The 48,223-nt window shown below is 71.0% G+C and carries 36 protein-coding genes and 2 riboswitches (1 of these 38 cut by a window edge); of the genes, 22 read left to right on the forward strand and 14 right to left on the reverse strand.

The features are described from left to right. The 5 genes from ACI2K4_RS24160 to ACI2K4_RS24180 form a co-directional block, all read right to left on the reverse strand. A protein-coding gene (locus tag ACI2K4_RS24160) for a C40 family peptidase (protein ID WP_404514344.1) crosses the window boundary here: on the reverse strand, positions 1-33 show its 5' portion. Its footprint begins 468 nt before the window's first position; the window shows 33 of its 501 coding nt (coding positions 1-33); it begins with the start codon at positions 31-33; its stop codon lies beyond the left edge, outside the window. Positions 34-638: 605 nt separating this feature from the next. Then, positions 639-2,729 (reverse strand): alpha-galactosidase, encoded by a 2,091-nt coding sequence (locus ACI2K4_RS24165; RefSeq protein ID WP_404514345.1) that lies wholly within the window; start codon positions 2,727-2,729, stop codon positions 639-641. Positions 2,730-2,828: 99 nt separating this feature from the next. Further along, positions 2,829-3,653, reverse strand: coding sequence for a carbohydrate ABC transporter permease (locus tag ACI2K4_RS24170; protein ID WP_404514346.1), 825 nt, complete (start codon positions 3,651-3,653; stop codon positions 2,829-2,831). Then, positions 3,650-4,585 (reverse strand): carbohydrate ABC transporter permease, encoded by a 936-nt coding sequence (locus tag ACI2K4_RS24175; protein ID WP_404514348.1) that lies wholly within the window; start codon positions 4,583-4,585, stop codon positions 3,650-3,652. The genes ACI2K4_RS24170 and ACI2K4_RS24175 overlap by 4 nt, the downstream gene beginning before the upstream one ends. Beyond that, positions 4,585-5,874, reverse strand: a complete 1,290-nt coding sequence (locus ACI2K4_RS24180) for an ABC transporter substrate-binding protein (protein ID WP_404514349.1) — start codon at positions 5,872-5,874, stop codon at positions 4,585-4,587. The genes ACI2K4_RS24175 and ACI2K4_RS24180 overlap by 1 nt, the downstream gene beginning before the upstream one ends. Before the next feature lie 163 nt (positions 5,875-6,037). Here ACI2K4_RS24180 and ACI2K4_RS24185 point away from each other — a divergent pair, with 163 nt between their 5' ends. From ACI2K4_RS24185 to ACI2K4_RS24215, 7 genes are all read left to right on the forward strand, one after another. Continuing rightward, complete coding sequence (locus ACI2K4_RS24185; protein ID WP_404514351.1) at positions 6,038-6,784, forward strand: SDR family NAD(P)-dependent oxidoreductase; 747 nt, start codon at positions 6,038-6,040, stop codon at positions 6,782-6,784. Positions 6,785-6,821: 37 nt separating this feature from the next. Further along, positions 6,822-7,532, forward strand: coding sequence for a FadR/GntR family transcriptional regulator (locus ACI2K4_RS24190; protein WP_404514352.1), 711 nt, complete (start codon positions 6,822-6,824; stop codon positions 7,530-7,532). Next, on the forward strand, positions 7,529-8,674 hold the full coding sequence (gene dgoD / locus ACI2K4_RS24195) for a galactonate dehydratase (RefSeq protein WP_404514353.1): 1,146 nt from the start codon (positions 7,529-7,531) through the stop codon (positions 8,672-8,674). Before ACI2K4_RS24190 ends, dgoD begins: the two co-directional genes overlap by 4 nt. Next, a complete protein-coding gene (locus tag ACI2K4_RS24200) occupies positions 8,668-9,651 on the forward strand; it encodes a hypothetical protein (RefSeq protein ID WP_404514354.1) in 984 nt (327 codons plus the stop codon). The genes dgoD and ACI2K4_RS24200 overlap by 7 nt, the downstream gene beginning before the upstream one ends. Then, entirely contained in the window at positions 9,648-10,286 is a 639-nt protein-coding gene (locus ACI2K4_RS24205) for a bifunctional 4-hydroxy-2-oxoglutarate aldolase/2-dehydro-3-deoxy-phosphogluconate aldolase (RefSeq protein ID WP_404514356.1), read from the forward strand. Before ACI2K4_RS24200 ends, ACI2K4_RS24205 begins: the two co-directional genes overlap by 4 nt. Continuing rightward, positions 10,283-11,266 carry a sugar kinase gene (locus ACI2K4_RS24210; RefSeq protein WP_404514358.1) on the forward strand — a complete coding sequence of 328 codons (984 nt, stop codon included), beginning with the start codon at positions 10,283-10,285 and terminating at the stop codon, positions 11,264-11,266. The genes ACI2K4_RS24205 and ACI2K4_RS24210 overlap by 4 nt, the downstream gene beginning before the upstream one ends. An 82-nt stretch (positions 11,267-11,348) precedes the next feature. Beyond that, a complete protein-coding gene (locus tag ACI2K4_RS24215; protein ID WP_404514359.1) occupies positions 11,349-12,245 on the forward strand; it encodes an SMP-30/gluconolactonase/LRE family protein in 897 nt (298 codons plus the stop codon). 570 nt (positions 12,246-12,815) lie between these two features. Here ACI2K4_RS24215 and ACI2K4_RS24220 read toward each other — a convergent pair. Then, positions 12,816-13,784: a DMT family transporter gene (locus tag ACI2K4_RS24220; RefSeq protein ID WP_404514360.1), complete on the reverse strand. Its 969-nt coding sequence runs from the start codon at positions 13,782-13,784 to the stop codon at positions 12,816-12,818. A gap of 190 nt (positions 13,785-13,974) precedes the next feature. Then, positions 13,975-14,099, forward strand: a riboswitch (cobalamin riboswitch). Positions 14,100-14,183: 84 nt separating this feature from the next. Between ACI2K4_RS24220 and ACI2K4_RS24225 the strand changes: the two genes are divergently transcribed. The 7 genes from ACI2K4_RS24225 to cobM are packed head-to-tail and all read left to right on the forward strand — an operon-like array spanning position 14,184 to position 21,262. Further along, positions 14,184-16,253: a VWA domain-containing protein gene (locus tag ACI2K4_RS24225; RefSeq protein WP_404514361.1), complete on the forward strand. Its 2,070-nt coding sequence runs from the start codon at positions 14,184-14,186 to the stop codon at positions 16,251-16,253. Between the two features lies 1 nt (position 16,254). Beyond that, positions 16,255-16,857 carry a cob(I)yrinic acid a,c-diamide adenosyltransferase gene (cobO, locus tag ACI2K4_RS24230; protein ID WP_404514362.1) on the forward strand — a complete coding sequence of 201 codons (603 nt, stop codon included), beginning with the start codon at positions 16,255-16,257 and terminating at the stop codon, positions 16,855-16,857. Beyond that, positions 16,851-18,317: a cobyrinate a,c-diamide synthase gene (locus tag ACI2K4_RS24235; RefSeq protein WP_404514363.1), complete on the forward strand. Its 1,467-nt coding sequence runs from the start codon at positions 16,851-16,853 to the stop codon at positions 18,315-18,317. Before cobO ends, ACI2K4_RS24235 begins: the two co-directional genes overlap by 7 nt. Further along, positions 18,308-18,724: a cobalamin biosynthesis protein gene (locus ACI2K4_RS24240; protein ID WP_404514364.1), complete on the forward strand. Its 417-nt coding sequence runs from the start codon at positions 18,308-18,310 to the stop codon at positions 18,722-18,724. The genes ACI2K4_RS24235 and ACI2K4_RS24240 overlap by 10 nt, the downstream gene beginning before the upstream one ends. 60 nt (positions 18,725-18,784) lie before the next feature. Then, positions 18,785-19,201 carry a PPOX class F420-dependent oxidoreductase gene (locus tag ACI2K4_RS24245; protein ID WP_404514366.1) on the forward strand — a complete coding sequence of 139 codons (417 nt, stop codon included), beginning with the start codon at positions 18,785-18,787 and terminating at the stop codon, positions 19,199-19,201. Continuing rightward, on the forward strand, positions 19,194-20,522 hold the full coding sequence (gene cbiE / locus ACI2K4_RS24250; RefSeq protein ID WP_404514367.1) for a precorrin-6y C5,15-methyltransferase (decarboxylating) subunit CbiE: 1,329 nt from the start codon (positions 19,194-19,196) through the stop codon (positions 20,520-20,522). The genes ACI2K4_RS24245 and cbiE overlap by 8 nt, the downstream gene beginning before the upstream one ends. After that, positions 20,519-21,262, forward strand: a complete 744-nt coding sequence (gene cobM / locus ACI2K4_RS24255) for a precorrin-4 C(11)-methyltransferase (RefSeq protein WP_404514369.1) — start codon at positions 20,519-20,521, stop codon at positions 21,260-21,262. The genes cbiE and cobM overlap by 4 nt, the downstream gene beginning before the upstream one ends. Before the next feature lie 46 nt (positions 21,263-21,308). Here the strand turns inward: cobM and ACI2K4_RS24260 are convergent, their stop codons facing one another. After that, positions 21,309-22,511, reverse strand: coding sequence for a cobalt-precorrin-5B (C(1))-methyltransferase (locus ACI2K4_RS24260; protein ID WP_404514370.1), 1,203 nt, complete (start codon positions 22,509-22,511; stop codon positions 21,309-21,311). Between the two features lie 23 nt (positions 22,512-22,534). On the opposite strand from ACI2K4_RS24260, the gene ACI2K4_RS24265 reads away from it, so the two are divergent. From ACI2K4_RS24265 to ACI2K4_RS24285, 5 genes are all read left to right on the forward strand, one after another. Continuing rightward, positions 22,535-23,290, forward strand: coding sequence for a cobalt-precorrin-6A reductase (locus tag ACI2K4_RS24265; RefSeq protein WP_404514371.1), 756 nt, complete (start codon positions 22,535-22,537; stop codon positions 23,288-23,290). A 135-nt stretch (positions 23,291-23,425) separates the two neighbouring features. After that, positions 23,426-24,298, forward strand: coding sequence for a YfbK domain-containing protein (locus tag ACI2K4_RS24270; RefSeq protein WP_404514372.1), 873 nt, complete (start codon positions 23,426-23,428; stop codon positions 24,296-24,298). Positions 24,299-24,912: 614 nt separating this feature from the next. After that, positions 24,913-28,437 carry a LamG-like jellyroll fold domain-containing protein gene (locus ACI2K4_RS24275; RefSeq protein ID WP_404514374.1) on the forward strand — a complete coding sequence of 1,175 codons (3,525 nt, stop codon included), beginning with the start codon at positions 24,913-24,915 and terminating at the stop codon, positions 28,435-28,437. A gap of 79 nt (positions 28,438-28,516) precedes the next feature. Next, positions 28,517-35,335, forward strand: coding sequence for a polymorphic toxin-type HINT domain-containing protein (locus ACI2K4_RS24280; protein WP_404514376.1), 6,819 nt, complete (start codon positions 28,517-28,519; stop codon positions 35,333-35,335). A gap of 445 nt (positions 35,336-35,780) precedes the next feature. Next, on the forward strand, positions 35,781-36,056 hold the full coding sequence (locus tag ACI2K4_RS24285) for a hypothetical protein (protein ID WP_404514377.1): 276 nt from the start codon (positions 35,781-35,783) through the stop codon (positions 36,054-36,056). 76 nt (positions 36,057-36,132) lie between these two features. Here ACI2K4_RS24285 and ACI2K4_RS24290 read toward each other — a convergent pair whose 3' ends face one another. Beyond that, positions 36,133-36,981 (reverse strand): NAD(P)H-binding protein, encoded by an 849-nt coding sequence (locus ACI2K4_RS24290; RefSeq protein ID WP_404514378.1) that lies wholly within the window; start codon positions 36,979-36,981, stop codon positions 36,133-36,135. 310 nt (positions 36,982-37,291) lie between these two features. Here ACI2K4_RS24290 and ACI2K4_RS24295 point away from each other — a divergent pair, with 310 nt between their 5' ends. Next, complete coding sequence (locus tag ACI2K4_RS24295; RefSeq protein WP_404514380.1) at positions 37,292-37,516, forward strand: hypothetical protein; 225 nt, start codon at positions 37,292-37,294, stop codon at positions 37,514-37,516. A 32-nt stretch (positions 37,517-37,548) separates the two neighbouring features. Here the strand turns inward: ACI2K4_RS24295 and ACI2K4_RS24300 are convergent, their stop codons facing one another. The 3 genes from ACI2K4_RS24300 to ACI2K4_RS24310 all read right to left on the reverse strand — a co-directional run bounded on the left by ACI2K4_RS24300 (position 37,549) and on the right by ACI2K4_RS24310 (position 40,081). Beyond that, on the reverse strand, positions 37,549-38,613 hold the full coding sequence (locus ACI2K4_RS24300; protein WP_404514381.1) for a hypothetical protein: 1,065 nt from the start codon (positions 38,611-38,613) through the stop codon (positions 37,549-37,551). Between the two features lie 4 nt (positions 38,614-38,617). After that, entirely contained in the window at positions 38,618-39,808 is a 1,191-nt protein-coding gene (locus ACI2K4_RS24305) for a geranylgeranyl reductase family protein (RefSeq protein ID WP_404514382.1), read from the reverse strand. 81 nt (positions 39,809-39,889) lie between these two features. After that, a complete protein-coding gene (locus tag ACI2K4_RS24310; RefSeq protein WP_404514384.1) occupies positions 39,890-40,081 on the reverse strand; it encodes a DUF397 domain-containing protein in 192 nt (63 codons plus the stop codon). A 147-nt stretch (positions 40,082-40,228) separates the two neighbouring features. Here ACI2K4_RS24310 and ACI2K4_RS24315 point away from each other — a divergent pair, with 147 nt between their 5' ends. After that, positions 40,229-40,609, forward strand: coding sequence for a hypothetical protein (locus ACI2K4_RS24315; protein WP_404514385.1), 381 nt, complete (start codon positions 40,229-40,231; stop codon positions 40,607-40,609). Between the two features lie 16 nt (positions 40,610-40,625). Here the strand turns inward: ACI2K4_RS24315 and ACI2K4_RS24320 are convergent, their stop codons facing one another. From ACI2K4_RS24320 to cobG, 3 genes are read right to left on the reverse strand one after another with little or no spacing between them, the layout of a single operon-like run. Beyond that, positions 40,626-42,197, reverse strand: a complete 1,572-nt coding sequence (locus ACI2K4_RS24320) for a precorrin-2 C(20)-methyltransferase (protein WP_404514419.1) — start codon at positions 42,195-42,197, stop codon at positions 40,626-40,628. Positions 42,198-42,220: 23 nt separating this feature from the next. Continuing rightward, entirely contained in the window at positions 42,221-42,847 is a 627-nt protein-coding gene (locus ACI2K4_RS24325; RefSeq protein ID WP_404514387.1) for a precorrin-8X methylmutase, read from the reverse strand. Beyond that, positions 42,844-44,112 (reverse strand): precorrin-3B synthase, encoded by a 1,269-nt coding sequence (cobG, locus tag ACI2K4_RS24330; protein WP_404514389.1) that lies wholly within the window; start codon positions 44,110-44,112, stop codon positions 42,844-42,846. Before cobG ends, ACI2K4_RS24325 begins: the two co-directional genes overlap by 4 nt. A 100-nt stretch (positions 44,113-44,212) precedes the next feature. Then, positions 44,213-44,335: riboswitch (cobalamin riboswitch) on the forward strand. Between the two features lie 123 nt (positions 44,336-44,458). Between cobG and cobN the strand changes: the two genes are divergently transcribed. Next, a complete protein-coding gene (gene cobN, locus ACI2K4_RS24335) occupies positions 44,459-48,094 on the forward strand; it encodes a cobaltochelatase subunit CobN (protein WP_404514390.1) in 3,636 nt (1,211 codons plus the stop codon). Positions 48,095-48,223: the final 129 nt, after the last annotated feature.

Genomic DNA, 48,223 nt, shown 5'->3' on the forward strand with positions numbered 1-48,223 from the left:
CGGCGGAGTGGCGGGAGGTGCCGGCGGGATCATCGATCGCCGGTGCGCCCGTTCGGCGCGTTCGGCGGCGAGCAGTCGAGCCTCTGTCGCGTTGTCGCCGGTGGTGCTGGCCGCGACTGCGGTGGGCTCCGGTTCGGGTTGGGCCCCGATGGCTGCCGGCGGGAGCCAGAGGGCGGTGACGGTCAGGACGGTGGTACCAGCCGCGAATCGGTGCAGCGGATGCCGTACGTTCAGGATCGCTCCAATGTCGGCCCGGTGCTCACATGCGTATCTCGGGCGGGGCAGCCTGAGGTGCCGGCCGCGGCCCGAAGTACCGGGCGTTACGGTATGGAAGTGCTCCGGCCGTGATGAGGGCCGTTCCGGACGCTAAGCGCTCACGCCGCTGATCGCCTCGTGGCGTGAGCCGATTCACCCAAACCAACGACCAGTTCGACGGAACGTCGCGGCTCGTGGACCGATTGGCGACTCAAACCACCCATATTGGCTCCTATTCGGGCAATCCTCAAGGGACGCGCCGACGGGTAAACCTGACCTTCCATGACTTTTCCGCAGCCGACACAAACGCGTCCCCGCCTCACGTTAAGGAAGGGCCCCTTGTTAACGCTATGCGTTAACAAGGGGCCCTTCCTTAACCAAGATCAGGCGCGGTGCAGGACGATCAGGTCGGCGTCGTGGGTCGGGGTCCACTGCACCGGTAGGCCGACCGCGCCGAGGTGGGCGCCGGAATAGTGCTGCTCGCCGTGGCGGTAACCGGCGGCCGGGTCCAGCCCGCGCAGCGGCAACCGGACCGGCCGGGACGGCAGCAGGCCGGTGCCGTCCAGCCGACCGGTGTGCCAGGCCAGTACGACCACGGTGGCCGCGTCGGGCGAGGTGTACTGCACGGCGCAACGCGGCTGGTCGGGGCCGCCGATCAGGTGCACGGTGCCGTGCATGACGATCTCGCGGATCTCCTTGTAGCGGGCGATCCAGGCCGCCGCCTCCGTACGCTGCTCCGCACTCCAGTGCCGGATGTCCGCGCCGATGCCGAGCACACCGGCCATCGCGAGCACGAACCGGAAGGCGAGTGAGCGGGGCCTCGGGTCGAACAGTCCGGGCGAGTCGGTCACCCAGGAGCTGAGCAGGTGCGGCGCGTTCGCGTGCAGGAAGCCGTACTGGATCGCCAACCGGTCCAGTGGCCCGGTGTTGTCGCTGGGCCAGAAGACGTCCGAACGTGCGGCCATCGCCAGGTCGGTACGGGCACCACCACCGGCACACGCCTCGATCACCACGTGCGGGTGGTCCCGCCGTAGCTCCTCGTAGATCCGGTGCAGATTGGCCACGTGGGCGCCGTCGAGATCCACCCGTCCGGTGCCGGCCATCCGACCGGGTTCCGTACGCGGCCGGTTGAAGTCCCACTTCAGGTAGCTGATGTCGTGCCGGCGCAGCAGACCGTCCACGGTGGAGTGGACGAACTCGGCCACCTCGGGTCGACCCAGGTCGAGCAGGTACTGGTTCCGGATCGGAGTGATCGGGCGGCCCTCGATCGCGTACACCCAGTCGGGGTGCTCAGCGTAGAGCCGCGAGCGCGGGCTGACACACTCCGGCTCCACCCAGAGCCCGAAGTTGAGGCCGAGCGCGCGTACGTCGGCGACGAAGGAGTCGAACCCGGCGGGGAACTTCGCCGGGTCCGGCGTCCAGTCGCCCAGCCCACCGTGGTCGTCGGGGCGACCGACGAACCAGCCGTCGTCGACCACGAAGGTCTCCACGCCGAGATCGGCCGCGATCCTGGCCAGCGCGAGCTGGTTCTCCGCGTCGACCGAGAAGTAGGTGGCCTCCCACGAGTTGTAGAGCACCGGCCGGGGGCCGAGCCGCTCGCCCGCGAGTTGGCGTTGGTAGTCGTGCCAGACCCGGGCCAGACCGCCGAGACCGTCCGGGCTGTAGGCGCCGGCCGCGACGGGCAGTTCGAGGCTCGCACCCGGGGGCAGGTCGAGCGGGCCGTCGGGCAGGTGCCGGCCGACCCGTACCCGGGTCAGCCCGCCGGTGTCCCGGTCGGCGGTGATCTCCCACGAGCCGGTCCAGGCCAGCGCCATGCCCCAGGTCGGTCCGTCCGGCTCGGCCTGGTCGCGGACGGCGAGCCAGGGTACGTAGAGGTGGCCCGGAACCCCCTGGGCGCTGCCGACGGTGAACCCGCCGTGGCCCAGGTCGACCTGGTCGAGTTGGAACTCCTGCGCCCACTGCCCCCACTGGTAGCTCAGCCGGGCGCCGTGCGGGGTCGGTACGCAGAACCCGGCCGAGCCGATCCGGACCAGTCGCAGCTCCGTCTCCCCGTCGTTGGTCAGCTCGACCCAGCGGCGTACCACGTCGGTGCCGGCCGGCATCTCGTAGCGGACCACCGCGCGCAGCCCGGTGACCGGATCGGCGAAGGTGACCGCGAGACTCCGCTCGTCACCGGTCGCCTCCCGGTAGCCCCAGGAGACCCGCCGGCCCCCGTTCGCCGTCTCGACCACCAGGTCGGGGCCGGCGAACGGGCGGGCGGCGTCGGTGCCGTACTCGATCGGCGCGGCGTCGCCGGAGGTGAGGAACGGGGTCGGCCCGTCGTAGCCGACGGGGGAGGGGCCGTCGCTGACCCCGTACGGTCCCCAGGCGACCAGCTCCAGCCAGCGCCCGTGCTCCGGCACCGCCACCGTGTACTCGGTGCTCGCCCCCCGCAACGTCCACGACCGCTGCCGCGCCCACTCATTCGGGTTCATCGGGCGCTCCCCGGGACCGCCCACGACCGCGCCCACTTATTCCGGTTCATCGGGCGCTCCCCGGGACCGCCCACGACCGCGCCCGCCTATTCCGGTTCATTACTTGACGGCTCCGATCGCGAGGCCGGACACGAAGTGGCGCTGGAAGCGCAGGAAGACCAGCAGGGTCGGCACCGCCGCGATCACCGTGCCGGCGGCGATCACGTTCCAGGACGAGACGAACTGTCCCTGGAGCGCGAGCAGGGCCGGGGTGACCGGCATGTTGTCGTCGGTACGCAGCACCGTGATCGCCCAGAGCAGGTCGTTGAAGATCCAGGTGAAGGAGAGCGCGCCGAGCGCGGCGAGCGCCGGGCGGGTGAGCGGCAGGATCACCCGGGCGAAGATCTGTCCCGGTCCGGCGCCGTCGATGGTGGCCGCCTCCTGGATCTCGTTCGGCAGGTCCCGCATGAACCCGTGCAGCACGAAGGTGTAGAAGCCGAGTCCGAAGCCGACCTGCACCGCGATCAGCGCGTACAGGGTGTCGAAGGTGCCGGTCAGCTCGCTGAACTTGCTCACCGGGATGAGCAGGATCTGCGGTGGCAACAGGTTTCCGGCCAGCATCAGCAGCAGGATGGTGCGGCGCCCGGGAATCCGGTACCGGCTCAGCGCGAACGCCGCCAGCGCCGCGAGCACCAGGCTGAGCGCGACCGAGGGCACGGTGACCAGCATGCTGTTGACCAGCGCGCGCAGCTCGCCGCCGTCGGTCCAGGCCTGACGGTACGTGTCCAGGGTGAACGAGTGCGGCAGGCTGCCCACCCCGTTCGCGGCGATGTCGTCGAACGTACGCGTCGACATGACCACGACCCAGAGGATCGGGGCGAGCCAGAGCAGGGACAGCAGGCCCATCCCGAGGTGGAACGTGCCGGTCCGTAGTGCGCGGATCATGCGTCCTCCCGGAACGCGCGTACCAGATAACCGAGGATCACCGCGAGGGCGAGCACGAAGATGACCACGGCGATGGCCGAGGCGTAGCCCAGGCGCAGGCTCTGGAACGCGGTCGAGTACATGTAGGTGCTCAGCAGTTCGGACGAGTGGTACGGCCCGCCCTTGGTCAGCGACCAGACGATGTCGAACGAGCGGAGCGAGTCGATCACGATGACCGAGAGCACCACCGCGTTGACCCCGCGAAGCTGGGGGATCGTCACGTGGCGCAGCCGCTGCCAGTTGTTCGCACCGTCCATCCGGGCCGCCTCGTGCAACGCGGGGTCGATCGCCTTCAGCCCGGCCAGGTAGAGCACCATGACGTAGCCGATCTGCCGCCACAGGGCGGGCAGGATCACCGCGTACAGGGCGGTCTCCGGGTCGGCCAGCCAGGGCCGGATCAGGTGTTCCAGCCCGATCGCGCGCAGCAGTTCGTCGGCGACCCCGTCCGGCTGGTAGAAGACCCGCCAGACCAGCGCGGTCACCACCAGGGAGAAGACCACCGGAGTGAAGAGCGCGGCCCGGTAGAGACCCACCCCACGCCGCTCCCGCTGGAGCAGCAGCGCCATGCCGAACCCGCCGAGCACCGACAGCCCGCCGAAGAGCACCAGCCAGAGTACGGTGTTGACCAGCGCTCCCCGGAAGGTCGCGTCGCCGGCCAGCTCGACGTAGTTGTCGAAGCCGATGTACGTCGGCGGTTCCAGCCCGTCCCAGCGGGTGAGCGAGAACCAGAAGCCCTGTAGGGCGGGCCAGAACACCCAGATGCTCTCGACCGCGAACGGTACGAGTACGAAGGCCACCAGCAGCGGCGACAGGGTCTTGCCCCGTCGCCGCCGCCGGGTGCCGGCCGGTGCCGGCGCCTGTGGCGCCAGCACCCGCTCGTCGACGGAAGTCATCAGCCCTTGAAGACCTTCTCGGCTCCGGCCTGCCACTCGCGCAGGATCGCGTCGATCTGGTCCGGCTTGTCGATGAACTTGGTCAGCGCCGTGTCCGCCGTGGGCTGGAGCGCGTCGCTGGAGTCACGGTTGAAGAACTGGGTCAGCTCCTGCGCGCTCTCCAGCATCGCCTTGCCCTTGGCCACCAGCGGCGAGTCGGACGCCTTCGCCTTCGGGTTGGCCGGCAGCACGATACCGGCGCTCGCGGCGACGTACGCCTCCTGCGCCTCGGTCGAGGCCAGGTAGGTGAGCAGTGACTTCGTACCGGCCGGGTTGGCCGACTTGGCGCTGGCGAAGAAGCCGTCGGTCGGCGCCTCCTCGGCCACCGGCACCGCCGGGTCGATGATCGGGAACCGGAAGAAGTCCAGGTCGCCGAGGGCGTCCTTCGGGGCGGCGTCGGCGAAGAAGGTGCCGATCAGGAACATGCCGGTCTTGCCCGCCAGCAGTGCGGTGGTCGCCTCCTGGAACGGGTACGCCTTGCCCTTCGGGTCGAAGTACGGCAGCACCTCGCGCCACTTGGTGAGCACCGCCTTGACCTTCGGGTCGTCGAAGCGCTGCTTGCCGGCGAGCAGTTCACGGTGGAACGGCGCGCCGTTGATCCGGATGTTGAGGTAGTCGAACCAGGCCGAGGCGACCCAGGGGGTGTCGCCGAGGCCGATGCCGATCGGCGGGATGCCCTTGCCCTGGAGGGTCTGGCAGAGCGCGACGAACTCGGTCCAGGTCTTCGGCTCCTGCACGCCCCACTTGGCGAAGTTCGACTTGCGGTAGAAGAAGCCCCACCAGTAGTTGTTCATCGGCACGAAGACCTTCTTGCCGCTGGCGTCGGTGGAGAGGGTACGCAGCGACTCGGGGTAGTCGGACATGCCCTGCCACACGTCGGAGACGTCCAGCAGCAGGTTCTTGCTGGCGTAGTCGTTGGCCACCGAGCCCGCGTACCAGGTGTAGAGGTCCGGCGGGTTGGCCGAGGTGAGGTAGGTCGGCAACTGGGTGCGGAAGGTCTCGGACGCGATCGTGTTCAGCGCCGCCGTGCCCTTGCCCTGCTTGTTGAAGTTCTCGATGATCTTCTCCATCGCGACCTTCGCCTGCGGGGAGGAGAGGTTCGACTGGAGGGTGATCGCGCCGTTACCGCTTCCGCTGGGGCTGCTGGCGGAGCTGGCGCAGCCGACCAGGCTGCCCGCTCCGAGCACGCCGAGGCCGGCGAGGCCGACGTGCCCAAGGAACCGGCGACGACTCGGGTCGAAGTCGCTCACGGGGGTGTGTCCCTTCCTCAACGACACGGTGCGTGACAGGTCGCGGTGTGTCGGTCCTGTAAACGGTGTGATCAGAAGGTTGCATCTGGGTCCTGTGACTGTCAAGATTTCTTCGTAATTAATGATTTGATCAGTTGAGGTTCGGCGGACGGTGGGTCAGCATATGCGACGGCTTGAGGGGAAAGTTGCCCTGGTCACAGGGGCAATTGGTGGCATCGGTGCGGCTACCGCGCGTCGCCTCGCCGCCGAGGGAGCGGCCGTTGGCCTCGCCGACATCCGTGACTCCGAGTCGCTCGCCGAGGAGATCAGGGCCGCCGGTGGCCGAGCACATTCGGTGATAACCGATGTCGCGGACGAGGCGAGCTGGACCGACACCGTCGCGGCCGTACGGGACCGGCTCGGCCCGGTGGAGATCCTGGTCAGCAACGCCCACTTCAACGAACTCGCACCCGCGCACGAGACCAGCCGCGAATCCTGGGACCGGCAGATCGCGGTCTGCCTGACCGGTGCCTTCCTCGGCGTCCGGGCCTGCCTGTCCGACCTGCGGACCAACCGGGGCGCGGTTGTCATCGTCTCCTCCGTGCACGCGGTGATCGGGTTGCCCGGCCACCCGGCGTACGCGGCGGCCAAGGGCGGCCTGGTCGCCCTCGGCCGACAGCTCGCCGTCGAGTACGGCCCCGAGGTACGGGTGAACAGCGTGCTGCCCGGCCCGATCTTCACCGCCGCCTGGGACCGGGTGTCCGAAGAGGACCGTGCGCGTAGCGTCGCCCAGACTGTCGCTGGCCGGTTCGGCACCCCGGACGAGGTGGCCGCCACCGTGGCCTTCCTCGCCTCACCCGACGCCGCCTACGTCACCGGCACCAGTCTGCTGGTGGACGGTGGTTGGACCGCGGTGAAAGCCTCGGCCTGAGAGATCGATCCTGACGAGCGAGAAGGCACCCAGAGCATTGGCACAGTACGCACGCCGCGGCATCCACGGCCAGACCGTCGAGGTCCTGGCCCGGCGCATCCTGGCCGGCGAGATCACCGAGGGCGCCACCCTCAACCTCGCCGCCCTCCAACAGGAGTTCGACGTCAGTCTCACCGTGCTGCGCGAGGCGCTCAAGGTGCTCACCGCCAAGGGCATGGTCGACGCCCGGCAGAAGCGGGGCACCTTCGTCCGGCCTCGCTCGGACTGGAACCTGCTCGACGGCGACGTGATCCGCTGGCAGTTCGCCGACGGCCCCGACCCGCGCCTGCTCGACGCGCTGCACGAGGTGCGAAGCATCATCGAACCCGCCGCCGCCCGGCTCGCCGCCAGCCGGGCCACCGAGGCCGATCTCTCCGGTCTGGACGGTGCGCTGGCCGAGATGTCCGCGGCCGAGGGCGACCCGGTCGCCGCGGTCGGCGCCGACCTGACCTTCCACCGCGCGCTGCTCGCCGCCACCCACAACGAGTTGCTGGAGCGGATGGAGGTGGTGATGGAGACCGGCCTCGCCGAACGTGACCGGCTCGTGCACGGGGTCGAACAGCACGACGATCCGGTGCCCAGCCACCGCGCGGTGGTGGACGCGATCCGGGCCGGCGACGCGGCCGGCGCGGAGCAGGCGATGCGGGGACTGCTGGACAAAGCCGTCCGGGATGTCGAAAAGGTACGTCAACAGAAAGGCACCCGGTGAAGATCAGCCGTATCGAGACCTTCCTCGTCCCACCCCGTTGGCTGTTCTGCCGGGTGGAGACGGACGAGGGTTTGATCGGGTGGGGCGAGCCCGTGGTGGAGGGGCGCGCCGAGGTTGTACGCAGCGCGGTCGAGGTGCTCTCCGAGTACCTGATCGGCGAGGACCCGCTCCGGATCGAGCAGCACTGGCAGGTGCTGACCAAGGGCGGTTTCTACCGGGGCGGGCCGGTGCTCTCCAGCGCCGTCGCCGGTCTCGACCAGGCCCTCTGGGACATCGCCGGCCAGGCGTACGGCGCCCCGGTGCACGCGTTGCTCGGCGGGCCCGTACGCGACCGGGTCCGGGTCTACTCCTGGGTCGGCGGCGACGACCCGGACGAGGTGGCCGACGCCATCGCCGCCCAGGTCGAGGCCGGCATGACCGCGGTGAAGATGAACGCCTCCGGCCAGCTCTCCGCCATCCCGACCGCCGCCGAGGTGGCCGGGGTGGTCCGCCGGGTCGCCGCCGCCCGCGAGGTGCTCGGCGACGGCCGCGACGTCGCGATCGACTTCCACGGCCGGGCCACCGCGGCCGGGGCCCGCCGGATCCTGCCGGAACTCGCCCCGTTCCACCCGCTCTTTGTCGAGGAACCGCTCCTGCCCGAGCAGGGGCACCTGCTGCACGACGTGGTCACCTCCTCACCGGTGCCGGTCGCCACCGGCGAGCGCCTCTTCGGCCGGGCCGAGTTCCTCACCCCGCTGGGGGCCGGCGTCGCGGTGCTGCAACCGGACCTCTCCCACGCCGGTGGCATCTCCGAGGTACGTCGGATCGGCGCGATGGCCGAGCCGTACGGCGCGGTGCTCGCCCCGCACTGCCCGCTCGGGCCGATCGCGCTCGCCGCCAGCCTCCAGATCGCCTTCTCCACGCCCAACTTCCTGATCCAGGAACAGAGCATCGGCATGCACTACAACGGCGCCGCCGAGCTGCTCGACTACGTGGTGGACCCGGAGCCGTTCCGCTTCGTCGACGGGCACATCCGCCGCCCCGAGGCACCCGGTCTCGGCATCACCGTCGACGAGGCGGCGGTCCGAGCGGCCGCCCGCGAGGGGCACGCCTGGCGCAACCCGGTCTGGCGGCACGACGACGGATCCTTCGCCGAATGGTGAGCGAGCTGGCTCCGCCCGGCATCCCAATCCCACTGCGGGTCGAGTACGACCACCGCCTCGGCGGGCGCTGGACCAGCCTCACCGGCGGTGGCCGACAGTGGCTCTGGACCGGTCCGCAGCCCGGTCGGGACCGGGTGCTTCCCGGCGATGCCTTCGTCGACGCGGGTGGGCTGGAGGAATGCCTGCCGACCGTACGCGGCACCCCCGACCACGGCGCCGCCTGGTCCCGCCCGTGGCGACAACTGGACCCGGCCACCGCCACCGTCGACTGCCCCGACTTCACCCTCACCCGCCGGCTGACCGAGCGGGACGGTGTGGTGCTGGCCGACTACCGGCTGCTGGCGGCCCCCGGCTACCGGTTCGTCTGGGCCGCGCACGCCCTGCTCGACCTCTCGCCACGGGCCCGGCTGCTGGCGCCCGCCGGGACCCCGACCCGGCTCTACCCGGAGGCGGCCGAACTGCTACCCGAGGGAACCTGGCCGGAGCGAACGATCGGAACCGGGCCGGAGCCGACGGGCGGGGCCGGGCCGGAGCCGACGGGCGGGGCCGGGCCGGATCAGAGCGTCGAGGCCGGGCCGAACCGGGAGGGCTCGCCGGCGCCGTGGTACGCGGCGCCGTGGCCCAGCCCGGCCGGGCTTCCGCTCGCGCGCTTCGGCCCGGACGACGGGACCGCCGTCGGCGCGGTGCTGGTCGACTGTGCCCGGGTCCAGGTGGTCGACGGCCCGGACACGCTCACCCTGGAACTCGACTGCGCCGACCAACCCCGAGCCACCGCGCTCTGGCGCAACCTGGGGGGCTGGCCGGCCGACCGGCCGTACCGCAGCATCGGCGTCGAACCGATGCTCGGCGGCGTCTTCGACCTGGCCGAGGCGGACCTCGGCGGCGGGGCGAACGCCGCGGTGGTGCCGGCCAGCGGCGAGGTCACCTGGCAGCTCACCATCTCCGCACACCGATCGCCCGGAGGCGACCACCGATGAACCTGCTCGACACCCTTCGCACCCACCGGCTGCTGGCGATCGTCCGTGGCGACGACCCCGACGCCGCCCTCGCCACCGTGCTCACCCTCGCCGAGAGCGGGGTCAACCTGGTCGAGGTGTCGCTGACCAGCACCGACGCGCTCGGCGTCCTGCGTCGGGCCCGCGCCGCGCTGGGGCCCGCGTACGCGCTCGGCGCCGGCACCGTGCTCACCGCTGAGCAGGCCGGTCAGGCGGCCGAGGCCGGGGCGACGTACCTGGTCACCCCGGCGCTGGCGCCGAGCCTCGCCGAGGCCGGTCGGCTCGGGCTGCCGGTGCTGGCGGGCGCGTTCACCCCGACCGAGGTGGTCCAGGCGACCACCGCCGGGGCGGCTGCGGTCAAGCTCTTCCCCGCCTCGCTCGGCGGCCCGGACTACCTGCGCGCACTGCGCGACCCGTTCCCGCAGGTCCCGTTCGTGCCGGTCGGCGGGGTCGACGCGGCCGGCGCCCGGGACTACCTCGACCGGGGCGCGATCGCGGTCGGCGTCGGATCGCCGCTGCTCGGTGACGCGGTACGCGGCGGCGACCTCGCCGCGCTGCGCGACCGGGTGGCCGACTTCCGCTCCTCGGTGGTGCCGTCCGCCGGTGCGGCGGCATGACCGGCAGCCCGAGCCCGGCGGCCGGCGCCGGGTCGACGTACGGCGTTGACGTGCTCACGCTCGGCGAGACGATGGCGGCGTTCCGCGCCCCGGCTCCGCTGCGGCTCGGTGGGACCCTGTCGCTCTCGGTCGCCGGTGCCGAGTCGAACGTGGCGATCGGCCTGTCCCGGCTCGGCCACCGGGTGCGCTGGATCGGGGTGACCGGTGCCGACGAGCCCGGCGAACTGATCCGCCGTACGCTGCGCGCCGAGGGCGTCGACCTGGACCTGGCCCGGGTCGACCCGGACGCGCCCACCGGCCTGATCCTGTTCGAGGCGCGGGTCGGCGACATCAGCCGGGTCACCTACTACCGGAGCGGATCGGCCGGCTCCCGGCTCGGTCCCGAGGACGTCTCCCCGGCCTTCACCGCTGCCCGGACACCCCAGATCCTGCACGTCACCGGGATCACCGCCGGGCTCGGCGAGCAGCCGTACGCGGCCGTGGTCACGGCGGTCGAGGCCGCCCGTACCGCCGGCGCCCTGGTCTGCCTCGACGTGAACCACCGGCAACGGGTCTGGTCGGTGGACCAAGCCGCCGCCGCGCTCCGCCCGCTGCTGCCCTCGGTCGACCTGGTGGTCGCCTCCGACGACGAACTGGCCGTGCTGACCGACGGTCCGGACCCGGTCGCCGCGCTGCTCGGAGCGGGCGTGCCGGAGGTGGTGGTGAAGCACGGTGGGCAGGGCGCGACCAGCCACAGCGAGCGGGGGAGCGTGCACGCCCCGGCCCGTACGGTCCCGGTGGTCGACACCGTCGGTGCCGGGGACGCCTTTGTCGCCGGTCTGCTCTCCGGTCTGCTCGACCGGCTCGACGTCGCCGGTCGGCTCGACCGTGCGGTCACCACCGGGGCGTTCGCGGTGGCCACCCGGGGCGACTGGGAAGGGCTGCCCACCCGTACCGAACTGTCGCTGCTCGACCACGCCCCCGGCAGCGCCGTACGCTGACCCACCCCGTCTTACCCCGTTACGCCGCCGGTCCGTGATCGGCGGACCCGTTACGACACCGTGCACCCCTCTGGAGGAGACGATGCGGCTCACCGAGCCGACCCCGTGGAGCGACGACCGGTTCGAGTTGGGCGAGGGTGCCCGCTGGGTGGACGGCCGACTGGTCCTGGTCGATCTGCTCGCCGGCCGGTTGTACGAGACCAGCGGCGACGCCCCGGCGCCGCTGCGCGAGTTGCGCCGGCTGGACGCCCCGATCGGGGCGGTGGCGGCGGTCGCCGGCCGGCCGGGTGACTGGGTGGCCGCCACCGGCACCGGACTGGCTCTGCTCAGCGGCGACGGCGGCTCCCGGCAGCTCGCCAACCTGGAGAGCGAGAATCCGGCACCGGCCCGGATGAACGACGCGGTCGCCGACCCGAACGGCCGGTTCTGGGCCGGCAGCATGGCCTACGACGCCACCCCGGGCGCCGGCACCCTCTACCGGTACGACGGCACGGGCGCACCGACCCCGGCGGTCACCGGGCTCACCATCACCAACGGCCCCGCGTTCGACGCCGCCGGCACCACCATGTACCTGGCCGACACCGCGCGGGGCGAGGTGGACCGCTTCACCGTCGACCCCCGCACGGGCGGCCTCTCCGGCCGTACGCCGTTCCTCCGGCTCGCCGGAGCCGAGGGGGCGCCCGACGGCATGACGGTCGACGCGGCGGGACACCTCTGGGTCGCCCTCTGGGGTGGTTACGCGGTCCGCCGCTACCGCCCCGACGGCACCCTGGAGCGCGAACTGCGCCTGCCGGTAGCCCAACCGACCAGCGTCTGCCTCGGCGGCCCAGACCTGCGTCGCCTCTTCATAACCAGCGCGCACCACGCCCTGCATCCCCGAGGCCCGCTGGACGGTGCCCTCCTGGCGGTGGACGTCGAGATCACCGGTATCCCGGCACAATCTGTTGCTCATGAAGTTGGCGCGAAAATCGAGCACTGATTCCGCGCCAACGTCCGTGAGCGGCATGCCAGCAGGTTTGTCGGGTTCAGGCCGGCAGGATTCGCGGGTTCAGATCAGTTCAAGGACGACAGGAGTGACTGCCGCGACGAAGGAGGCGACTGCCAAGAGAAGGCGTCCGACGGCCTCGATGTACGAGACGGCTCGTGGCGGATCGACTCCCCGCTGGTCCTGGCTAGCGGGAGCGCCGTTTGGTACGGTCATAGGAACTCCTTCAGTTGGGCTTCGTGAGGGCCGAATTGGAGTCAGTAGGACGGCATCCGTTGGCGCGGGTGCCGTCCGTTTCGTTAATTGCCCACTCGCTACGGTACGGATCGTGCGTCGGGGTTGGAAAGCATCTCCACGGAGTGAGTGTGGATGAATGCCGTATTCACCCCTGACCCGGTTTCCCGCATGGTGAAAACATGACCGGTTGCTGTTCCCTGGACCTTTCGGAGAGCGATCTGTCGAATACCGGCAATGCTGATTGGAACCTTTCTCTTGCCGGACAGGTCACGGCCCCTGGCCCCGAGATCCGATCCCAGGTGGGCTGCGAAAGCCCTGCCCGGAACGTCACTCCGGCAGGCCGCGGGGGTTCTCCCGAGGTGTGGCAAGCGGTGTCCTCGGCGGTGCGACGGCAGCGGGGGCCCGTCGTTGGGCGAGGGTGATCCCGGTCAGGACCAGGGCCATGCCGGCGAGCATCGGTAGGGTGACCGGCTCGGCCAGGACGAGCGCGCCGAGCACCACCGCGACCACCGGCAGGAGGTACGTGGTGGTGGAGGCGGCGGTCGACCCGAGATCGCCGATGAGTCGGTAGTTCAGCACGTACGCCAGTCCGGTGCCGACCGTGCCGAGGACGAGGAGACTGCCGACCGGCACCGCGCTCCAGTTCGGCGCGGTCAGCCCGCCGAAGGGCAGGGCGAGCGCGAGTACGGCGGCGCCGGCCGCCAGTTGGCAGGCGGACAGCATAATCGGCGGGATGTTCCGGCCGGTGAGGTAGCGACCCATGTAGACGTATCCGGCGCCGTAACTCGCGGAAGCGGCGAGGCAGGCGAGACCCGCCCAGCTCGCCACGTCGGTCGCCGACTCCCACGGTGTGAAGATCAGCACCGTCCCGGCGAAGCCGGCCGCGAGACCGCTCGCCCGTCCCAGGGTCACCCGCTGCTCGCCGCCGGCGAGCAGCGCGATCACCACCGTCCACAGTGGCGTGGTGGCGTTCAGTACGCCGGCGATGTTCGAGTCGATCGTCTGCTGCCCGATCCCGAACAGGGTGTACGGCACGACGTTGGCGAGCAGGGCCGCCACCACGAGGTGGAACCAGGTTCGGCTCCCGGACGGAACGGGCATTCTTCGCGCCAGTGCGATGGGTGCCAGCACCGCCGCTCCGAGCAGGAGCCGGACGATGGTGATCTGGACCGGGGTGAACCCCCGCAGCGCCAGCTTGATCCAGAGAAATCCGGAGCCCCAGATCAGTGCCAGCAGCAGCAACCGCCCCCAACTCCCGCGCCCCACCACGCACCCCCGCCCAAAATTGTTGACCATGAAGTTATCGCAGGGGTTCGTCCGCCATCCGTGCGACAACTTCATGATCGATCGGGTGAGGGGCGGGGCGCGGCGTGAGGGGCGGGGCGTGAGGGGCGGGGTGGGGGTGGCGTGAGGTGGTGCCGTCGTGGTGGTCACGTTGACGGGGGGCCGGTCGGTGGGACAGCATGGCCAGCACGAGCGGTGCGCGGAGGAACCCGGTGCGAGTCCGGGACGGTCCCGCCACTGTGACCGGGGAGTGACCTCTCACGTACGGGCCACGGCCGAACGGCCGGAAGGTCGGGGGGAAGCGTCGATCCGGGAGTCAGGAGACTCCGACCGCTCGCACCACCCAGCCAACGCGGGCGTGGACACCCGCGGAAGGGACATGAGCATGGCTTCTGCGCGCCTGAGTGGGCGATGACCCCGCCGTACCCGTTCTCCGCCGTTGTCGGCCTGCCCGACCTGCGACTGGCCCTGCTGCTCAACGCGGTCTCCCCGGCGATCGGCGGGGTGCTGGTACGCGGCGAGAAGGGCACCGCGAAGTCGACCATCGTACGGGCCCTCGCCGGGCTGCTTCCCGACGTCGACGTGGTACGTGGCTGCCGGTTCGCCTGCGACCCGGTCAATCCTGACGCGGCGTGCCCGGACGGCCCGCACGAGCCCGGCGCCGCCGCCGTACGCCGCCGCGCCACCCTGGTCGAGTTGCCGGTCGGCGCCACCGAGGACCGGGTGGTCGGCACCCTGGACCTGCAACGCGCGCTCGCCGACGGGGTGAAGGCGTTCGAGCCGGGCCTGCTCGCCGCCGCCCATCGCGGGGTGCTCTACGTCGACGAGGTCAACCTGCTCCCGGACCACCTGGTCGACCTGCTGCTCGACGCCGCCGCGATGGGACGCGCACACGTCGAGCGGGACGGGGTGTCGGTCAAGCACGCCGCCCGCTTCCTGCTGGTCGGCACGATGAACCCGGAGGAGGGGGAGCCCCGCCCGCAACTCGTGGACCGGTTCGGGCTGGTGGTGGCGGTGGCCGCCCCGCGCGACGCGGGCTCGCGGGCCGAGGTGGTACGCCGTCGGCTCGCGTACGAGACCGATCCGGTGGGGTTCGTGGCGCGCTGGGTGGAGGAGGACGCCGTACTCGCCGGGCGGATCGCCGTCGCCCGACTGCGGTTGCCCTCGGTCCGGCTGCCCGACGCCGAGTTGGACCGGATCGCCACGATCTGTCTCGCGTACGGGGTCGACGGGCTCCGCGCGGACATCGTGGTGGCCCGGACCGCCGTGGCACTCGCCGCCTGGCACGACCGGGACAGGGTCACCGCCGACGACGTGGCCGCCGCCGCGAGGCTGGCCCTGCCACACCGTCGGCGCCGGGACCCGCTGGACCCGCCCGGCACCGACCAGGAGAAGCTGGAGGAACTGCTCCGGCAGCACGGCGGCGACGCGGACCCGGAGCCCGAGCCGCCGGCCGGACCGGACGACGGCTCCGACGGCGGTCCCGGCGACAACCCACCCGGCGACAACCCGTCCGACCCGACGGACGGCCCTCCGGACGGCCCTCCGAACGGACCTCCGAACGGTCCCGGCGGCGGCCGTCCACCGGCCGGACCGGAGCAGGTCCCGGACCGCTCCGACACGCCGGACACCGCACCGCCACCCGGGTCCGGACCGAAGTCGACCGGCCCGGACCAGCAGGCATCGCCGGAGCAGCAACCCGAGCAGGCCGGCGCCGGCAACCAGCCGGCGGTCGCGGCGACCAGCCCGTACCGGACCAGGGCGCTGGCCGTACGCGGACGAGGCGCCGGGGCGCACGCCGGGCGCCGCTCCCCGGCGTACGCCCGGCGTGGCCGGGTGGTCGGCGCCCGGCTGCCGACCGGGCGGCTGACCAGCGTGCACCTGCCCGCCACCCTGCTCGCCGCGGCCCGTCGGGGTGCCCGCTCGGTCGCGGCCGGGGACCTGCGCGAGGCGGTGCACGTCGGCCGCGAGGCGAACCTGGTGCTGTTCGTGGTGGACGCCTCCGGCTCGATGGCGGCCCGCCGCCGGATGCGGGTGGTGAAGACCGCCGTCCTCTCCCTGCTCCGTGACGCCTACCAGCGGCGGGACAAGATCGGAATGATCACGTTCCGGGGCACCGGGGCGAGTACGGTGCTGGAGCCGACCGCCAGCCACGAGGTCGGCGTGCTCCGCCTCGCCGAGCTGCGCACCGGCGGCCGGACCCCGCTCGCCGCCGGGCTGCGCCAGGCCGCCCGGACCCTGGACAGCGAGCGTCGCCGCGACCCACGCCGCCGCCCGCTGCTGGTCGTGGTCACCGACGGGCGGGCGACCAGCGGCCCGGACCCGTTGACCGTGGTCCCGGCGCTGGCCGAGGTCGCCTCGGTGGTGGTCGACTGCGAGTCCGGGCCGATCCGGCTCGGCCTGGCCCGACGGCTGGCCACCGCGCTGGATGCCGACTGCGTCCCGCTGGACGCGCTGCACACTCTCCGAAAGGCGGCCTGACATGCCCCAGGGCAAGCCGGAACAGGTACCCGACGACGGTCTCACCACCCGCGAGCGGCGCCGGCAACCGGTCCTGGCCGTACACACCGGCCAGGGTAAGGGCAAGTCGACCGCCGCGTTCGGGATGGCGCTGCGCGCCTGGAGCGCCGGCTGGCCGATCGCGGTGTTCCAGTTCGTGAAGAGTCCGAAGTGGAAGGTCGGCGAGGAGACCGCGCTGCGCGCGCTCGGCGAGAGCGGCAAGGGCGGCAGCGTGGTCTGGCACAAGATGGGCGAGGGCTGGTCCTGGATCCAGCGTCCGGGCACCGAGCGCGACCACGCGGTCGAGGCCGCCGAGGGCTGGGCCCAGATCAAGCGGGACCTGGCCGCCGAGGCGTACCGGTTCTACGTGCTGGACGAGTTCACCTACCCGATCAAGTGGGGCTGGATCGACATCGCCGACGTGGTCGCCACGTTGCGTGATCGGCCCGGCAACCAGCACGTCGTGATCACCGGCCGGGACGCCCACCCCGACCTGGTCGACCTCGCCGACCTGGTCACCGAGATGACCAAGGTGAAGCACCCGATGGACGCCGGCCGCAAGGGCCAGCAGGGCATCGAGTGGTGAACGTACCCCGACTGGTCATCGCCGCACCCGCCTCCGGCCACGGCAAGACCACGGTCGCGACCGGCCTGCTCGCCGCGTTCGCCGACCGGGGCGTCCGGGTGGCCGGCTTCAAGGTCGGGCCGGACTACATCGACCCGGGTTACCACACGCTCGCCGCCGGCCGACCGGGACGCAACCTCGACCCGGTGATGGTCGGCGAGGAGCTGGTCGGGCCGCTCTTCGCGCACGGCGCGACCGGTGCCGACCTGGCCGTCGTCGAGGGCGTGATGGGCCTGTACGACGGGCGTGTCGGCGCCGGTGACTTCGGCTCCACCGCGCACGTGGCGGCGCTGCTCGACGCGCCGGTGCTGCTGGTGGTCGACGCCTCCGCGCAGGCCCGCTCGGTCGCCGCCCTGGTGCACGGCTTCCGCTCGTTCGGGTCGGCCGCCACCGGCGCGGTCCGGATCGCCGGGGTGCTGCTGAACCGGGTCGGCTCGGACCGGCACGAGCGGTTGCTCCGGGACGCCTGCGCCGAGGTCGGCACGCCGGTGCTCGGGGTGCTGCGCCGGCACGCGGTGATCGCCGCCCCCTCCCGCCACCTCGGCCTGGTGCCGGCGGTGGAGCGGCGCGCCGAGGCGATCGAGTCGGTCGCCGCGCTGGCCGCTCTGATCACGGAGAGCGTCGACCTGGACGACGTACTCGCGCTGGCCCGCAGCGCGCCGCCGCTGGCCGTGCGGCCGTGGGAGCCGCCGGCCGTAGAGGTGGCAGGGCCGCGTCCGGTGGTCGCGGTCGCCGGTGGCCCGGCGTTCAGCTTCGGGTACGCCGAGACCACCGAACTGCTCCGCGCGGCCGGAGCCGAGGTGGCCGTGGTCGACCCGCTGCACGACGAGAAGTTGCCGCCCGGCACGGCGGCGCTGGTGGTGGGCGGCGGATTCCCCGAGGTCTACGCCGAACAGCTCACCGCGAACGCGCCGCTGCGCGCCGAGGTGGCCCGGCTCGCCGCCGCCGGTGCCCCGATCGCCGCCGAGTGCGCCGGCCTGCTCTGGCTCTGCCACAGCCTGGACGGCGCACCGATGTGCGGAGTGCTCGACGCCGAGGCGGTGATGACCGAGCGACTCACCCTGGGTTACCGGGACGCGGTCGCGTTGACCGACAGCGTGCTCGCGCCAACCGGCACCCGGGTCACCGGTCACGAGTTCCACCGCACCGTCGTCACCCCCCGCGCCGGCGCCGCGCCTCCGGGCGCTGTGTCTCCAAGCGGTGCACGTCCAGGCGGTGCACGTCCAGGCGGTGCACGTCCAGGCGGTGCGCGTCCGGGCGCCCTGGCCGGGCCGGGTGGCGCGGGCTGGGCACCGGCGTGGGCCTGGCGGGACGCGGCGCCGGAAGGCTTTGTCTCGGGTTACGTGCACGCCTCGTACCTGCACCTGCACTGGGCCGGGGCACCGTCGCTGGCCCGGAACCTGGTGGCCGCGTGTCGCTGACCGTCGGCGTCGGGGCACGACCGGGGACATCCGCCGCCGCCGTCGACGCCGCGATCGGCGCCGCACTCGCCTCGGCCGGGCTGGAGCCGGCCCGGGTGACCGCCCTGGCCACGATCGACCGCCGCGCGTCGGAACCCGGGCTGGTCGAGGTCGCCGACCGGCGGGGCTGGCGGCTGGTCGGCTACCCGGCGCCGGAGCTGGCCGGCGAGCCGGTGCCGCACCCGGCCGAGCGGGTCCGGGCCGCCACCGGTACGCCGAGTGTGGCCGAGGCCGCCGCGCTGCGCGCCGTACGCGACGCCGGGGGCGAGCCGGTCCTGCTGCTCACCAAGCGGGTCGACGGCGACGTGACCGTGGCGGTGGCCGGACCGGCCGGCTACCCGGACGCGTACCGTCACCACGGCGGTTAACAACAGGGTCGCCACCTGCGAGAACGAGTACCACGGGGAACGGCACAGCGAGGAGGGACCATGACCGAGCGTAGTGGTGGAAGGGTGGACCACCGGATCGATCCGGGCGACGGCGAACTCGCGGCGTTCTGGCGTGAACGTCACCTCTGCACCCTCACCACGCTGCGCGCCGACGGTACGCCGCACGTGGTGCCGGTCGGCGCCACCTTCGACGCCGAGAACGGTCTGGCCCGGGTGATCTCGTCGCGTACCTCCCGCAAGGTGCTCAACCTCGGCGCCGACGGCGGGCCGGTGGCGGTGTGCCAGGTCGACGGCCGCCGCTGGTCGACCATCGAGGGGTACGCGGTCGTCCGCGACGACCCCGACACCGTGGCCGACGCCGAACGCCGCTACGCGCAGCGTTACCGCCAACCGCGTCCGAACCCGGAGCGGGTGGTGATCGAGATCCGGGTCACCCGCATCCTCGGCAATGTCTGACCGTTCGGACCCGGCCGTGCGCCCGACCTCGGACCCGGCCGTGCGCCCGACCTCGGACCCGGCCGTGCGCCCGACCTCGGACCCGGCCGTGCGCCCGACCTCGGCGGCGGTCGTCACCGTCGTCGGTATCGGCGCCGACGGCTGGCCCGGTCTCACCGACGCGGCCCGCGAGGCGTTGCGCCGCGCCGAGGTGCTGCTCGGCAGCGCCCGTCAGCTCGCCCTGCTGCCGGACGACCCGGCCGACGGCGTCGGCGCCGAGCGGATCGCCTGGCCGTCGCCGATGCTGCCGGCCCTGCCCGGCCTGCTCGACGCCCACACCGACCGGGTGGTCACCGTGCTGGCCAGCGGCGACCCGATGTTCTACGGCGTCGGGACCACGCTGACCCGGCTGCTCGGCCCCGAACGGGTACGGGTCCTGCCGCACCCGTCGTCGGTCTCGCTCGCCGCCGCCCGGCTCGGCTGGCCGCTCGACGAGGTGGAGGTGGTGACCCTGGTCGGGCGGTCGGTGGGCCGACTGCACCGCTCGGTGCACCCGGACCGTCGCCTGCTCGTGCTCAGCGCCGACGGGCGTACCCCGGCGGAGGTGGCCGCCCTGCTCACCGGCCGTGGTTACGGCGACAGCAGGCTCACCGTGCTGGAGTCGCTCGGCGGCCCCGGCGAGCGGATCCGCTCCGGCACCGCGGCCGGCTGGGACGAGCCGGTCGGCGGACTCAACGTGGTCGCGGTGCACTGCCACGCCGATCCCGCCGCCCCGCCGCGCCCGCTCGTCCCCGGCCTGCCCGACGACGCGTACGACCACGACGGGCAGTTGACCAAGCGGGAGATCCGAGCCGTCACGCTGGCCCGGCTGGCGCCGATCCCCGGGCAACTGCTCTGGGACGTGGGTGGGGGTGCCGGCAGCATCGCGATCGAATGGTTGCGTACGCACCCGTCGTGTCGGGCGGTGGCGATCGAACGTGACCCGGCGCGGGCCGACCGGATCGGCGCCAACGCCACCGCGCTCGGCGTGCCGGAGCTGCGCGTCGTACGCGGAGCCGCGCCGGAGGCCCTGGCCGGGCTGGAACCACCCGACGCGGTCTTCGTCGGCGGCGGCGTGACCGTGCCGGGCCTGCTCGACCGGTGCTGGCAGGCGTTGCGACCAGGCGGCCGGCTGGTGGCGAACGCGGTCACCCTGGAGTCCGAGCGGGTGGTCGCCGAGGCGTACGACCGGCTCGGCGGTGACCTGACCAGACTGGCGGTGCAACGGGCGGCGCCGGTCGGCAACTTCACCGGTTGGCGGCCGATGCTGCCGGTGACCCAGTGGACGGTGACAAGAACATGACGGTCTTCTTCATCGGCGCCGGTCCGGGCGCCGCCGATCTGATCACGGTCCGGGGCCGGGACCGGATCGCCGCCGCCCCGGTCTGCCTCTACGCCGGCAGCCTGGTCCCGCCGGAGCTGCTGGCGTACTGCCCGCCCGGTGCCCGACTGGTGGACACGGCAAAGCTCCACCTCGACGAGATCGTCGCCGAACTGCTCGCCGCGCACACCGCCGGGCTGGACGTGGCCCGGCTGCACTCCGGTGACCCGTCGGTGTTCAGCGCGATGGCGGAGCAGACGCGCCGGCTCGACGCGCTCGGCGTCCCGTACGAGGTGGTCCCCGGTGTTCCCGCGTTCGCCGCGGCGGCGGCGGCGCTCGGGCGGGAGCTGACCGTGCCCGGCGTCGGCCAGACGGTGATCCTGACCCGGACCTCGGCCCGCGCCACCCCGATGCCGGCCGGCGAGGACCTGGCCACGCTCGGCCGCAGCCGGGCCACCATCGTGCTCCACCTGGCCGTGCAGCGGATCGACGAGCTGGTCGAGGAGCTGGTCCCGAACTACGGCGCGGACTGCCCGGTGGCGGTGGTGGCGCGGGCCAGTCGGGCGGACGAACTGGTGTTGCGGGGCACCCTGGCCGACATCGCCGGGCAGGTACGTCAGGCCGGCATCGTCCGTACCGCGGTGGTGGTCGTCGGGGCGGTCCTCACCGCCGGCTCGTTCCCGGACAGCCACCTCTACTCGGCCGACCGCTGCCGTGCCTGAACCGACCGGCGGGTCGACCCGTGGCGACCGGACACCGGCCAGCGGGTCAGGTGGTCCGGCCGACGATGGTGCCGGCGCGGTCGATCACCACCACGTCGACGGTCACCTCGGATCCGCGCAACACCTCCAACGCGGTGTTCCGGGCGCCCGCCGCGACCAGGTCGCCGAGTGGCAGCCCGGCCGCCTGACACTGCCGCAGCGCGTCCAGCGCCGTGTTCGCCCCGCGCACGCCCGCCACCAGCGCCGCGTCACCGCCGGCCCCCGCGACCAACTCGCCGAGGGCCTGGAAGTCCACCTGCGAGCGGCCGGAGTGCAGGTCGAGGTGTCCGTTGGCGAGCTTGGCGAGCTTGCCGATCCCGCCCGCCACGGTGAGCCGGGGGACCGGGTGCCGACGCAGGTACTTCAGCACCGCCCCGGCGAAGTCGCCCATGTCCAGCAGCGCGTCGTCGGGCAGCCCGTACAGCTCGGTCGCGACCCGCTCGGAGGTGCTGCCGGTGCAGGCGGCGACGTGCCGGTGCCCGGCGGCCCGGGCCACGTCGATGCCGCGCCGGATGCTGTCGATCCAGGCCGAGCAGGAGTACGGCACCACGATCCCGGTGGTGCCGAGGATGGAGAGCCCACCGAGGATGCCCAGTCGTGGGTTCCAGGTGCGCCGGGCCAACTCCTCGCCCCGCTCCACCGAGATCTCCACGAACACGTCCCCGGTGCCGCCGTACCGGCCGGCGACCTCCGCCACCGCGCCGCGAATCATCTCGCGGGGCACCGGGTTGATCGCCGGCTCCCCGACCGGCAGCGGCAGACCCGGCTTGGTCACCGTGCCGACCCCGGGCCCGGCCCGGAACACCACGCCGGCGCCGGCCGGTGCCGGGCGTACGGTGGCGCCGACCAGCGCACCGTGCGTAACGTCCGGGTCGTCACCGGCGTCCTTGACCACCCCGGCGAACGCCACCCGGTCGTCCAGCCCCACCCGGTTGTCCAGCCCCACCCGGTTGTCCAGCCCCACCCGGTCGTCCAACGCCTCCCGGTCGTCCAGCCCCACCCGGTCCTTCAACGCCTCCCGGGCCAGCGCGAACGCCGGCCGCTGACCCTTCGGCAGCACGATCTCCACCGGGTCCGGGAAGGAGCCGGTGAGCAGCGCCGTGTACGCGGCGGTGGTCGCCGCGGTGGCACAGGCACCCGTGGTCCAGCCGTACCGCAGCGGGGTGGAGGTCCGGCTGCTCGTCACCGGCCCAGCATGCCTGCCCGACACGCATCGACGCGCCGGGGGGTCCGGTGACCCGGCCGACGGTCCTGCTGCTCGGGGGCACCGGCGAGGCCCGCCGGCTGGCCGCCCTGCTGGCCCGGGAGCGGCCCGACCTACGGGTGGTGACCTCGCTCGCCGGCCGGGTGGCCCGACCGGCGCTGCCCGAGGGCGAGGTCCGGATCGGCGGCTTCGGTGGTCCGGCGGGACTGGCCGACTGGGTGCGCCGGGAACGGGCCGGGGCGGTGCTGGACGTCACCCACCCGTTCGCCGCCCGGATGAGCACCTCGGCGGCCACCGCCTGCGCCGAGGTCGGAGTGCCGCTGCTGGCCGTACGTCGTCCGGGGTGGACCGCGCGGCCCGGTGACGACTGGCGGCGCGTCCCCTCGCTGGAGGCCGCCGCCGCGACCGTCGAGGGCCTGGGGGAACGGGTGTTCCTCAGCACCGGCCGGCAGAGCGTGGCCGCCTTCGCCGTGCTGGACCGGCACTGGTTCCTGGTCCGCTCGGTCGACCCGCCGCAGCCGCCACTGCCGCGCCGCCTGGTGGTGGTGCTCGACCGGGGTCCGTTCACCGTGGACGGTGAGCGGGACCTGCTGAGCCGGCACGACATCGAGGTGCTGGTGACCAAGGACAGCGGTGGCACGATGACGGCCGCGAAGCTCGACGCCGCGCGACAGCTCGGTCTTCCCGTGGTGGTGGTCGACCGTCCGTCCCTTCCGGCCACCGACACGGTGGAGCGGGTCGAGTTGGTGCTGCCCTGGCTCGCCGCCCGACTGGGCCACCGCTGACGGGCGCCGTCCGAGCGCCGAGGTCTTTTCGGCAACCACCGGCCGGTCACAGTCCGCCTACGAGCTGATCACGTGGTTCACGGTTGGGTGTCGGCTCGGTAACCGGTCGACCATCCACCCCCACGTTCTGTCGCAATGGTGAGGCGACGGTGGCACACCCTGTACGCCCGGCTCACCCCCGGCGACCGGTGGGTCCCACACCGGCGGGTGGTGCGGTCGCCGCGACCGGGGTCGCACCCGTCGGCCCGGACCGTGCACCACCGACTGAACCGGGTGATCGTCCTCTCCGACGGCCTGGCGAACACCGGGCAGACCGATGCCGATCAGATCCTGCGCCGGGTCCGGGACGAGGCGGACAAGCAGATCGCGTTGCTCGGCGTCGGTGTCGGCAGCGAGTACGGCGACGCCCTGATGGAACGGCTGGCCGACCGTGGCGACGGGTTCGTGGTGTACGTCAGCGACCGGGCGCAGGCGCGCGAGATCCTCCTCCGGCGGTTGCCGGCGACGCTGACCGTACGCGCGCTCGACGCCAAGGTGCAGGTGAGCTTCGATCCGGCGACGGTCCGGTCCTACCGGCTGGTCGGGTACGCGAACCGGGCCATCGCCGACGACGACTTCCGGGACGACCGGGTCGACGGCGGGGAGGTGGGGCCGGGGCACAGCGTCACCGCCCTCGACGAGGTCCGGCTCGTCGCCGGGCGCCCCGCACCGGCACGGGCCGCCCAGGTACGGGTCCGCTGGCTCGACCCGGCCGAGCGGGCGGCGGCCGAGGCGTACGAGTCGGTCACGGTCGCGGACCTCGACGGCCGGTTCGAGCAGGCGTCGCCCCGGCTCTGGGTCTGCTACGCGGCCGGCTACCTCGCCGAGGCGCTGCGGCGTTCACCCAGCGGCGAGCAGGTGCGGCTGGACGACCTGGGCCGGATCGCGAACCGGGCGGCCGAGTCGACCCGCGACCCGAAGGTACGCGAACTGGCCGTGCTGGTCGGCCGCGCGGACGAGCACGACTAGGACACCCGCACACCGGTGATGGATATCATCGCTGTCGATTTCGCAGCGTGATCCAAGGAACCCGATCTGTCCAGATCTGACAGTTGTGTCCTGACAACTTGTGATCACTCTTGTGCACTCGGTTGAACGATACCTAGAGTCACCGTCGACATCGAAACTGGTGATCACGGGGGAGGATTCGTGGCTCGTCGTATGACGGCCACTGTCCGTTCATGCCTTGCGGCCGGTGTGACGGGTGGGGTCGAGGACCCGGAGGCGACCGTGGCCGGGCTCGAACGGGCCGGTCAGATCCAGGTCGGGTACGGCGGCACCGGCTCGGTGCACAGCCTCGACGCCGGCCCCGCTCGACGTGCCCGGCGAGGATCTCGCCCTGGCCGACTGCACGGTGGCACCCGACGCCGGACTGATCCACCGGTTCCGCGTCACCGCCGCCGGTGCGCTGACCGAGCTGTCGACCGTCAGCTACGGCTCCGAGGACGGCGACTTCCGCGCCGACGCGGGACGGGTCCGGGTATTCCCGGCCGGGCTGCCCTCGGGTGGTCAAGGACGTTCGGTGGGGCGATCGGGTGACGACGCGAATGGATACGCACTACTCAACGGGGGAGGACCGCAAGATGAGAGGTCGTGTACGTACCCGTGCCTGGTGGCGCGCGGTGGGTCTGGCCGCCGGTCTGGTCGGCCTGCTGGCCACCTCGGCGTACGCCGAGGAGCAGCCGGCGCCGCTGACCACGTCGGCCGTGGCCGTGCAGGAGGAGAACCCGGTCCGGGACACCGAGGCGGAGGCGGCCGTCGCCGCGGTCGCGCTCAACCAGCCGGTGGAGGTGCTCGCCTACCGCAGCGAGTACCGGGACGTGTTCGCCCAGCCGGACGGGTCGCTGATCGCCAACGACCACACCCAGCCGGTCCGGGTGATCCAGAACGGCGAGTGGGTTCCGACCGACGCGACGCTGGTGCCGGGTCCGTCCGGCACCATCGTGCCCACCGCCGCCATGATCGACATGCGCTTCAGTGCCGGCGGTTCGACACCACTGGTGGTGGTCGACCGGGACGGCAAGACCCTCAGCCTGCAGTGGCCGTGGACCCTGCCGACGCCGGTCCTCAACGGTGACCAGGCGACGTACCCGAACGTCTTCCCGGACGTCGACCTGGTGCTCAACACGACGATCGAGGGTTTCTCCCACATCATCGTGATCAAGACACCGGAGGCGGGTGACATCCCGGAGTTGCAGAACCTCCAGCTCGGTGTCTCGGCCAGCGGGTTGACCGTCGAGGAGACCGAGGACGGCGGGGTCGTCGCCCTCGACCCGGCCACCGGCAACCCGGTGATCGAGACCGGCGCGCCGACGATGTGGGACGACGGCGACACCCCTGGGGAGGGCCAGCGGTCGGCCGACACGCAGGCGGACGGCGACGACCCCACCGTCGGCCCCTCGGAGAGCGCCAAGGTGGCACCGGTCGGCCTCGAACTGACCGGCGACACCCTCACCCTCACCCCCGACCGGGCGATGCTCGACGACCCCGGCACCAACTGGCCGGTCTACGTCGACCCGGTCTGGCAGGCGACCAGCAACAGCGCCTGGGCCATGGTGGACAGCGGTTACCCGAGCGAGGAGTACTGGAAGTTCGACGGCAAGCGGCACGAGCGGATCGGCCTCTGCCCGGAGTCCTGCAACAGCTCCAAGGTCAAGCGGCTGTTCTACACGCTGGCCACCCCGTACGCCGGCAAGACGATCATGTCGGCCGAGTTCCGGGTCACCATGCAGCACGCGTGGAACTCGACCCCACAGGCGGCGGCGCTCTACCTGATGCCGGCGGGGATCAAGTCCTCGACGAACTGGAGCAACCAGCCCGGTGGCAGCGGTTGGAGTGGTGCCAACCACCTGGAGTCCAAATCCCCGACCAGCACCCAGTCGTCGTGCACCTCCACCAACCAGAACGCGAGTTGGAACGCCAAGGAGGCGGTGCAACTCGCGGTGACCAACAAGTGGAGCAACATCACGCTCGGCATCAAGGCGGTCAACGAGGGCAACTCGCAGCACAGCAAGCGCTTCTGCGACAACGCCGTCCTGTCGGTCCGGTACAACCGGGCGCCGCAGATCGCCGCGGTGGCCGACCTGACCATGTCGCCCGGTGGGCAGTGTGTCTTCGGCGCCAGCCGCCCGTACACCGACGTTCCGCCGATGCTGAACGCGGTGCTGCGCGACCCGGACCACTCGTCCGCGCACGCCGAGCAGATCAAGGCCGAGTTCAAGGTCACCTGGACGCCGTCCGGCGGCACCCTGCAGACCCGCGGTTTCACCACGGCCCTGAAGTCCAGCGGCTCGGTGTTCCAGTACAAGGTGCCCGCCGAGATCCCGCAGAACGTGGTGATCTCGTGGGAGGTCCGGGCGAGCGACAACACGAGCTGGGGACCGTGGAGCTCCGACGGCACCCGTAACCCGTGCGAGTTCACGTACGACGCCAGCAGCCCGGCGCCACCGGACATCGACTCGGCCATCTACCTGCCGGAGGACGCCGCCGACAACGGCACGCCGGACGCGCCGAGCTGCAACAACAACTCGGACCTCTGGCAGGGCTCGATCGGGGTCTACGGCACCTTCACCTTCGACTCCGCCGCCACCGACGTGTACGCCTACCGGTTCGGCTTCAACACCAACCCCAACCCGGACCAGGCGACCTGGCTGCGCCCCACGACCGACGGCGGGCCGGTGTCGATGCAGTGGCTGCCGGACAAGGAAGGCCCGCGTACGGTCAACGTGCAGGCGGTCGACCGGGCCGGCCGGTCCAGCAGCATCGCCTCCTGCACCTTCCGGGTCGGCAAGACCCCGCCGATCTCGCAGTGGCCGCTCTTCGACGTCTCCGGCGACCCGAACGCCGATGACCAGTTCGGCGGCAACGCCGCCACGGCCGGCTCGGGGGCGACCTTCGGCGTGGCCGGTCCCGGCGGACCGTCGGACACCGCCGTCCGGCTCGACGGCACCCCGAACGGCTTCCTGGCCACCGACGCCAACGTGCTCCGCGACACCGGCAAGAGCTTCGTGGTGACCGCCTGGGTGAAGACGACCGACGTCAACCGGCGGCAGACCGCGATCAGCCAGGACGGTACGGGGGAGAGCGGCTTCAGCCTCGGTGTCGAGAACGGCTCCTGGGTGTTCCGGCTGCCCGTCTCCGACGTCAACTCCCTCGGCGAGTGGAAGGTCTCGGTGGCCGGTGCCACCACCGGGTGGACGTACCTGACCGCGCTCTACGACGCGGCGCAGCGGACCATCTCGTTGCAGGTCGGCGACGGCACGCCGGTCACCGCCGAGCGGCGGTCGGTGACCAAGTCCCGGGGCGGCATCCAGTTGGGCCGGCGGTTGACCAAGAGTGGTTACACCGACCACTGGCAGGGCGAGCTGGCCGATGTCTCGCTCTTCGACCGGCTGATCCAGGGCCAGGAGGTCACCGGCCTGAAGAAGACGGCGCCGACCCGGGCGGCGTACTGGCAGACGAACACCGCGACCGGCGTGACCAGTCCGGAGTACGGCGGCGGCGCGCAACTGACCCTCGGGGCGGAGGCATCCGTCTACCGGCACCCGGCGCTGGCCCTGCTCGGTGGCGGCCACCTTGCGCTCACCGGCAAGCCCGCCTCGTACGCCAGCACCACCGTCAACGCCGACACGGCCGGCAGCTTCACCGTCGCCGCACGGGTGAAGCTCAGCAGCGACTGCCAGGGCACCCCGATGACGGTCTTCTCGCAGAAGGGGGCGCACGACAGCGCCTTCGTGCTGCGCTGCAACACGCTCGGCAACTGGGAGTTGGCGGTGCCCGGCGCGGACGTGGTCGGCGGCGAGTCGACGGTGGTCGACACCGGCGAGCGGCCGAAGACCCTCGGCAAGGGTGACCACCTGGCGCTGGTCTACAACGGCTACACCCGGGAGATGCTGCTGTACGTCAACGGCGTGCCGACCGACGCGATCGAGCTGATCACGCCGTTCGTCGCGACCGGCGGTCTGCAGATCGGTCGGGCGTTCGTGGACGACAGCTTCCGCGAGGGGCTCTCCGGAGCCGTCGACGACGTACGGGTCTACAGCGGTGTCGCCGACTCCACCCTGGTCCAGCGCATCGGCTTCCCGACCAGGGAAACGCCGGCTCTCTGACCGTCCGAGGTCCGGGCCGCCCGTCCCGGGCGGCCCGGACCCCCCTGTCGTTCCCGCTCGTGCGAGCCCTGGAGGGGCGATGTTCTCCCGTTCGTTCATCTCGTCCGGCGTCTTTCGACGCCGGGTCGTCCGACCCGTGGCCTGGGCGATGGCCGGCGTCCTCGGCGCCAGCCTGATCCAGGTGGCGACGCCGCCGGCAGCCGCGGCCCCCAAGGACAGCAACCGGCCCACCGTCAACGACTCCGGCCGCATCCTGGGCGAGCGGGCACCGATTCCGGTGAAGCCCCGCAAGCCGGACGCCGCCGCCAAGGCAGCCGCGACCAAGCCGGCCGCACCGTCCTGGCCGGCGGCCGGCGCGACCGAGATCAGCCTCGGCGCGAACCGTTCCACCGGCGTCGCCGCGTCCGGTACCACCAAGGCGGGCGGGCTGGCGGTCTCGGTCGGTGCCGCCACCGCCCCGGCCGACGGCGCCCGCACCAGCAGCACAGCCGCGGTCTCGACCCCGGGCCGGGTCAAGGTCGAGGTGCTGGAGCGCAAGGTCTCGGAACGGGCGAAGGTCGACGGGCCGGTGCTGCGGCTCGGCCGCACCGACGGGCAACAGACACCCGGCACCGTCCAACTCGGCGTCGGGTACGACGGCCTCGCGAACCTCTTCGGCGGTGACTTCGGCACCCGGCTGCGGTTGGCCCGGTTGCCGGAGTGCGCGCTGAGCACACCGGAAAAGCCGGAGTGTGCCGCCGAGCCGGTGCCGACGCTGAACAACGGCGAGGACCACACGCTGTCGGCACAGGCGTCCACGCCGGCCGGTGCCGGTGCCCTCTACGCCATGATCGCCGCCGACTCGTCCTCCCAGGGCAACTACGGCGCCACCACGCTCGCCCCGTCGTCGAAGTGGTCGGTCGCCCCGTCCACCGGCGGATTCTCCTGGTCGTACCCGTTGCGTACGCCGCCGGTGCCCGGCGGTGGCGGTCCCGGCATCACCCTGGCCTACTCCTCGCAGTCGGTCGACGGTCGGACGGCGACGACGAACAACCAGGGCTCCTGGATCGGCGAGGGGTTCAGCTACGAGCCCGGCCACATCGAGCGCCGCTACAAGCCCTGCGCCGACGACGGCCACGATACCTCCGCCGACCAGTGCTGGGCGTACGACAACGCCACCATCCTGCTCAACGGCAAGTCGACCGAACTGGTCAAGAGCGGTAACACCTGGAAGTTCGCCACCGACGACGGTTCCAAGGTCGTACGAGAGACCGGGGCGGTCAACGGCGACGACGACGGTGAGCACTGGATCGTCTCCACCACCGACGGCACCAAGTACTACTTCGGGTTGAACCGCCTGCCGGGATGGTCGGCGAACAAGGAGGAGACGAACTCCACCTGGACCCTCCCGGTCTACGGCGACGACGCCAACGAGCCGTGCGAGAAGCCGGCGTTCGCGGACTCGTACTGCGACCAGGCGTGGCGGTGGAGCCTCGACTACGTCAAGGACCGGTACGGCAACGTCACCTCCTACTTCTACAACCGGGAGAGCAACTACTTCGCCCGTGGCCGGCGCACCGACGCCAACGGGGTGGAGTACCACCGGGGCGGCTGGCTCAAGCGCGTCGACTACGGTCAGCGCGACGGCCAGGTCTACAGCACCAACGCTCCGGCCCGGGTTCGCTTCGACACCCAGGAGCGGTGCCTCCCGACCACCGGGATCGACTGTGACCCGCAGGACCTGAACAGCACCACGGCGTCGCACTGGCCGGACGTACCGTTCGACCGCAACTGCGCCAAGGACACGAAGTGCAAGGCCGACCAGATCACCGCCACGTTCTGGACCCGGGCCCGGCTGACCGGCATCACCACGGAGATCCGTGGCGCCTCCGGCTGGACCCCGGTGGACGAGTGGAAGCTCGACCACCTGCTGACCGACAACGGCGACGGCAGCCGCACCCTGTGGCTGCACAAGATCACGCACACCGGCAAGGTCGGCGGCAGCGCGGCGATGCCGGCGATCGAGTTCGCCGGGTTGCAGAAGCCGAACCGGATCGACCGGACCGGTGACTTCATCGCCCCGCTGATCCGGTTCCGGATGGCGACGGTCTACACCGACACCGGTGCACAGATCGACGTGAACTACAAGGACCCCGACTGCGCCGAGGGGAACCTGCCCACCGAGGGCAGGAGCACGAGACGGTGTTACCCGGTCAAGTGGAACCCGCTCGGCAGCGGCGACCCGACCACCGACTGGTTCCACAAGTACGTGGTCGACGCGGTGATCGAGACCGACCGTACCGGTGGCTCCCCGGACATGGTCACCAGGTACGACTACCTCGACGGCGCCGCCTGGCGGCACGCCGAGCCGGACGGCATCACCGATCCGGAGGACCTGACCTGGAGCGAGTGGCGCGGTTACGGCAAGGTCGTGGTGACCGGTGGCAGCGGCCAGACGATGACCACCAAGACCGAGCACCGCTACCTGCGCGGCATGCACGGCGACAAGGACCCCGACGGCGGCACCCGGAGCGTGACGATCCGGGACTCGGCCGGCGTCGACCACGTCGACCACGACGAGTTCTCCGGCGTGGAGTTGGAGAGCAAGACCTTCGACGGCCCGACCGAGATCAGCAAGACGATCAAGACGCCGTGGCGGCACACCACCGCCACCGAGTCGCACTCCTGGGGCGCCAAGCGGGCGATCCTCACCAACACCTCGATCGCCCGGAACTTCACCGCGGTCGGTACCGGTTGGCGGGAGACCAAGACGACGTCGGAGTTCGAGACGACGTTCGGTCGTACCACCAGGACCGAGAACGAGGGCGACGTCAGCAAGACCGGTGACGAGGCGTGCACCCGCACCACGTACGCCGACAGCGAGGCGCTGCACCTCTACACCCTCACCGCCCAGGTCGAGTCGGTCGCGGTCAAGTGCTCGACCACCCCGGACCGGAAGACCCAGGTCCTGAGCGACAGCCGGACCCTGTACGACAACCTCGCGTTCGGTGCCGTGCCGACGCGCGGCAACCCGACTCGGGTCGAGCGCCTGGCCAGCCACAACGGCACCACCCCGACGTACGTCCGGGTGGCCGAGGGCACCTTCGACAGCTACGGTCGACCGCTCACCGCCACCGACTCGGTCGGTACGGTGACCAAGACCGCGTACACCGAGACCAACGGGCTGACCACGAAGGTGGTGGAGACCAGCCCGCTCGAACACGAGACGACCACCAACTACGCCCCGGCCTGGGGCAGCCCGGTCAGCCAGGTCGACCCGAACGACCTGACCAGCGAACTCGCGTACGACCCGCTGGGCCGGCTGGTGACCGTCTGGTTGCCGGACCGGGCGGGCGAGCCGGTACCGAGCATCAAGTACACGTACCTGGTCCGCACCGACAAGGCGGTGGCGGTCAAGACGGAGAAGCAGCAGGGTGGTCTGGACCGCCGGTTCAGCGTCGAGTACCAGCTCTACGACGGGCTGCTCCGTCCCCGTCAGGTGCAGACCGAGGGGCCGGACGGCACCCGCCTCATCGCCGACACCTTCTACACCGCCACCGGCAAGCTCGACCGGACGTACGCGACCTATCACGCGGCGGGGGCACCGAAGGACGAGATCTACCCGGCCGTCAATGGTGACGTGAACGGCCAGGCGCTCTACGTCTACGACGGTGCCGACCGGGTCAAGGCCGAAATCTTCCAGGTCGCCGGGGTGGAAAAGTGGCGCACCCTAACGACCTACGGCGGCGACCGGGTTTCCGTCGACCCGCCGCAGGGCGGCACGCCGACCACCACGGTCAGCAACGCCCTCGGCCAGACCACCGAACTGCTCCAGTACAAGGGCGCCGGACCCAGCGGCGACGCCGACAAGACCGAATACACGTACACGCAGTCCGGCCAGCTCGAGACGGTCAAGGACCCGGCCGGCAACGTCTGGCGGCACAAGTACGACCAGCGCGGTCGCAAGATCGAATCCGTCGACCCGGACGCCGGCACCTCGACATACCGGTACGACGACCTTGACCGCCTGACCGGCACCACCAATGGCGTGGGGGCGAAGCTGACCCACACCTACGACACCATCGGTCGCAAGACGGCGACCTGGAAGGGCGATGCCGACACCGGCATCCTGCTCAGCCAGTGGACCTACGACCAGGAGCTTCTCGGCACGCTCTCGTCCACCAGCCGGTTCGTGGACGGTGCCGCGTACACCACCTACTACGGCATCTACGACGAGTTCTACCGTCCCCAGGGCACCTACTACGAGGTGCCGGACCACGCGGGCGCCGAACTCGCCGGCATGTACACGTATGGCACCACCTACAACCCCGACGGCACGGTCCAGACCGTAGGAATGTCGGACGGTGGGGGCCTGCCGTACGAGGTGGTCGCGTACACCTACGACGACCTGGACCGGCTCACGGCCACCACGGGTGACAGCGCATACCTGACCGACGTGGACTACGCCGCCACCGGTGAAATTCTCCAGGCCGAGGTTGCGGTCGGGCCCACCCGAGCCTGGTCGACGTACGAGTGGGAGCAGGGCTCAAAGCGGCTGAGCCGGCAGCGGCTCGACCGTGCCGGCGCTCCGGTTGTCGACATCGATGCCCGCTACAGCTACGACGCGGCCGGCAACATCCAGTCGATCGCGGACACTCCCAGCGGCACCCGCGATGTCCAGTGCTTCACCTACGACTACCTGCGCCGGATGGACCGGGCCTGGACCTCGGCCAGCACGGCCGAAGACCCGTGCGCGGGTGGCCCGGCGGCGACCGGAGTTGGCGGAGTGGCGCCGTACCACCACTCGTACACCTTCGACCTGGTGGGCAACCGCAAAACCGAGACCCAGTACGCGGCAAACGGGACTTCGCTGATCGAGCGTGCGTACGAGTACCCCGCTGCGGGGCAGGCGAAGCCCCACACTCTCTCCAGGATGACGGAGACGACCTCCTCCGGGACACAGCTGCACACCTACGAGTACGACAACAGCGGGAACACCACCAAGCGTACGAAGGCGGGTGTTGGTCAGGATCTTGTTTGGGACGCCGAAGGCAACCTGGAATCGGTGACGGAGGCAGGGAAGAAGACCAGCTTCCTTTACGACGTCGACGGTTCGCGCATGCTTCGCAAGGAGCCGGATGCCACGACCCTCTACCTGCCCGGCATGGAACTACGGCTTGACCACACCACCAGGTCGGTCGACGGTACCCGCTACTACGGCATTCCCGGTGGCGGCACTCTCGTCCGGAAGCTCAACGGTTTCCACTACGTCGCACCCGATCACCACGGGACCGGCCAGGCAGTGGTCAACCAGAACGGTAGTGTCGTCCACCGCCGGTCCACTCCTTACGGCAGCCCTCGGGGTGTCCAACCGGCGCCCGGACAATGGCCAACGGAAAAGGGCTTCGTCAACGGCAATCAGGACTCCACCACTGGCCTGGTGAACATCGGAGCCCGGGAATACGACCCGATCACTGGACGATTCATATCCATCGATCCAATAGTTGACGTCGGCGACCCGCAACAAATGCACGGCTATGCGTACGCAAACAACAACCCGATCTCCTTCTCTGACCCCGACGGGTTGAAGATGTGTTCGGACGATGTTTGTGGCCCTGGTGCCGACTTCGTCGACAGCACCGGCAAGTATCACGATGTTCCCGGCCACAACGACGGCTGTGGCGGATGCAGCGGGGCGTACGATCCGGACGCACCAGAGGAGAGCAATCCACGCAACGCCGACGGCGGCGGTGACGATGCCGCCGCTGCAGCGGCAGCTGCGGAACGCGCCCGCCAGGCAAGAATCGCCAAGGCCAAGAAGCTTATTCTCGAGGCTGCGAAAGAGCTTGCTGACATCGCCATGAAGGAACTTGGCATCACGGACGCGCTGAGTTGTCTTACCAAGGGCGACATGGGCGGCTGTCTCGAGACGGCGATCAACATAGCCACCTCCTTTGTCGGTGGGATGCTTATGAAGTTCGCCCGCAAGTACGGGGCACCCTGGCAGTGGGACGACGGGGCGAGGCTCGTCCAGAGGGTGAAGGGTCTCCTCGGCAAGCTAATCAGTGGTGTCAAGAACTTCTTCAAGAAGTGTCACAGCTTCGCGCCCGGCACGCTCGTGCTGATGGCGGACGGTTTGAAGAGACCGATCGAGGAGTTGAGAGAGGGTGACCAGGTTGTTGCGACCGATCCAGTAACCGGCAAGACGGAAGTTCGGGAAGTAACCGATACCCATACCAACCAGGATCGCGACCTTACGGACCTCGCTCTTGTCGTCGCGGGTGGTGATCTGCGGGAACTGAAGACGACCTGGCACCACCCCTTCTGGAGTGAGGATCGCAACGAGTGGGTCGACGCGGTTGACCTTCGGGTAGGGGAGCGGCTGCGGGGGGCCAGTCGTGAGTCGGTGCACGTCGCGGCGGTCCGGTCGTACCTTGGCGAGAAGGTGATGCACGACCTCACCGTCGCCGAGATCCATACGTACCATGTATTCGCCGGAGAAGCGCCAGTCCTCGTACACAACTGTGACGGGAACAAGCCGCCTTTTCCGAACAAAGAAGACCAAATGCTGAAAACCGAACTTGCCGAGGCTGCAGAAGCGGGCGTCAAACCCGTTGGTGTCGGAGAGGCTGGCTTTGATGAGGTGATCAGTGCGGGGAACGTTAAATGGGCGATGGCACTCGATGGAACCATTCGTGTCATTCCGCGTTCGGTGCGGGGCTTCGGGGAGATGTCGCACGCTATCATCTTCAGGGGGGCGGATGTTTTGGCGGCCGGGGAGGCTAGAATCAGGAAGAGTGGCGATGGTTATGTAGGTGACTTTATTAACAACCACAGCGGCCACTATAAGCCGTGCGCATGCAGTCGTGAGGTGGCGAGGGAGGCCTTTGCGGAGCTGGGTATTGTCTTCCCGGACTAGTTGCATTTTCGGCTGAACATAATTGACTATCTGTATACTGGGCGGCCGCTCGACTCGTGCGTCGAGCGGCCGTTCTGGGGTCCGGGGCTGTGGTCGTGGATAATGCATGTGGGATCGGTGCGTCAGTTTGAGTTGCGGCATGAGAATTGGCGCAGGGAGAGGAAGTGGCATGGAATCTGATAGGGTGCCAGATGACGTTCTCTTGCGGCTCTCTGAAATGAGTCCACCGCGTATGCAAATTTGGTTTGCGGAAAACCTGCCGAATGACTTCAACGACAGGGGGTTCTGGTGGGAAAACATGATATACAGAGCCCTTTTTGTGATGTATCGATGTGGGTCAGAACCTCGGAGGACGCAGTACGCTGTGCTGGCGAGGGAGGCGATTCGAGGGGCGGTCCGCGTAGGTCATGTGTCCCCGGTGGATGGCGCAGTTAGAATTGCCGGTTTGACAACCGAATACATTCTTCGTGGTGGAGATAATGCGGAGATTGTTTCGGTGGACGAAATCGTTGGGCACAATCTCGGTCTGACTGCAATTTCGCCGAGTGTGGCAGTTGTGCGAGCAAGGAACTTGAAGGACTTGTCCCTTGACGAACTGCGGGAACTTGATGATGCGAGAGATTTAATTCGATCGTGTCTTGAGTTGGTTGACCGAGTCAAGAATGTGAAGGTTGCTCAGGAACTTGCTCTATGGTCAGAGGTATGGGGAGATCTGAATTAGTGCTGGGTGATGGGGTTCGGTTCGGGCGCCCGCCCGAACGGCTTGACATAGGCTACTTCGAGCCGCTGTCCCGCGATCACCGGAAGTCGTTGGCGTGGTCAACGGCCCATTCGGCGAACATGCGCCCGGGTCGGCCGAGCACCTCCTCGACGTCCGGCAAGACCCAGGAGTTGCCGTCGGGGCTGGCCCCCATCTCGAGGAACCACTCGATTACCTCTTCGGGGTAGACGTCCCGCCACTGCTTCCGGGCCTGCTCCGGGGTCAGCTCGACGAACCGCACCTCTCGGCCGATCGCGGCGCCGATGAGCCGGACCGCGTCCACTCGGCGTACCGGAGCTGGACCGGTCGGTGCGTACGTCCGGCCAGCGTGGCCTTCTTCGAGCAGTGCGGCCACGATGATCGCGGCGATGTCCGCCTCGTGTACGAAGGCGCTGCGGTATTCCGGGAACGGCGCCCGCACCACGCTTTCGGACCGGATCGACTCGACCCATTCCCAGGTGTTGGCGGCGAACTCGCCCGGGAACAGGTGGGTCCACTCCAGACCGGAGCCCTCGATTGCCCGTTGGAGGACCCGGTGGTCGGACTCCAGTGGATCGTCGTCGGTCCGGCTCTCGTTGTTGTGCCCGAGGTGAGTGATCCGGCGTACACCGGCCCGTTTTGCCAGTTCGAGGATCTCCGGTCCGGTGGTGAGCGGACCGTACCCGTCGATGGCGACCAGGTGCATCCGGTCCACCCCGATGAGGGCCGGGACCAGGGTCTCCGGTTCGCTGAAGTCGCCTCGGACCACCTCGACCCGACCCGGCAGCCGACCGGCCGCCGCCGCCGGATCACGGGTCAGTGCCCTGACCTGCTGACCTGCGGCCAGGAGTTGTCTCACCAGACTGCTTCCCACGGTGCCGGTCGCGCCGGTGACCAGGATCGTCATCCCTGCTGTCCTTCCGTTCGGGGACGCCAGCGACCGTCCCGGAAACCGTCGGCACGAAGCCGACCCGGTCCGGGTCTGTCGCATTGGAGATGAACCATGGTGCGCCAACGTGTCGATTTTGGCAAATGTGAACGGGTTGTTCACGTTTTACTGTGGAGTGGAAATTTGACCCGCTGCCACAAAACGTCGCGCTCGCCGCCAGCTTGAAGAGAATGTTCGGGATGCTGTGGCTGGAAGGTCATTCCTGGGGTGAGGAAGGCGCGTGCCGATCTGGCTCAGTACCATATGCGCAACCCCGGGACGGTGATGTGTGAAGTTCAAGGTGTTCGCGAGATCGGAAAAGTCCCTCACCGTGATGTTCGAGCCAACGGCAGAGGAGATTGTCATTCCGCCGGGAGGGCATATCGTGGTCGAATTCATCGGTGGCGGAATGGGTGAGGTCTGTCCGGAGCCGGAATATCTCATGATTGGCAGTCCAATGGGTGGGGACATGCGGGCGTGGCATTCCGACGGGACCGAGATCGCGATCTGGTGATCTCGATTCGCAGTCGGTTCCACCAGCGTGTGTCACCCGGACGTGACCACCTGCACCACGGTCAGCGCGATCGGCAGCAGCAGGGTGGTGGCGGCGCGTCCGACGTACCCGAAGGAGAACGGCGCCGGCTCCGTCGCCGCGATCACCTCGCGCAGGCGCAGGGTGACGTCGAGCCTGGCCAGCTCCCGTTCGATCAGCGCGTGGGTCGAACCGCCGGGCGCGGCGACCACTTTGACGGCGTCTTCGATCGCCGGGGCGAAGCTGTCCAGGGCCCGTTCCTGGCTGTCCCGGCTCAGCCGGTAGAGCAGCCAGACGGGGATGCTGAAGACGGTCAGCCCTCCGATGAACAGCAGCACCACGAACGTCCACACGATCATTTTGCTGGCCGCCGTGAGCTGCGGTTGTACGCCGAGCATGGCCGGTACGAAAAGCGCGCCACAGCTGAACATCAGCCCTTCGACCCAGGCGAAGGTGTAGAGCTGTCGGATGCCCCACGCCCGTTCGGTCCGGAACGGGGTCCAGCGCAGTCGGGCGTGACTGGTCGCCGCGTACACCAGGGCGATTGCCTTGCTGATTCCCCAGATGCCGGCGGCGCTGCACATTCCCACCGCGCCGATGACCACCAGGCCGGCGGCGCGCTGCCAGCCCGAGTGGACCGGGATCACCGCGTCGAGCGGCCGGAACGACAGTGACAGGGCCAGCAGCGGGGCCAGCCCGACCGGCAGCACCATCGGGTAGAAGGCGCGGTCCCACCACACGACGCAGCGTCGGATCGCGTCGAGGTCCCAGCCGGCGCGGGGCCCGTACCGGCCGAACTCGTGCAACAGCTTCTCCAACCGGAACTCGGCCTGTTGCATCAACAGTGGGCTGATGGTGACCCAGAGCGCGGCGGTGGGGATGGCCCAGCGCATGGTCGCCGGCTGCCCGTGCAACCGGTCGATCACGGCGGTGGTGAACCACCACCAGAACAGCGCCGTCGGCACCAGGGCGAAGATCGCCACCGTGGTCAGGCGTTGCCGTGGCCGTGACCGCCGGGCCCAGGTCACCAGCCGGGGGACCGATGTGTACGGCGACACCCAGGTCCGCAGGGCCGGCACGGCGCTACCACCCGTGGCGGAGGATGCGCCAGGTGGTGCCGGCGCGGATGCGGCCGAGTCCGAACAGCAGCTCCACCGCGTCCCGGAACACGACCGGGTCGTTGTTGGCCGCGCGGATCATGTGTCGGGCCCACCACGGGATCGACATCAGGCCGTGCGCCACCTGGCTGGAAAGCAGATGAGACCGGTACGTGTGCCGGAACCACCGCTCGAACTCGCCGAGTGCCCTGGCCTGCCCCACCGCCTCCCGAGGATCGTCGGGCAGGCCGCCCACCACCCGATAGGCCGCGTTCATGCCGTACACGATGCCCTCGCCGCTCAGCGGGTTGATCATCGAGGCGGCGTCGCCGATCAGGACCGCTCGCCGGTGGGCGAGTCGTGGTATCCGTCGGGCCAGCGGTAGGTGGTGCGCGCGGTGCGCGTACAGGTCGCCCAGTTCGATCCCGCGACGTCGGCAGGAGTCGGCGAAGCCGTCCAGGACCCGCCGCAGGTCGAGTGAGCGCCGCCGGAGTTCGGTGACCATGACGCCCACGCCGACGTTGGCCAGCCCCTTGCCGTTGGGGAAGACCCACCCGTACGCCGGCAGCAGTTCCTTCGACCACTCGAAGATCATGCGTAGTCCCAGTGGCCCGTCCGGGTCGAAGGCGTCGGTGTCGGCGTAGGCGCGCATGGCGATCCCGGTGGTCCGCTCGCCGGGCCGACCCGCGCCGAGCGCCCGCCGCAGCACCGAGTACGCCCCGTCCGCCGCGACCACGAGTCCGGCGTCGAGTCGGTGCTCCTGCCCGCCCCGCCGGACCGACACCCACCGCGAGTCGTCGGCCAGACCGGTGCCGGTCACCTTGTGCCCGCTCAGGTCGAGCGCGCCCGCGTCGAGCGCGGCGAGCCGGAGTCGCTGGTCGAAGTCGGCCCGGGGCACCACGTACCCCTCGGTCGGCATCCCGTCCAGGCCGGTCAGGGCCGCGTTCAGTTCGGCACCGGACGGCCCGTACACGGTCAGTGAGGTGGCCGGGCTCTCGCCAGCGAGCAGGTGACCGAGATCGAGGGTACGCAGCAGTTGTGCGACACCGGGTCCGAGCCCGTCACCGCACGGCTTGTCCCGGGGGAACGTACGTTGGTCCACCAGTGCGACGCGCCAGCCGCGCCGGGCGGCGACGATCGCGGCGGTGGCGCCGGCCGGACCGGAACCCGCTACCACGACATCGAACCGCGCTGGACCCACCGCTCCATATTGCCAGTGGTAATCGATTAGTTACAGGGTTGGCCCGCTGACCGGAGATTACGTCGAGGGGGTGGCCCTGACGAAGCTGGACCATGCGGTTCGATCGAAGGCGAGCACCGGCCCGGACGGGTCCTTGGAGTCACGTACGGCGACGGCCTGCGGCAGTTCGGCGATCTCGACGCAGTCCGCGTTCGTGCCACTACGGCTGGACTTGCGCCAGGTGGCTGCTGACAGGCCGGTGACGATCATCAGGAAGGCTCACTCTCGCTCGTGCTCCGTTGCGATCCGCGCAACGAAATCGACCGACTCGGCGGGGCTCAAGGCTACCTCGCCGAGCCTCTCCGCCTCCCGCCGAAAGAAGGTTCCGAACGCAAAACACCGCTGGGAGGCGTACAGATGACCGATGTCAAACCGAACCGATACGTCCCGACCTGGTCGCAGCCGTACGACCCGGCGGACTCGCCGGGACCGATCCCCTCGGTGCTGGAGCGGTTCCGGCGCGGACGGCCGGAGCAGGCCGAGCCGAGCGAGGCGGAGGTCGAGGCCGGCCGTTACACGGTGGTGCTGGTGCCGCCCGAGGCGGCCGAGGTGATCTCCTGGGACCGGACCGACGTGGGGTTGCGGATGTACCGCGACGGGGACTGGGACCACAACCCGGGCGACCTCGACGAGGTGGCCGACCTGATCGAGCAGGCCTGCGGCGAGCCGGTCACCCTGGTCGAACACCGATCCGACCTGACCTACTGGACCACCCGGCTCCGGGCCGCGCCGCGATAACCGGCCGGGCTGCCGGTCAGGCCGGGTACCACCTGGGCGTGAACACCACCCGGTCACCCGCGCCGCGCTCGACCACCCGTGTGGTGGACGAGCCGACCAGCAGCAGCGTACGCATGTCCACCTCGGCCGGGTCGAGGTCCGCGAGGCGTACCACCCGGACCCGTTCGCCCGGCCCGCCGACGTCCCGCCCGAGCACCACCGGGGTCTCCGGCGACCGGTGCTCCAGCAGCAGCTCCTTCGCCGCCGCCACCTGCCAGGTACGGCTCTTCGACCCCGGGTTGTAGATCGCGATCGCCAGGTCGGCACTCGCGGCGGCGGAGAGCCGCTTCGCGATCACCTCCCACGGCTTGAGCCGGTCCGACAGCGACAGCACGCAGTAGTCGTGCCCGAGCGGGGCGCCGACCCGGCTCGCCACCGCCTGCGCGGCGGTCAGCCCCGGCAGCACCCGTACCGGGATGTCGGTCCACTTTGGCTCGGACGCGACCTCCAGCACGGCGGCGGCCATCGCGAAGACGCCCGGGTCACCGGAGGAGACCACCACGACCCGGCGACCACGCCGGGCCAGGTCGAGGGCGAACTCGGCCCGTTCCGCCTCCACCCGGTTGTCCGAGGCGTGCCGGCGCTGGCGCGGGTTGACCGGCACCCGGTCCAGGTAGGTCGTGTATCCCACCAGGTCCTCGGCGGCATCCAGGGCGGCCCGCGCCTGCGGGGTCAGCCACTCCCGCCCGGCCGGCCCGAGCCCGACCACCACGACCTCACCGACCGCGCCGGAGGCGGACTCGGCGGACGACGCCGGGGCCGGTGACGACGGCAGGTCAACCCCGACCAACTCGGCCCGCGTACGTTCGTGCACCCGGCTCGGCAGCAGCGCCAGCGAGAAGTACGGCACCGTCTCCGGTTCCACCTCCGCCAGTCTGGCCGAGCGCTCCCGGTCGGTGGTGGCGCGTTCGACGTACCAGGCTTCTTCCAGCCGTCCGGCCTGGGTGAGGGCCGCGCGGACGTTGCCGAAGGTACGGCCCAGTTTCATGATCGCGGCCGAGTCGGTGCCCGCCAGCCGTTCCGCCAGCACCTCGGTCGGCAGCGTGCCGGGCAAGACGGTCAGCGTCTCGTCCCGCTCGACCAGCGGTCGCCCGAGTACGGCGGCGGCGGCGCTGACCGAGGTCACGCCCGGCACCACCTCGGTCGGGTAGCGGCCGGCGAGCCGCTTGTGCATGTGCATGTACGAGCCGTAGAAGAACGGGTCGCCCTCGCAGAGGACCACCACGTCCCGTCCCGCGTCCAGGTGGGCGGCGAGCCGGGCCGCGCACTCGGCGTAGAACTCCTCGATCTGCGCGCGGTAGCCGTCCGGGTGCTCCGGCTTCTCCGTGGTGACCGGGTAGGTCAGCGCCTCCTCGATCTGCCCGCCGCGCAGGTACGGCTCCGCGATCGTCCGGGCGACGCTGCGCCCGTGCCGCGCGCTGTGGTACGCGATCACGTCCGCGCGTTCGACCAGCCTGGCGGCCTTGACCGTGACCAGTTCCGGGTCACCCGGACCGAGCCCCACCCCGTAGAGCCGCCCCGGTGCGAGACCCGGTCCCGTGCCGTCCATCGGCGTACCGCCGTCCACGCTGGTCACTCTCTCTCGTCGGCGATGGCGTTGATCGCCGCCGCGGTCATCGCGCTGCCACCCCGTCGGCCGTGCACGACCAGGTACTGCAACCCGGCGGTCTGCTCGGCGAGGGCCTGCTTGGACTCGGCGGCGCCGATGAAGCCGACCGGGATGCCGAGCACGGCGGCCGGTCGCCCGGCGCCCGCGTCGATCATTTCGAGCAGGCGGAACAGGGCCGTCGGCGCGTTGCCGATGGCGACCACGGCACCGTCGAGCCGGTCGCCCCAGAGGTCCAGGGCGGCGGCGCTGCGGGTGGTGCCGAGCGCGGCGGCGAGGTCGGGCACCGAGGGGTCGCGCAGCGTGCAGATCACCTCGTTGTCGGCGGGGAGCCGGCTGCGGGTGACGCCGGAGGCGACCATCTCCGCGTCGCAGAGGATCGGGGCACCGCCGCGCAGCGCGGCGCGCGCGGCCGAGACCACGTCGGGGGAGTAGCCGATGTCGGCCGGCAGGTCGACCATGCCGCAGGCGTGGATCATGCGTACGACCACCGTGGCGACGTCGGCGGGCAGGCCCGTCAGGTCCGCCTCGGCGCGGATCGTGGCGAACGACCGGCGGTAGATCTCCGCGCCGTCGCGGACGTAGTCGATCACGTACCCCTCCGTGCCGCCGCGATCGCGGCAGCGGTCTCGTCCAGCGTCATCAACCGCGAACGCGATCGACCGTCCAGGCTGACCTGGTAACCCTCGTCGGTGGCCAGCACCTCGACATGCCGGTCCGTCGGTCGGCCGCAGCGCCGTTCGCAGCCGACCCAGTGCACCGGCAGGCCCGAGCCTTCCGGACCCGCCGCCGCGTGCACCCGACCCGCGTCGGTCCGTACGTCGGCGAGCGCCTTCGCGCACCCAGGACGGCCGGCACAGCCGGTCACCCCGACCCAGCCGGCGGTGGCCTCGGCCACCAGACCCTCGGCGGTCAGCGCGGCCAACCGGCGCCCAGCCTCTCCGGTGCCCAGATCGGGCACGACGACGGTGCGCCAAGGAGTGATGTTGATCTCGCCGGAGCCGTCGGCGGACGCGGTTTCGAGTGCGGCGACCTGTGCCCCGGTGAGTCGACCCAGCGGCACCGTCAGGACCAGCGCCACCCGCCCGTCGACCTGGGAGACCCGACCGACCGCCGGACGGGTCGGTGTGGTCGTGCTGACCGGCTCACCCGGCGGCAGGAGCGTCGCCGGGTCGAGGGCGGCTCGCAACCGTGCGGTCACCCGCCGTACGCCGTCGTCTAGTTCGGTCAGCCGCCACGCGCCGCCGCCCTGGTCGGCGTACTCGGCGAGGAAGGCGTGCGCGGCGAGCAGGGCGACCCCGGCGGCGGCGCTCGGCGGTACGCGTACCCCGGTGTCGGTGCCGGAGAGCAGCACGGCCAGCCCACCGGTCGGTACGGCGACCAGCCCCACGTCCGCGCCGAAGCCGGTCACGTCGCCCCGGCCGTCGTCGACGGTGAACAGGAACCGGCCGGGCAGGTCGGCCAGCGCCGGGTCGGCGCAGAGCCCCTCGTCCAGCTCGTCGACCAGCGGGCGGACATCGAGTCGGCCGCCGGCGGTCCGGCCGCTGAGGGTGGAGGCGATGACGTTGCGTACCCGCTCGTGGGTCTCGGAGGGGAGCAGGCCCGCCTCCCAGAGCCGGGCGGCCAACTCCCGTTCGGCACCGGGCGCCAGGCCCCGGAGCTGGACGTTGCCCCGCGAGGTCAGCTCCAGTCCGCCGTCACCCAGGTCAGCGGTGGCCGCGCCGAGCACGGCGAGCTGCCGGCGGTGCAGGCGCCCACCGGGCACCCGTACCCGGGCCAGGTTGCCGTCGGCGGCGGCATGTACGCGCAGCGCCCCCGGACAGGCGTCCGGTGCCGACCGCCCTCGTGGTGACCACACCCGGCGGATACTACGGCCCACCAGCAGCCCGGCCGGGAGCGGCTTGACGAACCGGGGTCGGACTCGTGAGAGTGGGAGCCGCTGAACGCGGCGACAGGTGGAGGAAGCCGGTGTGATCCCGGCGCGGTCCCGCCACTGTTACCGGGGAGCGGACCCCGACACGGTCACGGCCCACACGGGCGGGAAGACCGGGGCGAGCGACGATCCGGGAGCCAGGAGACTCCGGGTCACCGCGCGGCACGGTACGCCCCCGACCGGGGACGGCACCGGGCCGCAACCGACGAACCCGGGGCGCGGACCCCGAGGGAGGAACCATCATGTCTCGCCACGCCCTGTGCGGTGCCCGATGATCCTGCTCCTCTCCACCTCGGACACCGACCTGCTCAGCGCCCGGGCCAGTGGCGCCGAGTTCCGGCTGGCCAACCCGGCCCGCACCTCGGTCGAGGAGCTGCCCGCCCTGCTCGACGGCGTCGACCTGGTGCTGGTACGCATCCTCGGCGGCTACCGGGCCTGGGAGGAAGGGCTCGACGCGCTGCTGGCCGGGGCGCTGCCGGTCGTACTGCTCGGTGGTGAGCAGGCCCCCGACGCGGAGCTGATGGGCCATTCGACGGTGCCCGCCGGGGTGGCCGCCCAGGCGCACACCTACCTCGCGCACGGCGGCCCGGCGAACCTGACCGAGTTGCACCGGTTCCTCTCTGACACGGTCCTGCTCACCGGTTACGGCTTCGCGCCGCCGGTGCCGACACCCGAGTGGGGCCGGCTGGAGCGCGAGTCACGCCACACCGACGGCCCGGTGATCGCGGTGCTCTACTACCGGGCCCACCACGTGGCCGGCAACACCGCCTTCGTGGAGACGCTCTGCTCCGCGATCGAGGACGCGGGCGGTCGGCCGCTGCCGGTCTACTGCGCCTCGCTGCGCAGCCCCGCGCCCGCCCTGCTGGAGACGCTCGGCGAGGCGGACGCACTGGTCGTGACGGTGCTCGCGGCCGGTGGCACCCGCCCGGCCGAGGTCGGTGCGGGTGGCGACGACGAGGCCTGGGACGTCGGCGCGCTCGCCGCGCTGGACGTGCCGATCCTTCAGGGGCTCTGCCTGACCAGCAGCCGCGCGGTCTGGGCGGAGAACGACGACGGGCTCTCCCCGCTCGACACCGCCACCCAGGTCGCCATCCCGGAGTTCGACGGCCGGATCATCACCGTGCCGTTCTCGTTCAAGGAGATCGACGCCGACGGGCTGACCGTGTACGTCGCCGACCCGGAGCGGTCCGCCCGGGTCGCCGGTATCGCGGTCCGGCACGGTCTGCTGCGGCACACCCCGCCGGCCGAGCGCCGGATCGTGCTGATGTTGTCGGCGTACCCGACCAAGCACGCCCGGATCGGCAACGCGGTCGGCCTCGACACCCCGGCCAGCGTGGTCCGGCTGCTCACCGCCATGCGCGAGCAGGGGTACGACATCGGCCCCGCCGACGGACCGGACGCCTTCCCAGGTGTCTCGGCCGGTGACGGCGACGCCCTGGTGCACGGGCTGATCGCCGCCGGTGGCCAGGATCTCAACTGGCTCACCGAGGAACAGCTCGAGGGCAACCCGATCCGAATCCCGGCCAGCCGCTACCGGGCCTGGTACGACACCCTCCCGGCCGAGCTGCGCGAGGGAATGGAACGGCACTGGGGCCCGCCGCCGGGTGAACTCTTCGTCGACACCTCGCGCGACTCCGAGGGCGAGATCGTGCTCGCCGCGCTGCGGGCCGGCAACACCGTGGTGATGGTCCAGCCGCCACGCGGCTTCGGCGAAAACCCGGTCGCCATCTACCACGACCCCGACCTGCCGCCGAGCCACCACTACCTCGCCGCCTACCGGTGGCTGGCCGACGAGTTCGGCGCGCACGCGGTGGTGCACGTCGGCAAGCACGGCAACCTGGAGTGGCTGCCCGGCAAGACGCTCGGCATGTCCGCCGCCTGCGGGCCGGACGCCGCCCTCGGCGACCTGCCGCTGATCTACCCGTTCCTGGTCAACGACCCCGGTGAGGGCACCCAGGCGAAGCGTCGCGCGCACGCCACCCTGGTCGACCACCTGATCCCGCCGATGGCCCGCGCCGACAGCTACGGCGACATCGCCCGGCTGGAACAGCTCCTCGACGAACACTCGAACATCGCCGCCCTGGACCCGGCGAAGCTGCCGGCGATCCGGGCCCAGATCTGGACCCTGATCCAGGCGGCCAAGCTCGACCACGATCTCGGCCTCGCCGACCGGCCGCACGACGCCGAGTTCGACGAGTTCATCCTGCACGTCGACGGCTGGCTCTGCGAGGTCAAGGACGTACAGATCCGCGACGGGCTGCACGTGCTCGGGGTGGCGCCGAGCGGGCAGAACCGGGTCGACCTGGTGCTGGCCATGCTCCGGGCCCGGCAGATGTGGGCCGGTCAGGTCGCCGCGCTGCCCGGTCTGCGCGAGGCGCTCGGGCTGACCGAGGACGGCAGCGCCGCTCGTGGCGAGGTGGACCGGATCGAGGAGACCGCCCGCGCGCTGGTGCTGGCGATGGAGGAACGGGACTGGACGCCGGGGGTGGCGGCGGAGGTCTGCGAGGCCGTACTCGGTGCTCCCACGAATGGCGGGCCGGGGGTGGATCGGGCGCAGGTGGCCCGGGTGTTGGAGTTCGCGGCCACCGAGATCGTGCCCCGGCTGGACCGGACCACCGACGAACTGGCCGCCGTGCTGCACGCCCTCGACGGCGGGTACGTTCCCGCCGGTCCGAGCGGGTCGCCGCTGCGCGGCCTGGTCAACGTCCTGCCCACCGGTCGGAACTTCTACTCGGTCGACCCGAAGGCGGTGCCGAGCCGGCTGGCCTGGGAGACCGGGCAGGCGATGGCCGACTCGCTGCTGGCCCGCTACCGGGCCGACACCGGCGAGTGGCCCCGCTCGGTGGGGCTGTCCATGTGGGGCACCAGCGCCATGCGCACCGCCGGCGACGACATCGCCGAGGTGCTGGCGCTGCTCGGCGTACGGCCGCGCTGGGACGAGGCGTCCCGCCGGGTCACCGGGTTGGAGCCGATCGACCCGGCCGAACTCGGCCGGCCCAGGATCGACGTGACGATGCGGATCAGCGGTTTCTTCCGGGACGCGTTCCCGCACGTGGTCGCGTTGCTCGACGACGCGGTACGGCTGGTCGCCGGGCTGGACGAGCCGGCCGAGGCGAACTACGTACGGGCGCACGCCCTCGCCGACCAGGCCGAGCACGGGGACGAGCGGCGCTCCACCATGCGCATCTTCGGCTCGAAGCCGGGCGCGTACGGGGCCGGGCTGCTGCCGCTGATCGACAGCCGGAACTGGCGCGACGACGCCGACCTGGCCGAGGTGTACGCCGTCTGGGGCGGCTACGCGTACGGGCGGGGCGTGGACGGGGTCGCGGCCCGCTCCGACATGGAGACGGCGTACCGGCGGATCGCGGTGGCGGTGAAGAACACCGACACCCGCGAGCACGACATCGCCGACTCGGACGACTACTTCCAGTACCACGGCGGCATGATCGCCACGGTACGGGCGCTGACCGGCAAGGCACCGGCGGCGTACATCGGGGACAGCACCCGGCCGGACGCGGTGCGTACCCGTACGTTGAGCGAGGAGACCGCCCGGATCTTCCGCGCCCGGGTGGTCAACCCGCGCTGGCTGGCGGCGATGCGCCGGCACGGTTACAAGGGTGCGTTCGAGCTGGCCGCCACGGTCGACTACCTGTTCGGCTACGACGCGACCGCCGGTGTGGTCGCCGACTGGATGTACGAGAAACTGGCCGAGACGTACGTGCTCGACCCGGAGAACCAGAAGTTCCTCACCGAGTCGAACCCGTGGGCGCTGCACGGCATTACCGAGCGGCTGCTCGAGGCGGCCGACCGGCAGCTCTGGGAGCACCCTGAGCCGGCCACCCTCGACGCCCTGCGCGAACTCTACGTACGCACCGAGGGCGACCTGGAGGACGACGGCTCCGCGTAGGCACGTAAGGAAGGGCCCCTTGTTAACGCTAGCGGGCGGATTCCAGGGGTCGTTGCAACACGGTGGTTAGTCGGTGACGGTTAGGAGTTTAGCGAGGCGCTCGGCTGGGGTGTCCCAGCCGAGCGTTTT

Origin of the sequence: Micromonospora sp. NPDC050397, assembly GCF_044901685.1 — a bacterium.
Taxonomy (GTDB): domain Bacteria; phylum Actinomycetota; class Actinomycetes; order Mycobacteriales; family Micromonosporaceae; genus Micromonospora_G.

Excerpts from the sequence above, each read along its gene's own strand:
- ACI2K4_RS24165 (WP_404514345.1), bottom strand. The coding sequence starts at position 2,729 with ATGAACCCGAATGAGTGGGCGCGGCAGCGGTCGTGGACGTTGCGGGGG.
- ACI2K4_RS24170 (WP_404514346.1), bottom strand. The coding sequence starts at position 3,653 with ATGATCCGCGCACTACGGACCGGCACGTTCCACCTCGGGATGGGCCTG.
- ACI2K4_RS24175 (WP_404514348.1), bottom strand. The coding sequence starts at position 4,585 with ATGACTTCCGTCGACGAGCGGGTGCTGGCGCCACAGGCGCCGGCACCG.
- ACI2K4_RS24185 (WP_404514351.1), top strand. The coding sequence starts at position 6,038 with ATGCGACGGCTTGAGGGGAAAGTTGCCCTGGTCACAGGGGCAATTGGT.
- ACI2K4_RS24200 (WP_404514354.1), top strand. The coding sequence starts at position 8,668 with ATGGTGAGCGAGCTGGCTCCGCCCGGCATCCCAATCCCACTGCGGGTC.
- ACI2K4_RS24205 (WP_404514356.1), top strand. The coding sequence starts at position 9,648 with ATGAACCTGCTCGACACCCTTCGCACCCACCGGCTGCTGGCGATCGTC.
- ACI2K4_RS24210 (WP_404514358.1), top strand. The coding sequence starts at position 10,283 with ATGACCGGCAGCCCGAGCCCGGCGGCCGGCGCCGGGTCGACGTACGGC.
- ACI2K4_RS24215 (WP_404514359.1), top strand. The coding sequence starts at position 11,349 with ATGCGGCTCACCGAGCCGACCCCGTGGAGCGACGACCGGTTCGAGTTG.
- ACI2K4_RS24220 (WP_404514360.1), bottom strand. The coding sequence starts at position 13,784 with ATGGTCAACAATTTTGGGCGGGGGTGCGTGGTGGGGCGCGGGAGTTGG.
- ACI2K4_RS24225 (WP_404514361.1), top strand. The coding sequence starts at position 14,184 with ATGACCCCGCCGTACCCGTTCTCCGCCGTTGTCGGCCTGCCCGACCTG.
- cobO (WP_404514362.1), top strand. The coding sequence starts at position 16,255 with ATGCCCCAGGGCAAGCCGGAACAGGTACCCGACGACGGTCTCACCACC.
- ACI2K4_RS24245 (WP_404514366.1), top strand. The coding sequence starts at position 18,785 with ATGACCGAGCGTAGTGGTGGAAGGGTGGACCACCGGATCGATCCGGGC.
- cbiE (WP_404514367.1), top strand. The coding sequence starts at position 19,194 with ATGTCTGACCGTTCGGACCCGGCCGTGCGCCCGACCTCGGACCCGGCC.
- cobM (WP_404514369.1), top strand. The coding sequence starts at position 20,519 with ATGACGGTCTTCTTCATCGGCGCCGGTCCGGGCGCCGCCGATCTGATC.
- ACI2K4_RS24270 (WP_404514372.1), top strand. The coding sequence starts at position 23,426 with ATGGTGAGGCGACGGTGGCACACCCTGTACGCCCGGCTCACCCCCGGC.
- ACI2K4_RS24275 (WP_404514374.1), top strand. The coding sequence starts at position 24,913 with ATGAGAGGTCGTGTACGTACCCGTGCCTGGTGGCGCGCGGTGGGTCTG.
- ACI2K4_RS24280 (WP_404514376.1), top strand. The coding sequence starts at position 28,517 with ATGTTCTCCCGTTCGTTCATCTCGTCCGGCGTCTTTCGACGCCGGGTC.
- ACI2K4_RS24290 (WP_404514378.1), bottom strand. The coding sequence starts at position 36,981 with ATGACGATCCTGGTCACCGGCGCGACCGGCACCGTGGGAAGCAGTCTG.
- ACI2K4_RS24310 (WP_404514384.1), bottom strand. The coding sequence starts at position 40,081 with ATGATCGTCACCGGCCTGTCAGCAGCCACCTGGCGCAAGTCCAGCCGT.
- ACI2K4_RS24315 (WP_404514385.1), top strand. The coding sequence starts at position 40,229 with ATGACCGATGTCAAACCGAACCGATACGTCCCGACCTGGTCGCAGCCG.
- ACI2K4_RS24320 (WP_404514419.1), bottom strand. The coding sequence starts at position 42,197 with ATGGACGGCACGGGACCGGGTCTCGCACCGGGGCGGCTCTACGGGGTG.
- cobN (WP_404514390.1), top strand. The coding sequence starts at position 44,459 with ATGATCCTGCTCCTCTCCACCTCGGACACCGACCTGCTCAGCGCCCGG.